Origin of the sequence: Nocardioides sp. NPDC127514, assembly GCF_040302125.1 — a bacterium.
Classification (GTDB): domain Bacteria; phylum Actinomycetota; class Actinomycetes; order Propionibacteriales; family Nocardioidaceae; genus Nocardioides.
This window is the reverse complement of record NZ_JBEORF010000020.1, coordinates 1-57,223: the sequence shown is the minus strand read 5'-3', so window position 1 is coordinate 57,223 and position 57,223 is coordinate 1. Positions and strand designations below refer to the sequence as shown.

General features: G+C 69.8%; 49 protein-coding genes (1 of these 49 cut by a window edge). 26 read left to right on the top strand and 23 right to left on the bottom strand.

What is annotated here, in order from left to right; genetic code table 11:
- The 6 genes from ABTX24_RS16990 to ABTX24_RS16965 all read left to right on the top strand — a co-directional run.
- Nucleotides 1–157: the final stretch of a SigE family RNA polymerase sigma factor gene (locus ABTX24_RS16990; RefSeq protein WP_350841150.1), read on the top strand. The gene continues 1,676 nt to the left of window position 1, outside the view; the window shows 157 of its 1,833 coding nt (coding positions 1,677–1,833); the start codon falls outside the window, past its left edge; it ends in the stop codon at nt 155–157.
- A 119-nt stretch (nt 158–276) separates the two neighbouring features.
- Nucleotides 277–780 carry a SigE family RNA polymerase sigma factor gene (locus ABTX24_RS16985; RefSeq protein WP_350841148.1) on the top strand — a complete coding sequence of 168 codons (504 nt, stop codon included), beginning with the start codon at nt 277–279 and terminating at the stop codon, nt 778–780.
- A 1-nt stretch (nt 781) separates the two neighbouring features.
- On the top strand, nt 782–2,320 hold the full coding sequence (locus ABTX24_RS16980; RefSeq protein WP_350841146.1) for a hypothetical protein: 1,539 nt from the start codon (nt 782–784) through the stop codon (nt 2,318–2,320).
- A gap of 97 nt (nt 2,321–2,417) precedes the next feature.
- Nucleotides 2,418–2,921, top strand: coding sequence for a SigE family RNA polymerase sigma factor (locus ABTX24_RS16975; protein ID WP_350719689.1), 504 nt, complete (start codon nt 2,418–2,420; stop codon nt 2,919–2,921).
- A 1-nt stretch (nt 2,922) separates the two neighbouring features.
- The gene (locus tag ABTX24_RS16970) at nt 2,923–4,425 is read left to right on the top strand and encodes a hypothetical protein (RefSeq protein WP_350841144.1); all 1,503 of its coding nucleotides are present in this window, start codon (nt 2,923–2,925) and stop codon (nt 4,423–4,425) included.
- 156 nt (nt 4,426–4,581) lie between these two features.
- Nucleotides 4,582–5,964, top strand: coding sequence for a dicarboxylate/amino acid:cation symporter (locus ABTX24_RS16965; protein ID WP_350841142.1), 1,383 nt, complete (start codon nt 4,582–4,584; stop codon nt 5,962–5,964).
- Between the two features lie 63 nt (nt 5,965–6,027).
- On the opposite strand, the gene ABTX24_RS16960 is transcribed toward ABTX24_RS16965, so the two are convergent.
- Entirely contained in the window at nt 6,028–6,624 is a 597-nt protein-coding gene (locus ABTX24_RS16960; RefSeq protein WP_350841140.1) for an NADPH-dependent FMN reductase, read from the bottom strand.
- Between the two features lie 102 nt (nt 6,625–6,726).
- Between ABTX24_RS16960 and ABTX24_RS16955 the strand changes: the two genes are divergently transcribed.
- Entirely contained in the window at nt 6,727–7,563 is an 837-nt protein-coding gene (locus ABTX24_RS16955; RefSeq protein WP_350841138.1) for a helix-turn-helix domain-containing protein, read from the top strand.
- Here ABTX24_RS16955 and ABTX24_RS16950 read toward each other — a convergent pair.
- The 3 genes from ABTX24_RS16950 to sucC form a co-directional block, all read right to left on the bottom strand.
- Complete coding sequence (locus tag ABTX24_RS16950; protein WP_350841136.1) at nt 7,560–8,321, bottom strand: lytic transglycosylase; 762 nt, start codon at nt 8,319–8,321, stop codon at nt 7,560–7,562. The two genes, ABTX24_RS16955 and ABTX24_RS16950, sit on opposite strands and share 4 nt — an antisense overlap.
- A 155-nt stretch (nt 8,322–8,476) precedes the next feature.
- Nucleotides 8,477–9,373, bottom strand: a complete 897-nt coding sequence (sucD, locus tag ABTX24_RS16945; protein WP_008364062.1) for a succinate--CoA ligase subunit alpha — start codon at nt 9,371–9,373, stop codon at nt 8,477–8,479.
- Between the two features lie 17 nt (nt 9,374–9,390).
- Nucleotides 9,391–10,554, bottom strand: a complete 1,164-nt coding sequence (gene sucC, locus ABTX24_RS16940) for an ADP-forming succinate--CoA ligase subunit beta (RefSeq protein WP_091052902.1) — start codon at nt 10,552–10,554, stop codon at nt 9,391–9,393.
- Between the two features lie 511 nt (nt 10,555–11,065).
- Here sucC and ABTX24_RS16935 point away from each other — a divergent pair.
- Nucleotides 11,066–13,099, top strand: a complete 2,034-nt coding sequence (locus ABTX24_RS16935; protein WP_350841134.1) for a M23 family metallopeptidase — start codon at nt 11,066–11,068, stop codon at nt 13,097–13,099.
- Between the two features lie 155 nt (nt 13,100–13,254).
- Here ABTX24_RS16935 and pcrA read toward each other — a convergent pair whose 3' ends face one another.
- Both pcrA and ABTX24_RS16925 read right to left on the bottom strand, forming a co-directional pair.
- Entirely contained in the window at nt 13,255–15,714 is a 2,460-nt protein-coding gene (gene pcrA, locus ABTX24_RS16930; RefSeq protein ID WP_350841132.1) for a DNA helicase PcrA, read from the bottom strand.
- Nucleotides 15,715–15,776: 62 nt separating this feature from the next.
- Nucleotides 15,777–16,139 (bottom strand): hypothetical protein, encoded by a 363-nt coding sequence (locus ABTX24_RS16925; RefSeq protein WP_160025265.1) that lies wholly within the window; start codon nt 16,137–16,139, stop codon nt 15,777–15,779.
- A gap of 170 nt (nt 16,140–16,309) precedes the next feature.
- Between ABTX24_RS16925 and ABTX24_RS16920 the strand changes: the two genes are divergently transcribed.
- Complete coding sequence (locus ABTX24_RS16920) at nt 16,310–18,580, top strand: SulP family inorganic anion transporter (protein WP_350841130.1); 2,271 nt, start codon at nt 16,310–16,312, stop codon at nt 18,578–18,580.
- Nucleotides 18,581–18,582: 2 nt separating this feature from the next.
- Here ABTX24_RS16920 and ABTX24_RS16915 read toward each other — a convergent pair whose 3' ends face one another.
- Both ABTX24_RS16915 and ABTX24_RS16910 read right to left on the bottom strand, forming a co-directional pair.
- Nucleotides 18,583–19,230 (bottom strand): LuxR C-terminal-related transcriptional regulator, encoded by a 648-nt coding sequence (locus tag ABTX24_RS16915; protein ID WP_350719667.1) that lies wholly within the window; start codon nt 19,228–19,230, stop codon nt 18,583–18,585.
- Entirely contained in the window at nt 19,223–20,548 is a 1,326-nt protein-coding gene (locus ABTX24_RS16910; RefSeq protein WP_350841128.1) for a PspC domain-containing protein, read from the bottom strand. Before ABTX24_RS16910 ends, ABTX24_RS16915 begins: the two co-directional genes overlap by 8 nt.
- A 124-nt stretch (nt 20,549–20,672) precedes the next feature.
- On the opposite strand from ABTX24_RS16910, the gene ABTX24_RS16905 reads away from it, so the two are divergent.
- From ABTX24_RS16905 to ABTX24_RS16895, 3 genes are all read left to right on the top strand, one after another.
- Nucleotides 20,673–21,971 carry a PspC domain-containing protein gene (locus ABTX24_RS16905; RefSeq protein ID WP_350841126.1) on the top strand — a complete coding sequence of 433 codons (1,299 nt, stop codon included), beginning with the start codon at nt 20,673–20,675 and terminating at the stop codon, nt 21,969–21,971.
- Nucleotides 21,968–22,222, top strand: a complete 255-nt coding sequence (locus ABTX24_RS16900; protein WP_350841124.1) for a hypothetical protein — start codon at nt 21,968–21,970, stop codon at nt 22,220–22,222. Before ABTX24_RS16905 ends, ABTX24_RS16900 begins: the two co-directional genes overlap by 4 nt.
- A gap of 409 nt (nt 22,223–22,631) precedes the next feature.
- Nucleotides 22,632–23,906 (top strand): HNH endonuclease signature motif containing protein, encoded by a 1,275-nt coding sequence (locus ABTX24_RS16895; protein WP_350841122.1) that lies wholly within the window; start codon nt 22,632–22,634, stop codon nt 23,904–23,906.
- A gap of 657 nt (nt 23,907–24,563) precedes the next feature.
- Here ABTX24_RS16895 and ABTX24_RS16890 read toward each other — a convergent pair.
- Both ABTX24_RS16890 and ABTX24_RS16885 read right to left on the bottom strand, forming a co-directional pair.
- Complete coding sequence (locus ABTX24_RS16890) at nt 24,564–25,184, bottom strand: TetR/AcrR family transcriptional regulator (protein ID WP_350841120.1); 621 nt, start codon at nt 25,182–25,184, stop codon at nt 24,564–24,566.
- Nucleotides 25,185–25,213: 29 nt separating this feature from the next.
- The gene (locus ABTX24_RS16885; RefSeq protein WP_350716798.1) at nt 25,214–26,092 is read right to left on the bottom strand and encodes a glycerophosphodiester phosphodiesterase family protein; all 879 of its coding nucleotides are present in this window, start codon (nt 26,090–26,092) and stop codon (nt 25,214–25,216) included.
- A 160-nt stretch (nt 26,093–26,252) separates the two neighbouring features.
- Here ABTX24_RS16885 and ABTX24_RS16880 point away from each other — a divergent pair, with 160 nt between their 5' ends.
- A complete protein-coding gene (locus tag ABTX24_RS16880) occupies nt 26,253–27,431 on the top strand; it encodes an alpha/beta fold hydrolase (RefSeq protein WP_350841118.1) in 1,179 nt (392 codons plus the stop codon).
- 16 nt (nt 27,432–27,447) lie between these two features.
- Here ABTX24_RS16880 and ABTX24_RS16875 read toward each other — a convergent pair whose 3' ends face one another.
- The 4 genes from ABTX24_RS16875 to fgd form a co-directional block, all read right to left on the bottom strand.
- Nucleotides 27,448–28,173 (bottom strand): acyltransferase, encoded by a 726-nt coding sequence (locus ABTX24_RS16875; protein WP_350841116.1) that lies wholly within the window; start codon nt 28,171–28,173, stop codon nt 27,448–27,450.
- A 20-nt stretch (nt 28,174–28,193) separates the two neighbouring features.
- Nucleotides 28,194–28,976 carry an SDR family NAD(P)-dependent oxidoreductase gene (locus tag ABTX24_RS16870; protein WP_350841114.1) on the bottom strand — a complete coding sequence of 261 codons (783 nt, stop codon included), beginning with the start codon at nt 28,974–28,976 and terminating at the stop codon, nt 28,194–28,196.
- Between the two features lie 97 nt (nt 28,977–29,073).
- A complete protein-coding gene (locus tag ABTX24_RS16865) occupies nt 29,074–30,048 on the bottom strand; it encodes an RNA polymerase subunit sigma-70 (protein WP_350841112.1) in 975 nt (324 codons plus the stop codon).
- Between the two features lie 168 nt (nt 30,049–30,216).
- Entirely contained in the window at nt 30,217–31,221 is a 1,005-nt protein-coding gene (gene fgd, locus ABTX24_RS16860; protein ID WP_160025275.1) for a glucose-6-phosphate dehydrogenase (coenzyme-F420), read from the bottom strand.
- Nucleotides 31,222–31,244: 23 nt separating this feature from the next.
- On the opposite strand from fgd, the gene ABTX24_RS16855 reads away from it, so the two are divergent.
- From ABTX24_RS16855 to ABTX24_RS16830, 6 genes are all read left to right on the top strand, one after another.
- Complete coding sequence (locus ABTX24_RS16855; RefSeq protein WP_350841110.1) at nt 31,245–32,300, top strand: LLM class F420-dependent oxidoreductase; 1,056 nt, start codon at nt 31,245–31,247, stop codon at nt 32,298–32,300.
- A gap of 93 nt (nt 32,301–32,393) precedes the next feature.
- A complete protein-coding gene (locus ABTX24_RS16850) occupies nt 32,394–34,703 on the top strand; it encodes an MMPL family transporter (RefSeq protein WP_350841108.1) in 2,310 nt (769 codons plus the stop codon).
- A 338-nt stretch (nt 34,704–35,041) separates the two neighbouring features.
- Nucleotides 35,042–36,220: a hypothetical protein gene (locus ABTX24_RS16845; protein ID WP_350841106.1), complete on the top strand. Its 1,179-nt coding sequence runs from the start codon at nt 35,042–35,044 to the stop codon at nt 36,218–36,220.
- Between the two features lie 128 nt (nt 36,221–36,348).
- Nucleotides 36,349–38,616, top strand: coding sequence for a serine/threonine protein kinase (locus tag ABTX24_RS16840; protein WP_350841105.1), 2,268 nt, complete (start codon nt 36,349–36,351; stop codon nt 38,614–38,616).
- A 37-nt stretch (nt 38,617–38,653) separates the two neighbouring features.
- Nucleotides 38,654–41,179 carry a bifunctional FO biosynthesis protein CofGH gene (locus tag ABTX24_RS16835; protein WP_350841103.1) on the top strand — a complete coding sequence of 842 codons (2,526 nt, stop codon included), beginning with the start codon at nt 38,654–38,656 and terminating at the stop codon, nt 41,177–41,179.
- Nucleotides 41,180–41,190: 11 nt separating this feature from the next.
- Nucleotides 41,191–41,772, top strand: coding sequence for a hypothetical protein (locus ABTX24_RS16830; protein ID WP_350841101.1), 582 nt, complete (start codon nt 41,191–41,193; stop codon nt 41,770–41,772).
- Between the two features lie 6 nt (nt 41,773–41,778).
- Here the strand turns inward: ABTX24_RS16830 and ABTX24_RS16825 are convergent, their stop codons facing one another.
- A complete protein-coding gene (locus ABTX24_RS16825; protein ID WP_350841099.1) occupies nt 41,779–42,180 on the bottom strand; it encodes a HEPN domain-containing protein in 402 nt (133 codons plus the stop codon).
- Nucleotides 42,180–42,767 carry a nucleotidyltransferase family protein gene (locus ABTX24_RS16820; protein ID WP_350841097.1) on the bottom strand — a complete coding sequence of 196 codons (588 nt, stop codon included), beginning with the start codon at nt 42,765–42,767 and terminating at the stop codon, nt 42,180–42,182. The genes ABTX24_RS16825 and ABTX24_RS16820 overlap by 1 nt, the downstream gene beginning before the upstream one ends.
- 132 nt (nt 42,768–42,899) lie before the next feature.
- Between ABTX24_RS16820 and ABTX24_RS16815 the strand changes: the two genes are divergently transcribed.
- On the top strand, nt 42,900–44,117 hold the full coding sequence (locus tag ABTX24_RS16815) for a hypothetical protein (RefSeq protein ID WP_350841095.1): 1,218 nt from the start codon (nt 42,900–42,902) through the stop codon (nt 44,115–44,117).
- Nucleotides 44,118–44,127: 10 nt separating this feature from the next.
- On the top strand, nt 44,128–45,105 hold the full coding sequence (locus ABTX24_RS16810) for a formylglycine-generating enzyme family protein (RefSeq protein WP_350841093.1): 978 nt from the start codon (nt 44,128–44,130) through the stop codon (nt 45,103–45,105).
- Here ABTX24_RS16810 and ABTX24_RS16805 read toward each other — a convergent pair.
- Entirely contained in the window at nt 45,090–46,631 is a 1,542-nt protein-coding gene (locus ABTX24_RS16805; protein ID WP_350841091.1) for a sulfatase-like hydrolase/transferase, read from the bottom strand. The genes ABTX24_RS16810 and ABTX24_RS16805 overlap by 16 nt on opposite strands.
- A gap of 127 nt (nt 46,632–46,758) precedes the next feature.
- On the opposite strand from ABTX24_RS16805, the gene ABTX24_RS16800 reads away from it, so the two are divergent.
- Nucleotides 46,759–47,217, top strand: a complete 459-nt coding sequence (locus ABTX24_RS16800) for a DUF5709 domain-containing protein (RefSeq protein WP_350716767.1) — start codon at nt 46,759–46,761, stop codon at nt 47,215–47,217.
- Here ABTX24_RS16800 and ABTX24_RS16795 read toward each other — a convergent pair.
- The gene (locus ABTX24_RS16795; protein WP_350841089.1) at nt 47,214–47,609 is read right to left on the bottom strand and encodes a VOC family protein; all 396 of its coding nucleotides are present in this window, start codon (nt 47,607–47,609) and stop codon (nt 47,214–47,216) included. The genes ABTX24_RS16800 and ABTX24_RS16795 overlap by 4 nt on opposite strands.
- 68 nt (nt 47,610–47,677) lie before the next feature.
- Here ABTX24_RS16795 and ABTX24_RS16790 point away from each other — a divergent pair, with 68 nt between their 5' ends.
- The 3 genes from ABTX24_RS16790 (at nt 47,678) to ABTX24_RS16780 (ending at nt 50,102) form a co-directional block, all read left to right on the top strand.
- A complete protein-coding gene (locus tag ABTX24_RS16790) occupies nt 47,678–47,911 on the top strand; it encodes a hypothetical protein (protein ID WP_350841087.1) in 234 nt (77 codons plus the stop codon).
- A 249-nt stretch (nt 47,912–48,160) separates the two neighbouring features.
- The gene (locus tag ABTX24_RS16785) at nt 48,161–49,210 is read left to right on the top strand and encodes an adenosine deaminase (protein ID WP_350841085.1); all 1,050 of its coding nucleotides are present in this window, start codon (nt 48,161–48,163) and stop codon (nt 49,208–49,210) included.
- Between the two features lie 40 nt (nt 49,211–49,250).
- The gene (locus ABTX24_RS16780) at nt 49,251–50,102 is read left to right on the top strand and encodes an alpha/beta fold hydrolase (RefSeq protein WP_160025286.1); all 852 of its coding nucleotides are present in this window, start codon (nt 49,251–49,253) and stop codon (nt 50,100–50,102) included.
- Nucleotides 50,103–50,143: 41 nt separating this feature from the next.
- Here the strand turns inward: ABTX24_RS16780 and ABTX24_RS16775 are convergent, their stop codons facing one another.
- From ABTX24_RS16775 to ABTX24_RS16755, 5 genes are read right to left on the bottom strand one after another with little or no spacing between them, the layout of a single operon-like run.
- Complete coding sequence (locus tag ABTX24_RS16775; protein WP_350841083.1) at nt 50,144–51,874, bottom strand: acetyl/propionyl/methylcrotonyl-CoA carboxylase subunit alpha; 1,731 nt, start codon at nt 51,872–51,874, stop codon at nt 50,144–50,146.
- A gap of 1 nt (nt 51,875) precedes the next feature.
- Complete coding sequence (locus tag ABTX24_RS16770) at nt 51,876–53,489, bottom strand: 5-oxoprolinase subunit B/C family protein (RefSeq protein ID WP_350841081.1); 1,614 nt, start codon at nt 53,487–53,489, stop codon at nt 51,876–51,878.
- Nucleotides 53,486–54,280 (bottom strand): putative hydro-lyase, encoded by a 795-nt coding sequence (locus ABTX24_RS16765; protein ID WP_350841079.1) that lies wholly within the window; start codon nt 54,278–54,280, stop codon nt 53,486–53,488. The genes ABTX24_RS16770 and ABTX24_RS16765 overlap by 4 nt, the downstream gene beginning before the upstream one ends.
- Complete coding sequence (locus ABTX24_RS16760; protein WP_350841077.1) at nt 54,277–55,050, bottom strand: LamB/YcsF family protein; 774 nt, start codon at nt 55,048–55,050, stop codon at nt 54,277–54,279. Before ABTX24_RS16760 ends, ABTX24_RS16765 begins: the two co-directional genes overlap by 4 nt.
- A gap of 14 nt (nt 55,051–55,064) precedes the next feature.
- Nucleotides 55,065–56,321, bottom strand: coding sequence for an NRAMP family divalent metal transporter (locus tag ABTX24_RS16755; protein WP_350841075.1), 1,257 nt, complete (start codon nt 56,319–56,321; stop codon nt 55,065–55,067).
- A gap of 150 nt (nt 56,322–56,471) precedes the next feature.
- Here ABTX24_RS16755 and ABTX24_RS16750 point away from each other — a divergent pair, with 150 nt between their 5' ends.
- Nucleotides 56,472–57,113 (top strand): GntR family transcriptional regulator, encoded by a 642-nt coding sequence (locus ABTX24_RS16750; RefSeq protein ID WP_160025291.1) that lies wholly within the window; start codon nt 56,472–56,474, stop codon nt 57,111–57,113.
- Nucleotides 57,114–57,223 lie beyond the last annotated feature (110 nt).

Sequence of the window (57,223 nt, the reverse complement as noted above, 5' to 3'; positions counted from 1 at the left end):
GCTCGAGAACACCTCGATCTACTACCGGATGGCCGCGATCCGACGCGGCGCCAACGTCGCCCAGATGAGCTTCAACCCCGACGGCGACGCCGACATCAGCAACTCCGAGTTCGTCAGCCTCGCCAAGCGCGCCGCCTACCGGCTCGACTATCTCTGAGCCCAGAAATCTGAGCCCAGTTCGCTCCGGATGCAACCGGACCCGCCTCCCAGGCATCTGACCCAATGAGACTGGCGTCGTAGCGCCAGATCGGGGACGGCCAGTCTGGGAGGCGAGCGATGGACGAGGACGAGTTCGACGCGTTCTACAACGTGTCCTACCGCCGCGTGTGCGCTCAGGTGTACGCCATGATCGGCGACTCCGACGAGGCCGCCGAATGCGTCCAGGAGGCCTTCGCCCGCGCCTGGGCCCACCGACGGAAGCTGTCCTCGGTCGACTACCCCGAAGCCTGGGTCCGCACCACCGCCTACCGCCTCGCGGTGGGCCGCTGGCGCCGGAAGAAGTACGCCGGCCGCGTCACCGACCGAGCCGTCGGGGTCCGCACGGAGATGCCGGCGGTCGACGAGACCCATGTCGCCCTCGTCGCCGCGCTCAAGAAGCTCCCCGAGGCACAGCGCCAGGCCATCGTCCTGCACCACATCGCCGATCTGCCGGTCCATCAGGTGGCCGCAGAGGTCGGCGCCCCCACCGGCACCATCAAAGCCCGCCTGGCCCGAGGACGAGCCACCCTGGCCGAGCTGCTCGCCGACGAACAACCCGGCGCCGTCTGGAAGGAGGCCTGAGATGAGTGACCCGATCTCGCGTCTGGACCAGTTCCGCGCCGACACCCCTGGAGCACCGATGAAGTCCGCAGCCGAGGTACGCCAACGGGGTGACCAGATCCGCCGCCGCCGGCGCACCCTCGTCGCCGCCGGCGCGGTCGCCGTGGCCGCGGTCGTCGCCGGACCGATCATCTTCCTCTCCGCCGGGTTCGGCGAACGCGCCATCGAACCGCAGCCCGCACCGGCGCCGACGCCGAGTCAGACCCCGAGCACGGTGGCGCCGAGCCCGTCAGGCTCGGCCGCCGCGTCGGACCTCACCCGCGCCAACCTGCCGACGGAGGACGACCTCGTCGCCGAAGATCCCTATCCGCAGTGGGTCCTGGAGCAGACCTTCGACGGCGAGGGCCGGGGCGACCACAACGAGTGCCTGCCGGCATTGGCCGACGCTGGCGCGTTGGCGACCTTCCGCCGCGACTTCATCCCCGAGGCCGGACAGGAGTACGCAGACTCGGCCGGGACGCTGAAGGCGGTCGTCGCCGAGTTCGGCTCGGCCGACGAGGCCGAGAAGGCGCGCGCGGAGCTCTCCGACGCCGCGAGCTCCTGCACTGCCGTCGACGGCGCGGAGGTGGCCGGCTCGCTCCCGGTCGAGGGCGGCGTCGTCACCCGTGGTGACATCGTCGTGGTGACGTACCTGCCCGAGGGGACCGACACGAACGCCCGCCGGGAGGTCGCGACCGCTGTCGTCACCGTCAAGGACCGGCTGGTGGTGATCACGCGGCGGCGCGGCGTACAGGACTACGTCTCGCCGACCGCCCTGCAGACCTCCGCGGTCAACGCCGCCTACCGACTGGTCGGTTCGTCGCCGCCACCCGCGTCGACGTCGAGCTCAGCGACCTCGAGCTCGTCCTCATCCTCATCCGCGTCCGCACCGGCGGCGGTCCTCAGCGACGCGCATCTCGTCGTGGCCGGGTCACTGCCCGGGCTGCCGATGGAGGGTGAGTCGTCTGCGGTCTGGCAGCAGGTCGCGCCGCAGCCGACCCCGACGCTGTACTGCCAGGGCGCCTGGCTCTCGTCGCTGAAGGCCGCCGAGTCGGTCAGCCGGGAGTTCCGCCTCGAGAACGGCGGCAGCCAGATCGGCAAGGTCAACGTGACGGTGCTGGAGTTCGCCGAGAAGGAGGGCGCCGACGCCGCCTTCGAGACGGTCCACGGCTGGCTCGACGCCTGTCCGGCGTCGATGTCCGACGCGAAGCTCTTCACCGCCAGGCCGGTCGAGGCCATCGAGATCGGCACCACCCCCGAGATCGACCGAGCCGCGCAGACGCTCGCCGAGTACGCCGCCGACTGCGGTGGCGAGGGCTGCGATTCGACCTGGTACGACCACCAGACCGTCGCCCAGCTCGGGACCCGGCTGGTGCTGGTCACCCACGCCGAGGCCGGTGGCCCCTGCCCGCCGACCCGAGCCTGCCCGCCGGAGGAGGCCTCCGACTACACCGAATGGGACAACCGGGTCGCCCAGACGGTCGAGGCCACGGTGGCCCGCGCCTTCCAGGACCTGCCCTGATGAGGACGCAGTGCAATTGACCTTTACGCTCGCACAGGCCACCGCAGACACTGGCGCACGGGCAACAGTCAGGGAAAGCCAGCCGGGGAGGCGAACGATGGACGAGGACGAGTTCGACGCGCTGTACAACGCGTCGTACCGCCGCTTGTGTGCTCAGCTGTATGCCATGATCGGCGACTTCGACGAGGCTGCGGAGTGCGTCCAGGAGGCGTTCGCCCGTGCCTGGGCGCATCGTCGGAAGATGTCCTCGGTCGACTACCCCGAAGCCTGGGTCCGCACCACCGCCTACCGTCTCGCGGTCGGCCGCTGGCGCCGGAAGAAGTACGCCGGGAGGGCCGCCGACAGGGCCGTCGGAGCCCGCACGGAGATGCCGGCGGTCGACGAGTCCCACGTGGCTCTCGTCGCGGCCCTCAAGAAGCTCCCCGAGGCGCAGCGCCAGGCCATCGTCCTGCACCACATCGCCGATCTGCCGGTCCATCAGGTGGCCGCCGAGGTCGGTGCGCCCACCGGGACCATCAAAGCCCGCCTGGCTCGAGGACGAGCCGCGCTCGCGGAGCTGCTCGCCGAGGACAATCCCGGCGCCGTCTGGAAGGAGGCCTGAGATGAGTGATCCGATCTCGCGTCTGGATCAGTTCCGCGCCGATGCCCCCGGGGCCCCGATGAGCTCGGCAGCCGAGGCACGGAGGCGGGGCGATCAGATCCGGCGCCGCCGTCGTGCCGTCGTGACCGCGAGCGCGGCAGCCGTGGCCGCCGTCGTCGCCGGGCCGATCATCTTCCTCTCCACCGGACTCGGCGACAAGGGCATCGACCCCGCCCCGGCACCGAGCGACAGCGCGGCCGCACCCAGCGCGTCCGCCTCTGCGTCGGCGTCCGATCTCAGCCGAGCCAACCTGCCGATCGCGGACGACCTCGTCGCCGACGACCCCTATCCGGCCTGGGTCCAGGAGCAGACCTACGACGGCGAGGGCACCGACGCCTACAACGACTGCCTGACCGAGTCGCTGGGCGACGCGGGTGCCCAGGCGACGTTCCGCCGCGACTTCGTCGCGAAGCCCGGGGAGGAGATGGCTGACGCCGCCGGCACGCTGAAGGCCGTCGTCGCCGAGTTCGACTCGGCCGCCGAGGCCGACAAGGTGAGCGTCGACCTCTCCGACGCCGCGATCTCCTGCTCCGGTGTGGACGGGGCGGAGCTGGCCGGCACGCTGCCGGTCGAGGGCGGCGTCGTCTCGAGCGGCAGCATCGACGTGGTGACGTACCAGCCCGACGACCCCGAGATGAACGCGGTCTGGGAGACCGCGACGGCCGTCGTCTCCGCCGAGGACCGGGTGCTGGTGATGACCCGGAAGCGGGGCGTGCAGGATTACGTCTCACCGACCACCCTGCAGACCTCCGCCGTCAACGCCGCCTACCGGATGGTCGGCGCCACGCCCCCGAGCGGGCCGTCCGAGAAGCCGACGGAGACCGAATCGCCGGCTGCGGACGGCCTCAGCGCCGCCAACCTGGTCGACGGCAGCACCCTCCCCGCTCTCGACCGCTTCGAGAGCCCGCTCGGCTGGAACCAGTACACGCCCACCCCCGACGTACCGACCCTCGCCTGCCAGAAGGAGTGGCTCTCCTCGCTCGGCGCCTCGGCGAAGGTTGCCTCCGACTACCGCTGGGACACCGACAGCGCCATGGTCGGGCAGGTGCACGTCGCGGTGCTGGAGTTCGCCGACGCGAACGCCGCCGGCGCTGCGTACAACGAGGTCATGGAGTGGATGGAGGTCTGCCCGGCCAACAAGCTCGGGGTCGACCCGGACGTCACCGCGCTGCCCATGGACGTCAGCGCCGACCTCGATGCCGGGCCGAAGCGCGCGGCACGCTCACAGGCGACCTACCCGGGTCTGGACGGCGGCGACAGCATCTGGTTCGAGACCGAGCTGGTCGCGGAGTACGAGACCCGGCTCGTCCTGGTCGGCTACGCCGAGCTCGCCGGCCCCTGCCCGCCGAGCACCGGCGACGAGGACGACCCGTGCTACCAGCCCGACCAGCCCGACTCGTGGCCCGGCCGGATCCTCGCGATCGAGAAGGCGGCGGTCACGGCCGGGATCAGCGACCTCCGCTGACGGACACCACTCAAACACGATATGGTTGATTGTCTTTCATGACTTAGCGCGTGGAGACTCCTGTCACAACGCGCTCACCCGAGGAAGACACGTACCGGTCATGGCGTTTGGGCCCATCAGAGCCCCGACCCGCATCAACCTTGGAGTAGCCCTCTCGTGTCCACCGCCCCCACTGCACCCGCCAGGCGGCGGTTGCGCCTCCCGTCCTTCTCGGTCCAGATCATCCTGGGCCTCGTCCTCGGCGTCGCCCTCGGCGCGGTCGCGCGAGCGATCGGCCCCGGGGCGGGCGACGAGGCCAACTGGCTGACGACGACGCTGGCCACGATCGGCGACTCGTTCGTCTCACTGCTCAAGGCCGTCGTCGTACCGCTGATCTTCACCGCCATCATCGCCTCGATCGCCAACCTGCGTACGGTCAGCAACGCGGCTCGGCTCGCGGGCCAGACGCTGCTGTGGTTCGCCATCACCGCGGCGATCTCGGTCGCCATCGGCATCGGTCTGGGGCTGCTCTTCCGGCCCGGCAGCAACACCGCGGTCAGCACCTCCGACGCGGCCGAGGCCGGCGCATCCGCCTCGTGGCTCGACTTCCTCCAGGGCCTGATTCCCGGCAACTTCCTCGGCCTCCAGGCATCGACCAGCGTCGAGCAGGTCGGCGGGAGCCCGCTCGCGGAGACCGCGCTGAGCTTCAACGTCCTCCAGGTCCTGGTGGTCGCCCTCGCGATCGGCATCGCGGCACTCAAGACCGGCGAGAAGGCCGAGCCGTTCCTCGCCCTCAACCGCTCCTTCCTCGCCATCGTGCAGAAGGTGCTGTGGTGGATCATCCGGCTGGCACCGATCGGCACCCTCGGCCTGATCGGCAACGCGGTCGCGTCCTACGGCTGGGACTCGCTGAGCTCCCTGGCCTGGTTCGCGGTGGCCGTCTACGTCGGCCTGGCACTGGTCCTGTTCGTCGTCTACCCGGTGCTGCTGCGGGTCAACGGCCTCAACCCGCTGGCGTACTTCCGCGGTGCCTGGCCGGCGATCCAGCTCGCCTTCGTCTCGCGCTCCTCGGTGGGCACCATGCCCGTGACCGAGCAGGTGACGGTCAAGAACCTCGGCGTCCCGCAGGAGTACGCCTCGTTCGCCGTCCCGCTGGGCTCGACCACCAAGATGGACGGCTGCGCGTCGATCTACCCGGCCATCTCGGCGATCTTCGTCGCCCAGATCTTCGGGATCGACCTGGGCATCACCGACTACCTGCTGATCGCCTTCGTCTCGGTCGTCGGCTCGGCCGCCACCGCGGGCCTCACCGGCGCCGTCGTGATGCTGACGCTCACGCTCTCGACCCTCGGCCTGCCGCTGGCCGGCGTCGGCCTGCTGCTCGCGATCGACCCGATCCTCGACATGGGACGTACCGCCGTCAACGTCGCCGGGCAGGCGCTCGTGCCGACCATCGTGGCCAAGCGCGAGGGCATCCTCGACGTCGACCGCTACCGCTCCGCCTCCGCGGCCGGGCTCCTGGCCGACGACGAGCCCGTCAAGGAGACGGTCGCCGCCTGACGTCTCCCGGACGTACGCGATCGAGCGCCCCGGCAGCCGGCTGGCTGCCGGGGCGCCTCTGTCTCACCCGGGATAGGGCGCGTCGCCACGCGCGGCCCGCAGGGCCTCGGCCCACCAGGTGAGCTGGGCGAGCATGCCCTTGGCGTAGACGGCCGAGTCCGGGTCGTTGGGGCGACCGTTCTCGTCGAGGCGCTCCCAGTAGCGCGGGAAGGCGAGGCGCGCCTGGAGCGGGTGGGCGTGCAGCTCGGTGAGCACGTTCTCCAGGTGGAGGGCGGCGTGGCGACCGCCGCTGTCGCCACCGTAGGAGACCAGCGCGACCGGCTTGGCCTGCCACTGGGTGAAGTGCCAGTCCAGGGCCGACTTCAGCGAGGCCGGATAGCTGTGGTTGTACTCCGGAGTGACGATGACGAAGCCCTCGGCCGCGGCGAGTGCGTCGGTCAGGTCCGCCTGGCCCTCCGGTCGCGGGTAGTCGTCGCCGGCCGCCTTCGGCGACTCGGCGGGCAGGGACAACGGGATCTCATGGTCGGCCAGGTCGATCAGCTCGACGTCGAGACCGCCGTACGCCTCGGCCTGCTCGGCCATCCAGGAGCCGAAGATCGGGCCGCCGCGGCCTTCCCGGACGCTGGCGGTGATGACTGCGATACGTAGTGGTTGGGTCATGCCGTCCAGGCTCACGCGGATCGGCGAGCGGCGGGAGACCGAGCCAAGGCTGGCCCCAGCAGGGCCACCATGACCGCCCGTCCGGCCCGTAGGCTTGACGGCATGCCAGCCAACGCGGGAGCCCTCGGCTCGTTCATCCGGGACCGCCGCGACCAGACCACCCCGGAGAGCGTCGGCCTCCCGGAAGGCGTACGTCGCCGGGCCCCCGGTCTGCGGCGCTCCGAGCTGGCCACGCTGGCCGGGATCAGCGTCGAGTACCTGGTCCGGATCGAGCAGGGCCGCGACCGTCACCCCTCACCGCAGGTCCTGCGGGCGATCGGTGACGCGCTCCGCTTCGACGCCGCCGCCCACGAGCACCTGCGCACCCTCGCGATGGCCTCCAGCGGCCAGTGCCTCGGACCGTTCTCCTCCGGTCGTGACGTACGCCCCGGCGCACGCGCCCTGGTGGAGCAGTTCGAGCCGGGTGTCGCCGTGCTCACCAACCGGCTCGGCGACCTGCTCGCCCACACCTCCACGTTCGACCTGCTCGCCCGGCCCCTCGGGATGCTCGACCACGCGGAGCCCAATCTGACCGCGTACGCCTTCCTCCACCCGCGCGCCCGCGAGGCCTTCCCCGACTGGGCTCGGGTGGCCGACGACCTGGTCGCCAACCTCTACCGCGGCCCCAATCCGGTCGCCGCGCGGATGATGATCGAGGCGATGTCGGAGCAGGCGGGGCCGGAGTTCACCGACCGGCTGACCCGCCACGACCCGCCCCACGGCGGCGTCTGGCGCTGGCTGCATCCCGACGCCGGCGAGCTGCGGTTCGACGTCGAGGAGCTCGAGCTCCCGGCCGCCGACAACCAGCAGATCCAGGTGCTGATGCCGGCCGACGACGCCACCGCCGAGGCCCTCGACGCGATGCGGCGCCGCCGCTCGGGCGCCCTGCGCGCGGTCTAGCTCGGCGGGATGTAGAGCTTGTAGCCGGCAGGAAGCTTGTCGGGAGACCTGCTGCCGTTGTAGATCCGCAGCTCTTCCTCCGTGATGCCGAACCGCTTGGCGACGCTCGCGTAGGTGTCCCCGGCGACGGTCGTGTAGACCGTCTCCCCGGTGCCGGGCTGGGGTTTCGGCTCGGGCTTGGGCTTGTCGGCCTTGACCGGGATCTCGATCGTCGTGCCGGCGAGCAGCTTGGTGGCGTCCTGGTAGCCGTTGTGCGCCATCAGCTCGTCCGCGGTGACGCCGAACTTCTTGCCGATGCTGAAGAACGTGTCACCTGCGACGACCTTGTACTTCTTCGGCTTCGGCTTCGCCGTCGGGATCTTGATCTCGCTCCCCGCCAGCAGCTTGGTGGGATCTTCGTAGCCGTTGTAGGCCATCAGCTCGCCGACATCGACGCCGAACTTCGCGGCGATGCCGGAGAAGGTGTCACCGGGCGCCACGGTGTAGGTCTTCCCGGCCGGCTTCGCGGGCGGGCTCACCACGAGCTTGGCCCCCGCTCGGATCTTGGCGGGGTCGGCGATCTGGTTCCAGGTCACGAGGTCGCTGACCTTGACGCCGTACTTCCCGGCGATGCCGGAGAGGGTCTCCCCCAGCTGGACGGTGTGGGTCTTCCGCTCCGTCTTTGCCTGATCCACGCTCTGGTGCGCGCTCCGGGTCGATGCCGCCACGGCCGGGGCCAACCCGGCGATCGACGACCCGACCGAGGCCGAAACAGCCATGACAACCGCACCCGAGATCAAACGCCTCATTCTCTTGGCCATAGCCGTCACAGTAATCCGCTCGCACGCTCAACAGCGCCCATTCGAACCAATCCCCGAAAACACAACCGCCCCGCGACCATGACGGTCGCGGGGCGGTCAGGAACTGACGTACGTCAGAGGGACTGCAGGATCTCGCGAGCGAGAGCAGCGGTCTCCGACGGGGTCTTGCCGACCTTGACGCCGGCGGCCTCGAGGGCCTCCTTCTTCGCCTGCGCGGTGCCGGCGGAGCCGGACACGATCGCACCGGCGTGACCCATGGTCTTACCCTCCGGCGCGGTGAAGCCGGCGACGTAGCCGACGACAGGCTTGGAGATGTTCTCCTTGATGTAGGCCGCGGCCCGCTCCTCGGCGTCGCCACCGATCTCACCGATCATGACGATGAGCTTGGTCTCGTCGTCCTTCTCGAACGCCTCGAGGGCGTCGATGTGGGTGGTGCCGATGATCGGGTCACCGCCGATGCCGATGGCGGTGGAGAAGCCGAAGTCCTTCAGCTCGTACATCATCTGGTAGGTCAGCGTGCCCGACTTGGAGACGAGACCGACCGGGCCCTTGCCGGTGATGGTGTGCGGGGTGATGCCGGCCAGCGACTCGCCCGGCGTGATGATGCCGGGGCAGTTCGGGCCGATCATCCGGGTGGCCTTGCCCTGCAGGTAGGACCACACCTCGGCGGTGTCCTGAACCGGGACGCCCTCGGTGATGACCACGATCAGCGGCATCTCGGCGTCGATGGCCTCGATCGCGGCGTCCTTGGTGAAGGCCGGCGGCACGAAGAGCACCGACACGTTGGCGCCGGTCTCCTTCATCGCCTCCGCGACCGTGCCGAACACCGGGAGCTCCACGTCGGCGCCCTGGGCGTCCTTGTGGGTGACCGTGGTGCCGGCCTTGCGGGCGTTGACGCCACCGACGATCTGGGCGCCCGAGTCGAGCATCAGGGCGGTGTGCTTCGCACCCATGCCGCCGGTGATGCCCTGGACGATGACCTTGCTGTCCTTGTTGAGGTAGATGCTCATGTTTCTCTCTCCTGACCTCAGGCGTTGGCCAGCTCGGCGGCCTTGTCGGCGCCGCCGTCCATGGTGTCGACGATGGTGACCAGCGGGTGGTTGGCCTCACTGAGGATCTGGCGACCCAGGTCCACGTTGTTGCCGTCCAGACGCACGACGAGCGGCTTGGTGGCCTCGTTGCCGAGGATGTCCAGCGCGCCGACGATGCCCTTGGCGACCTCGTCACACGCGGTGATGCCACCGAAGACGTTCACGAACACGGACTTGACCTGCTCGTCGTTCAGGATGACGTCGAGACCGTCGGCCATGACCTGCGCGTTGGCGCCGCCACCGATGTCGAGGAAGTTGGCGGGCTTGACGCCACCGTGCGCCTCACCGGCGTACGCGACGACGTCGAGGGTCGACATGACCAGACCCGCGCCGTTGCCGATGATGCCGACCTGGCCGTCGAGCTTGACGTAGTTGAGGCCCTTGTCCTTGGCCTTCGCCTCGAGCGGGTCCTCCTCGTCACGGATGACGAACTGCTCGTGGTCCTCGTGGCGGATCTCGGAGGCGTTGTCGTCCAGCGACACCTTGCCGTCGAGAGCCTCCAGCTTGTCGCCCTCCAGGCGAGCCAGCGGGTTGACCTCGACGAGCGTCGCGTCCTCCTCGGTGAACACCGTGTAGAGGCTCTGGATCATCGCGACGGCCTGCTCGAAGACGGGCTCCGGGAAGCCGCACTCGGTCGCAATCTCGCGCGCCTTGGCCTCGTCGACACCCTTGCCGGGGTCGATGCCGATCTGCTTCACGGCGTCGGGGTTGGTCTTGGCGACCTCCTCGATCTCCACACCACCCTCGACGGACGCGATGCAGAGGTACTGCCGGTTCGACCGGTCCAGCAGGAAGGAGAAGTAGTACTCCTCCACCGGCGGGGTCGCCGGCGTGATCAGCACCCGGTTGACCCTCAGGCCCTTGATCTCCATGCCGAGGATGTTCGAGGCGTGCTCGAACGCCTCGTCCGCGGTCTTGGCCAGCTTCACGCCGCCGGCCTTGCCTCGGCCACCGGCCTTGACCTGCGCCTTGACGACGCAGAAGCCGATCTCCTCGGCGGCCTTCCTGGCTTCCTCAGCCGTCTCGACGACGACACCTTCGGTCACGGCGACGCCGTGCTTGGCGAAGAGCTTCTTCGCCTGGTACTCCATGAGATCCACTGATCCACCTGGTCTGTGTGTTGCGGTACGGGGCGGCGTACCGCATGGATCAGCGGTCGACGCCCTCGTCTTCAGATGTGTCCGTCCAGCACCATAGACCCCGCCGAGCCGGTCTTACGAGCCCAGGGCACACGACGTGACGTATGCCACTAGCGAGGCGTGGGACCGGACACACCGGACATATACCAACAAATCGGCAACCTTGGGTAACAGACCGTAGCCGCACGTAGTGACCGCCGTTTGACCCCGTACGACGCGGCTCGAGGTCCGGGGACCGGACGGTTTTGACACCGTATCGAGGCTCAAATGGACCGAAGACACGCGTTTCGGGTGACATGAATATGCCGCAATCGAGTTCCGAATCTGGCGGAAATACGCAGATCAGCGACTGATTCGGCCGTCGCCGAAGGTGAAATCAGCGAAACGGGCGTGCCACATTTCTTGACCGCGCCCTCCGGTCCGTTACAGTCATGGCTCGCCGTCTGACCCCGAACAGCGGAGATATGAACTGATGGGCAACCACCGAGCCGACGTCACAAGTGACAGTCCGCGTTCGGTCACCCCTTCCCCCGGAGCAACCACGAGCAGCAGCAGCTACGTCGGGAAGCGGCGCGCAGCGCCGGCGACCGACAGCCCTGCCTCCAGGCCTGCCCCGCGAGCGACCGGATCGACCTCCTACGTCGGGAAGCGGCGCGCCGCGCCGTCCCCCGCCGTTGGGACCGCGAAGCCATCCCCCGCCCCTGAGATTCCTGAAGAGCCGGTTGCCAAGGCCCGGCCCAACCGCGTGGTCCTCGACCAGACCGGCAAGCTGCCGGTCGTCGGATCCCCGCGCGCTGACGAGACCCGCGACGGCCGCATCTCGACGGGTGAGCTGCGTGCTCTCGTCGAGGGCGACGGCCCTTCCTTCCCGGCCTCGTTCCCGACGCCGCCGCCTCCTGCGGCGACCCCGATCGTGCCCGTGCAGCGCCGGGCGGCCCAGATCGACCCGGTCCTGGCCGACCTGCTCTCCTCGATGGGCATCGACCCGGACAAGGTGACCCCCGAGGTGCTCGAAGACCTCGGCGTCGGAGGCATGACGACCTCCGAGCTCACCATGTTCCTCACCCAGCCGACCAAGCCCGCGCCGACCAAGGCGACGTCGAGCAGATCGGTCTCGACCAAGACGCCGCCGCGCGGCGTTCCGGCGGTTCCCGCAGCTCCGGTTGTTCCCGCGCCGGTGCTTCCCGAGCCGGTGGCGCCCGTCGCCCCGGTCGCTCCCGTCGCTCCTGAGCCGACCTTCCAGGCGCCCGAGCCGACGCACACCCCGAAGCCGCTGCGGATGGCCAACACGTTCGCGCCGCTGACCGGCAAGATCCGCGCCGTGCGCGAGGCCCGCCAGATCCCGGCTCCGCCGGTGGCCCCGGCTGCTCCGGCCTACGAGCCGGAGATCCAGGAGCCCCGCGGGTTCCAGTTCCAGGAGGCGTTCGACGCGCCGCCGACGTCGTTCAAGATCGACACGACCTCGTTCCCGGCCCCGCCGGTGTCGCTGCCGCAGCAGATCGACTTCGATTCGATGGCGATCGACCTGCCGGCCGAGACCTACACCGTCGACGCGCCCTACTACGAGGCGCCGCAGCCGCACGAGGCGTACTACCAGGACGACTACGCCGACGGCTACCACAGCGACCCGCAGCAGGCCGAGACCTACTTCCGCGCCGACACGGGCAGCGTCGACCTGCCGAGCATCAGCGAGATCGCGACCTACCGGCCCGAGCTGCACGACCTCCCGGCGGTCGAGACCACCGGCACGATGGTCGGCATCGGCGGCCCCACCCGTCCCCGCACCCGGCGCGCCGCCGCTGCTGCGGCCGGTGGCCGTCCGACGGTCCCGCTGACCGCCGGCGCCGCGGCTCTCGCCGCCGCCATCGGTGGCATCGCGCTGACCGGTGGTCCGACGATGGTCGCCGCCGATGACGTACGCCTCGTCGGCGCCACCGCGCTCGGTGGCGACAGCGACATGGTCGTCGTCGGTGACCGCTCCGCGACCGTCACCCGCAACGACGAGCGCTCCGAGGCCGACACCGCGGCGAGCGACCGCGAGAAGGCGCTCCAGGGCGTCGACGTCCAGGCCGACAAGCAGGACAAGTTCCTCAAGTCCAACATGTGGGAGCTGCCGATCCCGGCGGGCGTCTACCGCATCACCGGCACCTTCGGCTCCTCGGGCTCCAACTGGTCCAGCACCCACACGGGTCTCGACTTCGCAGCCCCCTACGGCACGCCGATCCGCGCGATCGCCCGCGGCACGGTCACCGAGACCGCCTGGGGCGGGGCGTACGGAAACCGGACGATCATCACCCTCGAGGACGGCACCGAGATCTGGTACTGCCACCAGAGCGACTACGGCGTCTCCGTCGGCCAGACGGTCTCCCCCGGCGAGGTCATCGGCTACGTCGGCTCGACCGGTAACTCCACCGGCAACCACCTCCACGTGGAGGTCCGCCCCGGTGGTGGTGACGCCGTCGACCCCGACGCCGCCCTCAACGAGCACGGCGTAGACCCGAGCTGACGCGCGCAGCGCGTCCCAGTGTGTAGCCGAGTCGGCGCAACTGCACGCCTTGGAGCGAAGCGAAGCGAGCGAGGCGTGCGGTTGCGCCGACTCGGCGCGTAATCATCTACAGTCAGCCCCGAGTCGGCCCGTTCTAACGAGCCGACTCGGCGTGACTAGAGCTTCTCGACCGGCGCGTAGCGCAGCAGCAGCCGCTTGACCCCGGTGTCGCCGAAGTCGATGCTCGCGACCTGCTTGTCGCCCGAGCCCTCGATGGTGACGACGGTGCCGAGGCCGAAGGAGTCGTGGGTGACCCGGTCACCCGGGTCGAGCGAAGGCACCTCACGGGCCGGCTTCGACTTGGCCGCGACATCGGCACGCAGCGCGGCCGAGGAGAAGTTGCGGCGGCCGGCGGCCGTGGGCTGGCCGAGACGCTGGCCACCGCCCCAGCTGTCGTTGGCGAAGTTCGGCCGGCCCCACGAGGACATCTCCTTCTCCGTACGCCGCCAGTCGACCAGGTCGACCGGGAGCTCGTCGAGGAAGCGGCTGCCGGGGTTGTGCGAGGGCGCGCCCCAGGCGGACCGGACGACGGCACGCGAGATGAAGAGCCGCTTCTCGGCGCGGGTGATGCCGACGTAGGCCAGGCGGCGCTCCTCCTCGAGCTCGGTGCCGTCACCGAGGGCCCGGGAGTGCGGGAAGACGCCGTCCTCCATGCCGGTGAGGAAGACCGCGGGGAACTCCAGGCCCTTGGCGGTGTGGAGCGTCATCAGGGTGACCAGGCCGTCCTCGTCGTCGGGGATCTGGTCCGTGTCGGCGACCAGGGCGACCCGCTCCAGGAAGTCGCGGAGCCCGGGCTCGACGGTTCCGGCATCGACGTCGGCCGGATCGGCACTGGGAGCCGCGACCGGGTCGTCGGAGAACTCACGGGCCACGGCGACGAGCTCGGCGAGGTTCTCCACGCGGGTCTCGTCCTGCGGGTCGTCGGACTCCTCGAGCGAGGCGAGGTAGCCCGATCGGTCGAGCACCGTCTCCAGGATGACGTCGGCACGCTCGCCGGCGGCGACCATCTGCAGCAGCTCTTCGACCATCGCGACGAAGGCCTTGATGTTGGTCAGGCTGCGGGTGGCCAGACCGGGGGCGTCCTCGGCCTTCTGCAGCGCGTCCCAGAAGGTCAGGCCGTCGCGCTCGGCGAGCGCGTTGACGCAGGCCACGGCACGGTCGCCGATGCCCCGCTTGGGGGTGTTGAGGATCCTTCGGAGCGAGACCTGGTCGTCGGGGTTGGCCAGGGTGCGCAGGTAGGCGAGGGCGTCGCGTACTTCCTTGCGCTCGTAGAAGCGCACACCGCCGACGACCTTGTAGGGCTGGCCGGTGCGGATGAACACCTCCTCGAAGACACGCGACTGGGCGTTGGTGCGGTAGAAGACGGCGACGTCGGCGGCCTTGAGCCCACCGTCGACCAGCTTGTCGATCTCGTCGGAGACGAACCGGGCCTCGTCGCGCTCGTCGTCGGCGACGTAACCGACGATGCGATCACCGTTGCCGGCGTCGCTCCACAGCGCCTTCTCCTTGCGCCCCTTGTTGTGCTTGATGACCGCGTTGGCTGCGGTGAGGATCGTCTGCGTGGAGCGGTAGTTCTGCTCCAGCAGGATGGTGGTCGCGTTGGGGAAGTCCTGCTCGAAGTCGAGGATGTTGCGGATGTTGGCGCCGCGGAAGGCGTAGATCGACTGGTCGGCGTCGCCGACCACCATCAGCTCCGCCGGCTCGGCACGCGGAGTCTCTTCGGCGTAGGTGTCGGTCAGCGCGGTGTCGTCCATCCGGTCGGCGCAGAGCTCGTGGACCAAGGCGTACTGAGCGTGGTTGGTGTCCTGGTACTCGTCGACCAGCACATGCCGGAAGCGGCGCCGGTAGACCTCGCGCACCTCCGGGTATGTCCGGAAGAGCTCGACCGTCGACATGATCAGGTCGTCGAAGTCGAGCGCGTTCGCCTGCCGCAGACGCTTCTGATACTCCTTGTAGGCCGCCACATAGGTCTGCTCGAGGTGGTTGCGCGCGTCCTTCTCGGCCGCCTCGACGTCGCGCAGCTCGTTCTTCTGGTCGCTGACCCAGTTGAGCACCTGGCCGGGCTGGTAGTGACGCGGGTCGAGGTCGAGGTCGCTGAGCACCAGCTGCATCAGCCGCTTCTGGTCCTGGGCGTCGTAGATGGAGAAGTTGGACTTCAGTCCGACCTTGTCGATCTCCTTGCGGAGGATCCGTACGCAGGCGCTGTGGAACGTGGAGACCCACATGATCCGGGCGCGCTTGCCGACCAGGGCCTCGACGCGTTCCTTCATCTCGGCCGCGGCCTTGTTGGTGAAGGTGATCGCCAGGATGCTGCCGGGATGTGCGCCGCGCTGCGAGATCAGCCACGCGATCCGCCGGGTCAGCACCCGGGTCTTGCCCGACCCCGCTCCCGCCACGACCAGGAGGGGCGCTCCCTCGTGCTGCACGGCGGCCTTCTGGGGCTCGTTGAGCCCGTCGAGGAGCTCTTCCGTGCTCGGGCCACGCCGTTTCGTACGCGGCTCGTCGGCCGGCTGCGCCGAGGCGAAGGCCTCGAGGCCCGGAATGGTGGCAACGGGGGTCTGATCAGGCGTACTCATGCTGACTCCAGCCTAGGGGCTGGCACCGACAAGTCGCGGGTCGGCGGGCCCGGTGAGAATCGTCAGGCAGCGACGTGCGCGGAGGACCAGAAGACCGCGACGCAGACGTTGATGATCGTCAGCCCGAAGATCGTCCAGTAGAGCCCGTCGGAGATCTTGGGCTTGCGCAGCTGCGACATCACCAGGCCGAGGATGACCAGGCCGATCACGAGCTTCACGCCGACCTTGGCGTGGTCGACCGGACCGTCGCCCATCTCGAGGACGCCGACGAGCAGCAGCCCGGCGAGGAACGCGGTGCCGGAGCCGTCGCGCATGAGGCCGTTGGCGACCTTGTCAGGGGCCTTGATCTGCACCAGCAGGCCGCCGAAGAGCGCTGCGAAGCCGAGCAGGTGAATGACGAGCAGGATGTGCCGCACGATCTCCATGGGCAAAGACTAGAGCCACCGCTTCGGAGCCCACCACGCGGTACCGCTTCGGCGCGTTTTCGAACGATCACACGATTTTGGTCACATTCGCCTTGGGGAATTCGGCGGCGTCTGCCTACTCTCACCGTGACCGCCACCATCGCTCTCGGCTCCGCAAGGAGGATTCTGACGTGTCATCACCTCGCCCGACCCTGCCCACCGGCGGGTCCAGACCGCTCGACCAGCTCCGCCAGTCCATCCGCTTCGACGTACCGGCCTCGCTGGTCGTCTTCCTCGTCGCCGTGCCGCTCTCGCTCGGCATCGCCGTCGCCTCCGGTGCTCCTGTCGCCGCGGGCCTGATCGCCGCCGCGGCGGGCGGCATCGTCGCCGGCCTCTTCGGCGGCTCCCCGCTGCAGGTCAGCGGCCCTGCTGCCGGCATGACCGTCGTCGTGGCCGAGACGGTCGCCGAGTTCGGCTGGGAGGCGACCTGCGCCATCACCGTGATGGCCGGGGTGCTCCAAGTCGTGCTCGGTGCCACCCGGCTCGGGCGCTACGCGCTGGCGATCTCGCCCACCGTCGTCAGCGCGATGCTCGCTGCGATCGGAATCTCGATCGTGCTCGGCCAGCTCAACGTCGCCCTCGGCGGCCGGTCGCAGTCCAGCGCGTTCGAGAACGTCAAGCACATCATCGGCAACGCTCAGGAACCCAACATCCACGCCGTCCTGGCCGGGCTCGGGGTGATCGCCATCCTGCTCGCCTGGCCACGGCTCCCGCAGCGGATCCGCGCGGTGCCCGGCCAACTGGTGGCCGTCGTCGCGCTCACCCTCCTCGCGGCTGCGTGGCTGCCGGGCGCCGAGCGGGTCGAGCTCGGCGGTGACCTGCTCGACGAGATCGGCTCGGTCGCGCTGCCGGAAGGCACCCCGCTCGCCGTGGCCGGCGCGGTGCTCACCGTCGCGCTGGTCGCGAGCGTCGAGAGCCTGCTCTCGGCGGTCGCCGTCGACAAGCTGCACGGCGGCCCGCGCAGCAACCTCAACCGCGAGCTCGTCGGTCAGGGTCTGGCCAACTCCGCATCCGGCGCACTGGGCGGCCTCCCGGTCACCGGCGTCATCGTGCGCAGCTCGACCAACGTCGCCGCCGGAGCCCGCACCCGTGTGTCCGCGATCCTGCACGGCGTCTGGGTGCTCCTCTTCGCCCTCGTCCTGGTCGGACTCGTGGAGCAGATCCCGCTCGCCGCTCTGGCCGGGCTGCTGATCATGATGGGCACCGGCCTGGTCCGGCCTGCCGACATCTCCCAGGCGCACGCCCGTGGCGAGCTGTGGATCTACGGCCTCACCATCGCCGGAGTGCTGGCGCTCAACCTCATCGAAGGTGTCATGATCGGCCTCGTGGCCGCGCTGGTCCTGGTGCTGTGGCGCCTGGTCCACGTGCGGATCGACGTACGGATGGCCGGCCAGGCCGCCGACGGCCGCGAGAAGTGGCTGGTCGAGGTGCACGGCAGCCTCTCGTTCCTGGCGACGCCGACACTGGTGAGCAGGCTCGACGAGATCCCGGAGGGCCAGGTCGTCGAGCTCGACCTCCTGGTGGACTACCTCGACCCGGCCGGACGTGACCAGCTCGACCACTGGCGCGCCCGCTACGAGGAAGCCGGTGGCACCGTGCTCGTGGAGCACTCCGGACCGCACGGCGACGAGGCGCCCCGTCAGGAGCGCGCGCTGAAGGCGCCGCCGATCAGCCCCCGCGGCCTGCTGCCGTGGAGCGCCTGGCAGGACGTACGCGCCGACCGGACCGATCGTCACCACCCGCTCGCCCTCGGCGTGCGGGAGTACCACCGCCGCCACGCGGCACCGCTGCGCCCGGTATACGAGGGGCTGGCCGACGGCCAGGAGCCGCACGCGGTCTTCCTGACCTGCGTCGACTCCCGGGTGGTACCGAACCTGATCACGTCGAGCGGACCGGGCGACCTGCTGACCGTGCGCACCATGGGCAACCTGGTGCCCGAGCCCGGTAGCCCGGACAGCTCGGTCGCGGCGCCGATGCTCTTCGGCGTGGACGACCTCGGCATCAACACCGTCGTCGTCTGCGGCCACTCCCGCTGCGGGGCGATCACCTCCGCGCTGGAGAGCACCCGTGCCGGGGACGTGCCGGCCGGGCCGGTCGGCGACTGGCTGCGCCATGCCGCTCCGGCCATCCACGAGTGGCAGGCCGGGCATCCGGTCGGCGCCGCAGCCGCCGCGGCCGGCCGGAGCGAGGTCGACCAGGTCTCCCAGGTCAACGTCGCGGTGATGATCGACCGCCTCGGGGAGCTCCTGGCAGGCCGGGACGTACGTCTCGTGGGGCTGTTCCTGGACATCTCCGACGGGACGCTGCAGATCCTGCGCGGCGACGGGTTCACGACGCTCACCGACGCGGAGACCGATGAGCTCGCCCACCTGATGGAGGCTCGCCCACCGGAGCCGGCCTAGGACTAGAGCAGGCGGCGGTCGTTGGCCCAGCGAGTGAGCTCGTGACGGCTCGACAGCTGCAGCTTGCGCAGCACGTTCGACATGTGGGTCTCGACCGTCTTGATCGAGATGAACAGCTCGCCGGCGACCTCCTTGTAGGAGTAGCCACGGGCGATGAGGCGCATCACCTCGCGCTCTCGTTCGGTCAGACGGTCGAGGTCCTCGTCGATGTCGGCGATGGCGATGGTGCCGGCGAAGGCGTCGAGCACGAAGCCGGCCAGACGCGGTGAGAAGACCGCGTCTCCGCCGGAGACCCGCTGGATCGCGGCGACCAGCTCGGCACCGGTGATGGTCTTGGTGACGTAGCCCCTGGCGCCGCCGCGGATGGTGCCGATGACGTCCTCGGCCGCGTCGGAGACGGACAGCGCGAGGTAGCGCGGCGAGCCGTCGACGGCGGGCGCCTTGCGCATCACCTCGACACCGCCACCGCCGGGAAGATGTACGTCGAGCAGCACCACGTCGGGCTTGCCCTCGGCGATCGCCTTGACCGCGGAGTCGACATCCTCGGCCTCCCCGACGATCCGGATCACCGGCGAACGGCTCAGCTCGGCGCGTACGCCGGTGCGGAACATCGCATGGTCGTCGACGATGACGACCTTGACCTCACTCATGGTTGCTCTCCATCCGCGGCTGCTTCAGCCGCACCTCGGTGCCCTCTCCCGGAGACGATCTCACCACAGCGCTGCCGCCGTGGCGCGACATCCGGTCGATGATGCTGTCGCGTACGCCGTGCCGGTCGGCGGAGACCTCGTCGACGACGAAGCCCGCTCCCCGGTCCCGGACGAAGACCTCGAAGGCCTCCTCGGTCGCCTCAGCGTAGACGTCGACCCGTCCGGTGCCGGCGTGCTTGGCGGCGTTGGTGACCGCCTCGCGAGTGGCGGCGACGATCGGGCGCACCGTCTCGTCGAAGGGGCCGTCGCCGACGACCACCACGTCGACGGTCACGCCGTGGGTGTCCTCGACCTCTGCTGCGGCCGCCTTCAGCGCGGCCGCGAACGTCTCGTCGGCCTCGGCCGGGGTCGAGAAGAGCCACTCCCGCAGGTCGCGCTCCTGGGCGCGGGCCAGCTTCTGCACCATCGCGGGATCGCCGGAGTTGCGCTGGATCAGCGCGAGGGTCTGAAGGACGGAGTCGTGCAGGTGGGCGGCCATGTCGGCACGCTCCTGGCTCCGGATCCGCTCCTCACGCTCGCTGCCCAGGTCGCTGGCGAGCTGGTGCATCCACGGCCCGACGACGAGGAAGCCCGCGCCGAGAACGATCAGCCCGGCGATGATCAGCGCGGTGGCGTTGCCGAAGTCGAGCTGGCCGCCGGCGAGGATCACCGCGAAGAGCATCAGGCCGACACCGACGCCGACCCGGACGTACGCCCGCCAGCCGCCCTTCCCGAACACCATCCGCACCAGGTCGAGGCGTCCGGTGCCGTCGATCCAGCGCTCTCGCTGGGCGGCATCGGCCTGGCGCCACAGCAGCGCGACACCGGCGACGCCGAGCATCGCCGGCCAGATCAGTGCACCGGCACCGAGCACGGTGTCGAAGAGCACCACGGCACCGAACCCGAGGGCGAGCAGCGCGATCGCCGGGCCCTTGTCGACACCGCCCGAACGCGCGGCGGGGCGGCGGCCACCGCGCGTCGCGCTCTCACCGCCTGGTGTGGACTGCTCCAGGAGAGGCGCGGCCGGGATGAAGATCCACAGGGCGGCGTAGAGCAGCACGCCGAAGCCGCTGAACACGGCGGTCACCACGAAGAACGCGCGCACGGCGAGCACCGGGAGGCCGAGGTGTTCGGCCAGGCCCGCGGCCACGCCACCGATCACCGACGCGTCGGTGTCGCGGTAGGCGCGGCGTACCGCTGGAGCGGAGCCCGGAGCCGTGGGGCCTGTGCGCTCCGGGGGCGGTTCCGGTAGCTCCGCGGTGGCGTGGGTTGTCGTCATGATGACATCCATCGTCACACCAACCACGGGTGTGTGCCATGAGGATTCACCCTGATCCTTGCTCGTCGAGAACTCAGGGCCGTCCCTGATGGTCTGCGGGGCGTGGAGGAGTCAGAGTAGGGGTGTGACGATCCCGCCCGAGGCGCCGCCGCCTCCCAACCCGGAGCCGCCACCGCCTGTCTCCGAGGCGCGCGCCCGGCCCAGTGTCGAGCAGCTGCGCAACCTCAGTGGCCTGCGGCGTACGACCCATGCCTCCCCGGAGGGACGGCACATCGCCGGCGTCGCGGGTGGGATCGCACGCCACTTCGACGTCGACCCGCTGCTGGTGCGCGTGCTGCTGGTCGTGGCGGTGTTCTTCGGGGGCGCCGGCGGGATCGTGTACGTCGCGGCCTGGGTGCTGGTGCCCGAGGAGGGTGCCGAGGACGGGATGATCCCCGTCGGACCACCTGCCCGCAACCTCCTGCTCTGGATCGCCGGCGGGATCGCGGCGATCTCGCTGCTCGGCGACGCGTTCGGCGACACCAGCGTCCCGTGGTTCTGGCTCGCGGTGCTCGGGGTGGTCGCGCTCTGGTACGCCAACCGCGGCAAGTGGGGCCGCAAGCGCAGCGGACCTCCTCCGTCCCCTGCCTCGTCCCCTGCCACCACGAGCATGCACGTTCCCGCGGCCCCGACGCGTACTCTTCCGGCGCCGTGGCCGCCCGGATCGTACGATCCCAGCGCGCCTGTCACCGTGGCCGGTAGGCGGCGCCCGCCGTTGCTGTTCGGCCGCGCCATCGCGGTCGCCGCACTGGTGGTCGGTGTCCTCGGGCTCGTCGACGTCGCCGACTGGGCGCCGGTTCCGACCAGCGCCTACCCGGCCGCGCTCCTGGCCGTCTTCGGTGGCTTCCTCGTGCTCGGCGCCTTCTGGGGCCGGGCCGGTGGGCTGATCTTCCTCGGGCTGCTGGCGCTCGCCGCACTGCCGCTCACCATGATCGACCCCTCGAACATCGACACCGGCAGCAGCATCGAGTCCCACCCGCGGAGCGTCGCGATGCTGGAGTCGTCGTACCAGGTCGACGCCGGGGAGATCACGCTGGACCTGAGCGCCATCGATGCGAAGACGCTCGACGGCCGAGAGCTCGACATCGACAGCTCTTTCGGTGAGATCACCGTGATCGTCCCCGACGACGCCACCGTCGCCGTCGACGCCTCCGTCGGCGCCGTCGGTGAGGCGCAGATCTTCGACGAGACCCGCAGCGACGTCGGCGGGTTCAACCTGGCCCGCACCCATGTCGCCGGGAAGGAAGGCAGCGAACCCGGTCTCGCCGACGACGCCGACCTCCATCTGACCACCACAGCTGACGTCGGCGAGATCAAGGTCTTCGAGGAGAGCGACCCCCGAGCCGCCGCCTTCGTCGGAACGGCCGAGAGGAGCAACCCGTGAGCTACGACTACGCCCCGCCGCCGCGTTTCGAGGACCAGGCGCAACCGCCGGAGCCCACCGGCCGGCACCCGGTCAACATCGGCCATCTGGTCATGGGTCTCGCTTTTCTGGTCTTCGTCGTCGTCTGGGCCCTGATCGTCAGCGGGACCGTCGTCATCCACAGCGTCGAGGACCTTCGCTGGCTTCTCCCGCTTCCCTGGATTGTCGGCGGCTCTATCGGGCTTCTTGCTGCGCTTCTTCGGAAGAACTGACTTCTTTTCGCGGGGGCGCGTTTGTCTTCTCTGCGGGATCGTTCTTCTTGGTTGGGGTGGGCCGCCGACCCGTTCTTTGAGGGTCTTCTCGACGAACCCCGGAGTCAAGGACGGCCTTCGGCCGCCGGCTTCGCCGGCCGCTTCGCGGTCCTTGACACCGGCGCCCGTCGAGAAAGATTTGGCTGGCTATCGGGGCGGCGGCCCGGGTGTGGCGCAGCGGAATCTTCCTTGGGACGGGTGAGGTTGATGGGACGCAAGGGTGGCCCTTCGGGCCACTTACCATCCACAGATACGAGGCCGTTCGCTCACCGCGAAAACAGCGGTTGACCTGGTCAAATAGGTGGCCAGACAGAGGCGGTGAGCGTAGAATCAGACCTATCACAGCACACCTCCGAGGAGAGGGACGGCGATGAGTCTCGGGCGTCCGATCGACCACTGGGGCACCAACCCCGGCGACGCGATCGACGCTGCCCTGGCCGCCATCGAGACCGCCCTCCAAGACCTGCTGACCACCGACCCGGCCTACTGGCGCACCGGCCAGAAGAAAGACCTGCTGGAACGGTTGGAGAAAATCCAAGCCCAACAAGCCGCCCTCAAACTCCGAGTGCTCGCCACGGCCGGCGACATCGCCGAGGAGACCGGCGCCAAAGACGCCTCCGCCTGGATGCGGACCGACCTCCTCGTCGACAAGGCCGTGGCTCGCTCCCAGATCAAACTCGCGACCAGTGTCGCGAAGTACGACCTCGTCGCCACCGGCCTCGCCGAAGGCGTCGTGTCCCAGGACAAAGCAAGGGTGATCACCCAAGCCCTCGACAAGATCGAGACCAACCCCCTCGCCAGCAGCGAAGACCTGATCCTCGCCGAAAAGCTCCTCGTTGACTACGCCACCCGGTTGACCGCCAACGAGCTCCGGATCGTCGGGAGACGGATCCTGGCCGAGATCGACCCGGCCCGGTTCGAGGACGCCGAAGCCAAAGCACTCCTCGCTGAGGAGGAACGGGCTCACCAAAAGACCGCGCTACGGGTCTGGGACAACCACGACGGCACCATCGGGTTCGACGGCGTCCTGCCGACCTCGATGGGGATGAGGTTCAAGCGGCTGGTGGAGGCCTGGGCCCAGCCCCGCAAACAACAACTCGTCGCCAAGGGCGCCCCGCTGCCGCGATGGGAACGACTCATGGGACAAGGCTTCTCGCGGCTGCTCGAGACCGTCGACCCCGCCGGGCTGCCCCGCCACGGTGGCGACGCCACCGTGGTCAACGTGGTGATCAGCCTGGAGGAGCTCCGCAAGGACCTCGGCATCGCGACCCTGGGTTACGACGAGACCAACGGCACCACCATCACCGCGGCCGAGGCGAGGCGGATGGCGTGCAACGCCACCATCATCCCCTGGGTCCTCGGTGGCGACAGCGAGGTCCTCGACGCCGGCCGGGGCAGCAGGTTCTTCCAGCCCATCCAACGCAAGGCGATGCGGCTCCAGCACAAGTGCTGCCAAGCCGAAGGCTGCGACATGCCACCGGAATGGTGCGATGCCCACCATCTAGAACCCTGGGCCGCCGGCGGCAAGACAGATCTCAAGGACGGGGCGCTGCTCTGTCCCCACCATCACCGCCTGGCCCACAACGCGGCGTACGTCCATGAGCGACTACCCGACGGGACCATCAGGTTCACCCGTCGCCCGTGACCGGCTGGGCGAGGAATCACACCATCGGGTCCTGCTCCTTCGGGCCTGACGACTCCAACCATCAACCGGTTTCAGCTCTTGCCGAAGCCGGTCGTTCTGGTGCCCGGCGAGCGTTCCAGTCGGCTTTTCTGGACTCCACGCTCGCGTTTCCCCACTCGCCGGGACGCTTCCCCACCGCAGCGACGGTTCCCCACGCTCCGGTGCATGGGGAGCCTCCACGCCCGTGGGGAACTCTCCCGATCAGTGGGAAACGCGCGACCCTGCCGCCACCGAACCCGACCCGGCCAGACCGACGCAACCTTGTGCACGATTCACAAGGTCACGCCCACTGCCGTAGGCACCCACGAGGCACGACCCGCCAGCGCGCACGACCAGCCCACGGCCCCCAAGCCCGCACCCAACTGAATCCGCTGCGCCAAACCCTCGCCGCCGACCCGATACAGGCCAAATCTTTCTCGATCGCGCACCGGGTCAAGGATCGCCGCAGGCGACCGGCGAAGCCGGCGGGCGAAGCCCGTCCTTGACGCGGTGCGCGATCGAGAAACAATCGAACCAAGGGTCGGCGGCGAACCCCGAAACGAAACCACGGCCACCTCCGCAGCGGCGAACCGAGACCAAAACCAAGACCGACGAAGCCCGACAACGAAGCCGGCCAGCCTAGGAGACGCTCGAGATCTCCCCCGCCCACCGCCCGATCAGCTCAGCCTCATGCGGAGGCGGCCCCGGGAGGCGGCGGCTGGCTGCCTCGGCGCGCAGGCCGTCGCAGACGAGGGCGAGGTAGCGGCGACGCAGGGCGGCGCTGCGTACGTCGTCTCCTACGTCGATGCGACTGATCTGCTCGAGGAGCACGGTGATGTCGGCGCGGGTGACGTCGGGGCGGAGGATGCCGCTGCCGCGGGCGCCACGCAGGAGGCGGTTGGTGGTGTGTACGGCGAGCTTGTCCAGGTCACGCAGGACCTCGTCGAAGCTGACCTCGTCGCGCAGGGCGAGGGTGAGCCGCGGGAGTCCGTCGTCGAGCACCTGGCGCAGGAAGCCCGTGAACGCGTGCCACGGGTCGTCGGTGTCGCTCAACGCCGCCTCCGCGAAGGCGATGTAGCGGCGATAGCTGTCGGCGGCGACGGCCCGCAGCAGTGTCTGCTTGTTGGCGTAGCGCCGATAGAGCCCGGCCACTCCCATCCCGGCCTCCTCTGCGACCGCGGCCATGGTCGCGCGGGGGTCCCTGAGCAGGACCTCCCGAGCGGCGATCAGGACCGCGCGGTCCGCGTTGAGGGGCGGCATGCCCCACACCCTACGTGCGGGCGCCAGCCTCAGGCGGTCTGAACCTGTGTGATGTCGGCCAAGGCCGCGATCGGACGGTTCGGGTAGTCGGCGAACACGCCGTCCACACCGGCCTCGAAGAGGCGATTCGCCTGGTCGCGGCCTGCTTTCAGGGTCCAGACGAAGACCAGCAGACCGTGCTCGTGGGCCTCGTCGGCCAAGCCGGTGGGTGGCTGCCCCTTCTTGCGGACCATCGACTTCTTGGGGCCGATGGCCTGGGCGTACGTCGCGATCTCCGCGCAGTCGACCGCGCCCCACTTCTTGTCGACCAGCTGCACCAGCGGAAGGTCGGTGCGGGTGCTCATCTCCCGCACCCACGCCTCGTCGAAGCTCTGCAGCCACAGCCGCTGGGTGGGCAGGCCCGGGAGACTGTTCCAGGCGTCGACGCCGTGGTCGGCGAGGGTCTGCAGCAGGGTCTCGGTGACGGGCAGGCCGATGGAGGCGAAGTACGTCGGGTGCTTGACCTCCACGTGCAGCCCGACCCGCCGCCCGCGGCGCTGCGACTCGTCGGCGACGAGCAGCAGGAGCGTGTCGAGGGTGATGATCGGCTGGCTCGACGTCGGCGCTCCGAGGCTGAGCAGCTCGGAGAAGGTGAAGTCCTCGGTGAACCAGCCGGTCCACTTCTTGCCGCTGATGACCTTGGTCGTACGCCGCTCCGCGAACTCCAGTCGGGAGGCCACGTCCGTCGTGCGGGAGAGCTCGTTCTCGTGGCGGAGCACCATCACCCCGTCGCTCGTCATCACCACATCCGTCTCGAGGGCGTCCACGCCCTGGCGAAGCGCCAGGCGGTAGGACTCCAAGGAGTGCTCCGGCAGATAGCCGGGCGCTCCGCGATGGCCGATCACAAGGGGGCGGTGGGCCGATGCCATGGCGTCAAGCGTGCGTGCCGGCAGCGACGCTGCGGCGGGCGCAATGTGAATGGGACGTTACGAGCGGCGGGCCGTTCGGAGGTTCGATGGACCTCGACCGCGGGTCGCGGGTCGGATAGCCATTTGACCTGAACCGAGGTCCAGGTCGGAGGCTTGCCCCATGAGTGAGCAAGAAGTGCGGTTCGGCATCGGAGAGGTCGCCGCGCGTACCGGCCTCGAACCCGACACACTGCGGTACTTCGAGAGGGAGGGGATCGTGCCTGCCCCTCGGCGTGACGCTGCTGGGCGCCGTCAGTACGTTGCGGCCGATGTCGACGTGATCCGCATGCTGGTCCACCTACGCGAAACCGGGATGCCCCTGGCCGACATCGCACAGTTCACCGGAGCCGACGCCGAGGTCACCGACCCGTCGCAGTTGCGGCTGGAGCTGCTCACCGCACATCGCCGTCGTGTCGAAGAACGCCGTGAGGCGTTGGACCGGGCCCTCGAGGTGATCAGCCGCAAGATCGCGGACTACACCGATCAAGCAACCGGCTCGTTGAACGTCCTCGAGCGGCCTGACACGGAGATCACGTACAGCGTCCAGGGGAAGGGGCCGCTGCTCTTCCTCGTCGGAGCGCCGGCAGGGCGAGCCGGGTTTGCAGCTCTCGCGGCGGACCTGGCAGGGCAGTTCACCGTCGTCACCCATGATCCTCGCGGCATCGGGGCCAGTCGCGTGAGACCTGGAATGGCTGCGCCGACGCCCGAGGTCCTCGCTGGAGACCTTGCTGCGCTGGTCGACGCATTCACCGGCGCACCGGCGTTCTTCGTCGGTACGAGCGGCGGAGCCGTGACCCTTCTCGAGCTGGCCAAGCAGCATCCCGAGATCATCGGATCGGCCGTGCTGCACGAGCCGCCCCTGATCACTCTCCTCGACGATTCCACCCTCGCCGACCGCGCTGCAGCGGCCTTCGCCGTCGCGACGACCGATCCTCAGCAAGCCGTGCAGCAGTTCTTCGACCTCAGCGGCGCCGCCCACCACACGGCGCAGGATCAGGTGCCTCCCGCGCACATCGCGCTGCCGGAGCTACCGCCCGAGGAGCTCGACAAGAACCGCTACTTCCTTGGCCAGATGGCCGGCCCCAGCGTCTTCTACGAGCCCGATATCGAGGTCATCCGTCGAGTCCGGCTGACCGTGTGCGCCGGCGCGCTGAGCCATCACCAGATGGCACGTCGGGCGGCCCAGGCCCTGGCCGATCTGCTGCGTCAACCGTTGATCGACATGCCCGGAAACCACGTGGGCGCCAGTGCGGTTCCCGCCGAGTTCGCTCGCGCTCTCGTGCCGTTGCTCGAGCTCTGAGCACACGGCGCAGGGATCAGGGGGTGTCCTCGCCGGACCAGACCACGTTCTCGCGGATCAGTCGGGCGGGGACGCCGGCCACGGCCGTACGCGGTTCGACCTTCTGGTTGCGGACCATGGCGCGCATGCCGACGACGGCACCGTCACCGATCTCAGCGTGGCCGGTGACGATCACGTCACGGCCGAGCCAGACGTGCTCGCCGAAGCGGATGTTGGCACCGTACGGATTGATCCGCTGCCCCGTCTCACCGTCCTCGAGCCGGTGCATGTCGTCGGTGGCGACGTAGACGTTTGCCGCCCAGAGCTGGTCGCGGGCAGCCACGATCGAGCCGCCGTTGCGGGCGTCGATCTGCGCGCGCGAGGTCGCCACGAGACCACCGGAGAGGATCACCGCGGAGCCGCCGCCGCAGTAGATCTCGCCCCAGACCATGCTCGTGTCCGGGCCGATGAAGATGGTCGGCGAGTCGCCGCCGACCAGCAGCGCCTGCATCGAGGTGATGTCGGTCGCGATCACGATCAGCGCGTCGGAGAACGGGTAGAACCCGAGCAGCTCGATCAGCCGCTTGTCGAGGGGGAACCCGTCGCGCAGGTAGAGCGCGTTGCCGCCCTCGTGCCACCACTCCGGCAACGGCCCGGTGATCTCGCTGAGCTGGAGCCCGGCGAGCACCTCCGGCTCGAGCCCCGCGGCGATGAGCCGCTCCCGATGTACGTCGGTGAGCGGCTCACCCCTGGTCCAGGACATGCCGGGAACCTTAACCCGGTTCAGCTCGGGTACATCCCACTGGTCACGTTGAGCCAGGTGCCGGTGATCGCGCCGGCGCCGTCGGAGGCGAGGAAGGTCGCGGTGTCGGCAACCTCCTTCAGCCGCGGCGACCGCTTGGTCATCCGCATGCCGTCGAGGTTCGCCCGGATCCCGTCGAGTGCCTCCTCCGGCAGCCGCGTCCCGAGGACCCGCTCGAACTTCTCCGCGGTGAACGTCTCGGTGATCCCGGCGGTCCAGATCCCCACGACGCGTACGCCGGAGGGACCGACCTCCGCGGCGAGATCACGGACGAGCGCGTCGAGGGCACCGTCGGCCGCGCTGGTCCCGCCCATGCCGGGCGCCGAGCCACGTGCGGAGCCGGAGTCGAGCGCGAGCACGACCCCGCGGCCCTGCGCAACCATCTGCCGCGCGGCCGCGCGGGCGGTGTGGAAGGAGCCGGCGATGCCGCGTACGACCGGCTGGGTGAAGTCGGCGGCCGAGATCTCCAGCAGCGTCTGCCCCTGGATGTCGCCGCGGTCGGCGACGTTGAACGAGATGTCGAGCGAGCCGGTCTCGGCGACGACCCGCTCCACGAAGGCGACCACGGCGTCCTCGTCGAGGATGTCGACCACCCCATAGCCGGCTGCGCCGACCTCCTCGGCTCTGGCCGCCAGGCTGGCCTCGGTCCGGCCGGCGAGGTAGACCGTGGCACCCGCCTCGGCGAAGGCCTTCGCGGTCGTCGAGCCGATGTCGCCCGCGCCGCCCCAGACGATGGCGGTGCGGTCCTGAAGCTGTGCGTTCATGATGTCTCCTGAGCTGTCCTCACACACCTGGTGTGCGTGATCCGACCGTTAGGACGTACGCGACACCACCCACTCATCGGGTCGGCCAGAACTTTTTTCAGGTCAGCGCCTGCGGGAGCCCGAAGGCGGGGAAGAGATGCGGCTCGAAGGTGGTGATCTGGGCGAGCCGCCCGTCGACGATCCGGAGCACGTCGAGCGTCTGCGGGCGGTAGATCGTGGTGCCGGGGCGGCGTACGTAGCCCGCGACCGCTGGCATCCGGTTGGCCTGCGCCGGGATGAACTTCCATTCGCCCAGGTAGGTCGGCGAGGCCGGGTCGAGGTTGGGCAGCACGAACGACAGCAGCGCGTCGCGGGTGGTGAACCAGAACGGGTTCGGCGGCATGGTCAGCACGGCGTCGCTGGTCAGCAGGTCGGCGATGCCCTCACGCCAGTTGCTCGCCCCGGCGGCGATGTAGGCGTCGATGACCTTCCGCTCCTCCTCGGTCGGCCCCTCGGTGCGCCACGTCGACCGGTCCTCGGGCAGATGGCGGCGCAGCGCGGGCTTGGCCCGCTGGAGCAGCGAGTTCACGGTGGCGACGGTGACGTCGAGCGCGGCCGCGGTGTCGGCGGCCGACCAGCCGAGCACCTCACGGAAGACGAAGACCGCCCGCTGCTGCGGGGTCAGGTGCTGGATCGCGGTCAGGAAGACCAGCTCGATCGTCTCTCGCGCGACCGCCTCGTCCTCCGGGCGCTCCGGCTCGAGCAGGGAGTCGGGGAACGGCTGGAGCCACTCCAGCAGCTCCGGGGGCTCACCGGTGCCGTGGTCGAACCCCGGCAGCGGGGCGTACGTCCTCGGCCGCCGTTCGTTGCGGCGCAGGAAGTCGAGGCAGGTGTTGGTGGCGATCCGGTAGAGCCACGCCCGCATCGCCTCGGGGTCGGTCAGCTGGTCGCGCCGCTCCCAGGCCTTGACCAGGGTCTCCTGCACCAGGTCCTCGGCCTCGTCGAAGCTCGCCACCATCCGGTAGCAGTGCACACGCAGCTCGCGCCGGTGCTTCTCGGCGGCGTCCACGAACGGGTCGACCATCAGGCTCATGCCTGGTGAGCGTAGGTGCCTGCCGACCACACCGGAAATGGAATTCGCAACCGATCCCAAACGAGTGCAACACAACACATCCGGACGGCGTACCACGTATGTGGGGCGGTCCTCCCAGGGCCCCGGTTCTGATTCCCGGCCGGGGCCCTGGCCATGCTCCGGCCCAGCTCAGGCGAGAGCGCGGAGCTTGGGGAGGATCTCCTCACCGTAGAGCTTGAGGAACTTCGCCTGGTCCGGACCCGGGGCGTGGAAGACCAGGTGGGTGAAGCCCATGTCGAGGTATTCCTTGATCCGCGCGACGTGCTCGTCGGGGTCGGTCGACACGATGAACCGCTTGGCGGTCGCCTCGGTCGGGAGCGCGTCGGCGAGACGCTGCATCTCGACCGGGTCCTCGACGGAGTGCTTCTGCTCGGCGCTGAGACCGAGAGCGCCCCAGAAGCGGGTCGCCTCCATCGCCTGCTCCAGGTCGTGGTCGAAGGAGACCTTGACCTCGATCATCATGTCCACGTCCTCCGGCTTGCGCTCGGAGAGCTCGATACCGGTCCGTACGGCCGGGAGCAGCGTGTCGGTGTAGAGCTCGGCGCCCTTGCCCGACGTGGTGATGTAGCCGTCACCGGCTCGGCCCGCGTACTTGGTCGCGGCCGGACCGCTGCCGGCCAGGTAGATCGGGACCGGCGTCGACGGCTTGTCGTAGATGGTCGCTCGGTCGAGCTGGTAGTAGTCGCCCTCGAAGGTGACCCGGTCCTCGGACCAGAGCTTCTTGATCACGCGCACCGCCTCGCGGAACCGTGCGAACCGCACCTTGCCCTCGGGCCACTCGATGCCCAGCGGGGCCTCGTTCATCGCCTCACCGGTGCCCATCCCGAGCACGACGCGGTCGGGGAAGAGCGAGCCGAGGGTCGCGAAGGACTGCGCCACGATCGCCGGGTGGTAGCGGAACGTCGGGGTGAGCACCGAGGTGCCCATCACGATCCGCTCCGTGCGCGCACCGAGCGCGCCCAGCCAGGTCATCGCGAACGGCGCGTGACCGCCGTCGTGTCTCCAGGGCTGGAGATGGTCGGAGATGAAGACCGAGTCGAAACCCTGCTCCTCCGCCATCACGCCGTAGTTCAGCAGCTCCGTGGGTGCGAACTGCTCGTTGGACGCCTTGTATCCGAACCTGATCTCCGTCACACGGTCACGGTAGCCTCCCCAACATGAAGCAGCCCAGTATGAAGCTTGCGATGCCCTTGACCTACTTCGGCAACCCGCGCGAGACCGCGGACCAGGTCGTCGGCCTGGAGAAGGCGGGGCTCGACCAGCTCTGGGTCGCCGAGCCGTACGGCTTCGACGCGGTCTCGCTGCTCGGCTACCTGGCCGCGAAGACCGAGACCGTCGAGCTCGGCGCGGGCATCCTCAACATCTACAGCCGTACGCCGGGAGCGCTGCTCCAGACCGCGGCCGGTCTCGACAACGTCTCCGGCGGCCGCGCGATCCTGGGCCTCGGCGCGAGCGGGCCCCAGGTCATCGAGGGCTTCCACGGGGTCGCGTACGACAAGCCGTTGGCCCGCACCCGCGAGATCATCGGGCTGCTGCGCGCCGGCCTGCGGGGCGAGCGGCTGAAGAGCGACGGGCTCTACAAGATCCCGCTGCCGGCCGACCAGGGCACCGGCCTCGGCAAGCCGCTCAAGCTGCTCAACAGGCCCGAGCGTGCCGACACCCCGATCTGGGTGGCCGCGCTCGGTGACAACAACGTCGCCATGACCGCCGAGATCGCCGACGGCTGGCTGCCGTTCCAGTTCCTGCCCGACAAGGCCCGCGACGTCTGGGGCGAGGCCATCGACAAGGGTTTGGCCAAGCGCTCGCCCGACCTGAAGCCACTGGAGATCTCCGCCGGCGGCCTGCTCGCGATCACGGACGACCCCGACGAGGCCAAGCGCCACCGCGACACGATGCGCGGGCTGCTGGCCCTGTACGTCGGCGGCATGGGCGCCCGCGGCAAGAACTTCTACAACGACATGGCCGTGAAGTACGGCTTCGGGGACGCGGCCAAGAAGATCCAGGACCTCTACCTCGACGGCCACAAGCGCGACGCCGAGGCCGAGGTCCCCGACGCCTGGCTCGAGGCCGGCAACCTGGTCGGACCGGAGTCGTTCGTGAAGGAGCGGATCGCGGCGTTCCAGGAGGCCGGAGTGACCAGCCTCCAGGTGACCCCCGCCTTCGGCACCGACGGTCTCGCGTCCATCGCCCAGGTCAAGGAGTGGCTGGCCTAGTCGGCTCGGCCGGCTGTGAACTCGCTTACACCCACGGCCGGCCCGGACGTCCCGCTGTGACGCTGCCCCCACGGGCATTGGTTGCATGGACGTATGTCTGAGCGGATCGTCAGCGCCATCACCGGGCCCGTCACCAAGTGGGTCGTGCTCGGCTTCTGGCTGGTGATGCTGGTCCTGATGGGTCCGCTGACCGGCAAGCTCGGCGATGTCGAGTCCCACGACAACTCCGACTGGCTCCCGGCCAACGCGGAGTCGACCCAGGCGATCGACGAGCTCGCCAAGGTGCAGGACCCCGACGACCTGACCACCACGATCGTCTACCACCGCGAGGGCGGCCTGACGAAGTCCGACTACACCGCGATCGTGCTGCAGATCCCGGAGATCGCGTCGCTCGATGGCGTGGTGACCCAGGAGAGCAAGCCTGATCAGCCGGTCATGCCGGCGATCGCCTATCCGACCGGCGAGAAGAAGGGCCAGAAGCACGGACTGGTCTCCGCCGACGGCGAGGTCGCCACCGTCTCGCTCGTGGTCAACTATGCCGACGAGGACCCGACCGCCCTGCTCGAGCTGCGCGACGACCTGGTCGAGATGACGAAGATCGACGGCGTCGACGTCTACATCGGCGGCGCGGGCGGTTCCACGGCCGACCAGATGGAGGCCGGCGCCGGCATCGGCGGCGCGCTGCTCTACGCCGCCGCGGGCGTGGTCATCGTGATCCTGCTGATCACCTACCGCAGCCCGGTGCTGTGGTTCCTCCCGCTCGTCTCGGTGCTGGTCGCACTGGTCGTGTCGATGGGGGTCGTCTATCTCTGCGCGATGTACGCCGGGCTGACCCTCAACCAGATGAACCGGGCGATCCTCGACGTGCTCGTCTTCGGCGCGGGCACCGACTATGCGCTGCTGCTCATCGCCCGCTATCGCGAGGAGCTGGGCCGCCACGAGGACCGGCACAAGGCGATGGCGGCCGCGCTGCGCGGGTCGGCCCCCGCGATCATCGCCTCGGCCGGCACGGTCACCGTCGGCATGCTCGGCCTGATGGTCGCCACCATGGGGTCGACCGCCAGCCTCGGCCCGGTCTGCGCGATCGGCATCGTCGCCGGCCTGGTCGTGATGCTGACCCTGCTCCCGGCCCTGCTGGTGATCACGGGTCGCTGGGTGTTCTGGCCGGTCAAGCCGGCGTACGGCACTTCCGGCGAGAAGTCCAGCGGCATCTGGGCGCGGCTCGGCGACTGGATCCGGAAGCGGCCTCGGGCGGTCTGGATCGGCACCGCCGCGGTGCTGCTGGCCTGCTGCGGCGGGCTCTCGATGCTCAACATCACCACGCTGGACAGCTCGGAGACCTACACCAAGGACTTCCCGTCGCTGATCGGCGACCGGGTACTCGAGGAGCACGACCTCGGTGACCCCTCCAACCCGATCCAGGTCGTCTCGGCCCCGGGCACCGAGAAGGACGTCGTCGAGGCGCTCACGAAGGCCGGCTACGAGGGCGTCACCCCGGTCACCGACGGCACCCACGAGGTCGCGCTGACCGCGGTCCCGCTGGCCACCGACCCGATGTCGAAGGCGTCGTTCGACACCGTCGAGGACGTACGCGGCGTCGTCCACGCCGTCGACGGCGCCGACGCGCTCGCCACCGGCACCGCAGCGATCCAGCTCGACATGGCCTCGGCGACCGACCGGGACACCAAGGTCGTGATGCCGCTGGTGCTCGGGCTGGTGCTGATCATCTTGATGATCCTGCTCCGCTCGGTCCTCTCCCCGCTGCTGCTGATGGCCACGGTCGTGCTCAGCTTCGGCGCCGCGCTCGGCCTCTCGGCGATCATCTTCGACGCGATGGGATTCGCCGGACAGGGGCGCGAGTTCCCGCTGTTCGTCTTCGTGTTCCTGGTCGCGCTGGGCATCGACTACAACATCTTCCTGATGCACCGGGTCCGCGAGGAGGCCGTCGAGCACGGCGACACCCGGCGCGCCTCGCTCGTCGCGCTCTCGGCCACCGGCGGCGTCATCACCAGCGCCGGCGTCGTCCTGGCCGCCACCTTCGCCGTGCTCACCACGCTGCCGCACGTGAGCTTCATCGAGATCGGCCTGGCGATCGCCCTCGGCGTACTCCTCGACACCCTCGTGGTCCGCTCCATCCTGGTGACCGCCATCAACCTCGATCTGGGCGACATCATCTGGTGGCCGAGCCGACTCGCGCGCGGGCGAACGAAAATTCGTTCGCCGCATCCGGCGGCCGTCGGGCGGCCGATGGCCCCTGCCTATCACCACCCCCGCCAGCAGATCGATCACCAGCTCCGCCAACCCCCGCCCATGCGCGGCCCGCGGCCCCCTCGGGACCTCCGGGGCCAGCCACCGCAGCAGCGCCGGCCGCGCGACCCCGGCCGGTATCCAGGCCAGTACTGAGGCCCCGGCTGCGAATTCGGCGAAGTGTCTTTACGATGTGCCCTACGACTCGGGTCGCTCGGCCCAGTCGCTCCACTTCACTGACATGCGGGGCGTGCGACATGGGGCCAGACGACCAGGACAAGACGAGACCGGGTACGCCGCGGCCCACGCCGCCTCCGGCGCCTGAGCCGGCGAACCCCATCGACCCGGACGCGACCCGGATCCCCAGCGCGCGCCCCACCCCGCCGCCTCCTCCGCCTCCCCCGTCGTCGCCTCCCCCGTCGTCGCCCCCTCCCTCCTCGCCCCCGCCTGCTCAGCCGCCGACGGCACCGCCCCCGCCGCCACCCACGACGGCGATGCCGGCGGCACCGCCCAGCGGCTACGGGCCGCCTCCGGGGCAGCCGCCGGTTGCGTACGCCTCGGCCTACGGGCTGCCGCCGCACCACCAACAGCAGAAGAAGAGCAACAAGGGACTGTTGATCGGGCTCGGTGCCGCGGGCGCGGTGGTGCTCGTCGCGCTGCTCGGCACCGGGGCTTGGGCGTTCTTCACCGGGCGTCTCGGGTTCGGCCCGCTGAGCGCGGAGGACAAGAAGGCGGTGGCGGCGATCGCCGCGGACGCGCCGAAGCCGGCCTGGGCCTCGGCCGGGGACGCCACGTGTGCCGCCGAGCAGCTGGTCAAGGACGAGCGCAGCGACGCCCTGCGCAAGGCCGGGCTGATCCAGATCTCTGGCGAGTCGGTGAGCTACACCGGCGCGTGGCGGGGACAGCAGGCGACGACGTACGCCGAGGGTCTGCTCTCCTGCGCGGGTGACTGGAGCAAGGCGATCGGCAAGGAGTGGGCACTGACCGACACCGACTGCCTCGGCGACGTCGACGAGACTGCGATGGCCGGCCTGATCACCACCCAGGTCATGGAGGTCGAGGACGCCGGCGTCACGAAGCAGGCCGACAAGGCCGTCGCCGCGCTCGACGAGTGCTACGTCAGCGACGAGCTCACTGCACCGGCCGCGACGGCCACCCCGGCCGTGCTCGGCGTCGACTTCGCGGTCACCTCGCCGACCGTCGAGGGCAGCGAGGTGGTCGTGCAGGCGAAGTCCGCCGACTCCTCGGAGTGGGCCCCGGTGACCGACGGGAAGATCAACATCCCCGTACGCGAAGGCGGCCAGGAGGGCTGCGCGACTTTCCAGGCCTCGATCAACTATCCCTGGGGCACCACCAAGACCAGCGAGAGCGAGGCCTGCGGGAAGGCGAAGGACCGCCGGCTGTGGTGGACGAAGGACAAGTCGTGCGCTCAGCCGAAGTACGCCCCGTGCAGCTCCTGGACGCTCCACTACGAGGGCTACGAGCTCCTCTCCAGCGTCACCATCAAGCTGAAGCTCAACGGCGGGGACTGCCGGTCGGCCTCTGGGTCGTGCTCGGACACGGCCTTCGTCACCAAGCCGAGTGGCACCTGGACCAACTGGACCGCTCCGAAGGGCTGGAAGGACCGGTTCACCGCCGAGGTCGACGGGCTCAAGGCCGTCCTCCCGAACTAGTCCAACCGAACGAGCGTCTTAACAATTGGTCTCGCCCGTGGCGTTGCCGCACGACGATCGTTAAGGGGACGCTAGGGTTTCGGCAGAGGTCTGGAATCGGGTAAAAAAATCAGGGCGAGGTTCTAAAGATGGTTGCGTTCCCCCAGGAAGGCGAGCAGTTCGGTCGCTACGTGATCGAGCGGGTCCTGGGTCAAGGTGGCATGGGTGTCGTCTACCAGGCGAAGGACCCGGCACTGCGACGCAAGGTGGCGCTGAAGCTGGTGCTGCCCTCGCTCACGGTCGACAAGGACTTCATCACCCGCTTCGAGCGGGAAGCCAACATCCTGGCCAAGCTGCGCTCGCGCAACATCGTTCAGATCATCGAATACGGCGAGGTCGAGGGCACCGTCTACCTCGTCACCGAGTACGTCCCCGATGGCGACCTGCACGGCTGGCTGAAGACCAAGGGGGCGCTGGAGACCGTCCAGGCGCTGCGCCTGGTCGGCGACGTCAGCGACGCCCTCTTCGACGCTCACCGCGCCGGCGTGGTCCACCGCGACGTGAAGCCGTCCAACGTGCTCCTGTGGGAGCGCCAGGAGGGCGAGCTCGTCCCCTACCTCACCGACTTCGGCATCGCGACCGAGGGCGACTCCAACGTGACCCGGGCCGGCTCGGTGGTGGGCTCGCTGCCCTACATGTCGCCCGAGCGTCACATGGGTGAGCAGGCGACCGCGGCGGGCGACATCTACGCCGCTGGCTGTCTGCTGTGGGCCTGCCTGACCGGCAAGGCGCCCTACACCGGCACCGACTTCGAGCTGATGAGCGCCCACATCAACAGCCCGGTGCCGCGGCTGCCCGCCTCGACGCCCGGCGCCGACCTGATCAACCCGATCATCCAGCGGGCGCTGGCGAAGAAGCCCGAGAACCGCTTCCGGACCGCGGCCGAGCTCTCCAAGGCGCTCGACAAGGCCGCCGACCGGCTCGAGGAGTCCGGTCTCGGTGGTGGTGTCATCGGCGGTGTCGCCGGAGCGGCCGCTGCCGATCTCGGCTCCCGCCCCGGGGTCACCTGGGACACCACCGCGGACGGCACTTCCGGGGCCGGCGCCGACGCCCCCGAGGCCGAGGCTCAGCCGACGATCGTCAAGCGCCCGGGCGAAGGCACCCCGATTCCCGCCCCGCTCGCCAACGAGACCGACTCCACGGTCGTGCACAGCGGCAAGGGCCTGCCCCAGGCCGCTGCCGCCGCGGCGGCCGCGTCCTCGACCGGAAACACCGGCGCCGGCGGCGGCCAGCCCGAGTGGCTGCCCTCGCACCACTCCAACGCCGGCCAGGGCAACTCCGGCGACAAGAAGAAGCTCTACACCATCGTCGGTGGCGGGGTCGCCGCGGTTCTGCTGCTCGGCGTCGGCATCTTCACCCAGGGCTTCGGCATCTTCGGTCTCCACGGCGACGACGCCAAGGCGGCCGAGGCGATCGCCAGTGGCGTACCGAAGCCGGGCTGGGCCACCGAGGACCAGATGACCTGCGCGGCCGAGACCCTGGTCGGGAAGGTCCCCGCGGCCGAGCTGCGCTCCCACGGCGTCGTGGACGCCGGCGACGACTGGACCTACACCGGCGAATGGCCCGCGGACGACGCGATGAACTTCAGCCGGGGCCTGCTCGACTGCACCGAGTCCTGGGCGACCGAGATCGGCGACAACTGGAAGGTCGGCGACACCCGCTGCATGGAGAAGGAGGTCGACAAGACCTCCATGGCCGGCCTCCTCGCGGTCGGCGACCTCCTCAAGGACGGCGACCCCGGCGCTGCCGGCCCGGCCAAGGAGAAGGCCGTCGAGGCCCTCGACGCGTGCTACGTCAAGGCCGACGCGCTCGGCGCCAAGGTGACTCCCAAGGCCGCCTACATGCAGGTCGACTTCGACGTCCAGGAGCCCACCGCTCCCGGCGGCCAGTCGGTGATCGGGATCGCCAAGAAGGGCAGCAGCAGCTACGAGGAGCTCAAGGGCTCCACCTACGAGTTGCCCGTCACCGAGGGTGGCGTCGAGGGCTGCATCGCGGTCAAGACCACCGTCACCTTCGCCTGGGGCACCGAGAAGGCGACCGACGCCGAGTCCTGCGGCCGGGCTGCGGCGAAGAAGCTCGAGTGGACCAAGCAGGACAAGTGCACCGACCCCGTCTACACGAAGCAGAAGATCGCCTGTAACACCTGGCGGCTCAGCTTCGAAGGCTTCCAGCCGGGCAAGAAGTTCAACGTGAAGCTCACCCTCAACGGGGGCAAGTGCGGCGCCAAGAAGTGTGACTGGCCGGGCACCCCCGGCGGTGACGGCAAGGGTGTCATCGTCGACTGGTCGGGCCCCCAGGACTGGAACGCCAAGTTCGTCGCCACCGCCCCCGGAGCGAGCGCCCAGATCGACAACTAGTTCGACAACTGGGCGGTGCCTACTAGGCTGCTTGATGATGAGCGAGCAGCCGACACCTCAGCAGATCCGCCGGGCGCTGGCCCGGGCCGAACGCGGCGCAGCCCTGGACGTGGCGGAGGCTTCGGCACTCCTCGCGGCCCGGGGCGATGACCTCGAACGGCTGACCGCCGCCGCGGCGAAGGTACGCGACGCCGGGCTGGTCGCGGCCGGGCGACCCGAGACGGTGACGTACTCTCCCAAGGTCTTCATCCCGGTCACCAAGCTGTGCCGGGACCGATGTCACTACTGCACGTTCGTGGAGACGCCGGGGCAGGCCGAGCGTGAGGGCCGCGAGCCCTACCTGAGCCCTGACGAGATCCTGGAGATCGCCGCCGAGGGCGCGAAGCTCGGTTGCCTGGAGGCGCTGTTCACCCTCGGGGACCGGCCCGAGGACCGGTGGCCCGAGGCCCGCGAGTGGCTCGAGTCCCGCGGCTACGAGTCGACCCTCGACTACGTGCGCGCGATGGCGATCCGGGTGCTCGAGGAGACCGGGCTGCTCCCCCACCTCAACCCCGGGGTGATGTCATGGGAGGAGATGAACCGGCTCAAGCCCGTCTCCCCCTCGATGGGGATGATGCTCGAGACCACGTCGCGGAGGCTGTTCGAGACCAAGGGCGAGGCCCACTTCGGCTCGCCCGACAAGGACCCCGCGGTGCGTCTGCGGGTGCTCGAGGACGCGGGTCGGCTCTCGATCCCGTTCACCTCGGGGCTGCTGGTCGGCATCGGCGAGAACCTCACCGAGCGCGCGGAGACGATCTTCGCGCTGCGGAAGGTGCACAAGGCGTACGCCGGGCTGCAGGAGATCATCGTGCAGAACTTCCGGGCCAAGCCGTCGACCGCGATGCGCCACGTCGACGACTTGGGGCTGGACGAGTATCTGGCCGCGATCGCGGTCACTCGGATCGTCCTCGGACCGAAGGCCCGGATCCAGGCGCCACCCAACCTGGTCGACCTCGACGAGTGCCGGGCGCTCCTCGGCGCCGGGATCGACGACTGGGGCGGCGTCTCGCCGCTGACGCCCGACCACGTCAACCCCGAGCGCCCCTGGCCCTCGCTGGACGCGCTGCGCCAGGTCAGCGCCGAGGCCGGATTCCAGCTGCGGCCGCGGCTGACCGTCCACCCGGAGTACGTCAACGGCACCCTGCGCGACGGGCAGGCCTGGATCGACCCGCGCGTCCTCTCCCACGTCGAGGCACTCGCCGACGAGGACGGGCTGGCCCGTGACGGTATTCGGCCCGAGGGTCGTCCGTGGCAGGAGCCCGACGGTGGCTTCACCGCAGCCGGCCGGGTCGACCTGCACGCCTCGGTCGACACCACCGGCCGCACCAACGACCGCAGGGACGACTTCGAGACGGTCTACGGCGACTGGGACGCCGTCCGAGAGGCGGCCACCGCGACCGGTGCTCCGGCCGTACTCCACGCCGAGGGACACGAGGCTCTCGCCGCCGCCGAGAAGGACCCCGGCAACCTCTCCGACGAGCACGCACTGACCCTCATGACCGCCGAGGGTGACCTGCTGCGCCAGGTCACCAAGCTCGCCGACGACCTGCGCCGGCAGGTCAACGGCGACACCGTGACGTACGTCGTCAACCGCAACATCAACTTCACCAACGTCTGCTACGTCGGCTGCCGGTTCTGTGCCTTCGCCCAGCGCAAGACCGACGCGGATGCGTACTCCCTGGATCTGGACCAGGTCGCCGACCGCGCCGAGGAGGCCTGGAACCTCGGCGCCACCGAGGTGTGCATGCAGGGCGGGATCGACCCCGAGCTCCCCTCGACGGCGTACTTCGACCTCGTCCAGGCCGTCAAGCAGCGGGTGCCCGAGATGCACGTGCACGCCTTCTCCCCCATGGAGATCGTCAACGGCACCTCCCGCACCGGCCTCTCCATCGAGGACTTCCTGATCAAGGTCCGCGAGGCCGGGCTGGGCTCGCTCCCCGGCACCGCCGCGGAGATCCTCGACGACGAGGTCCGCTGGGTGCTGACCAAGGGCAAGCTGCCCGCAAAGACCTGGATCGAGATCGTCTCCACCGCTCACCGCGTCGGCATCCCGACGACCTCGACGATGATGTACGGCCACGTCGACAACCCGCGCCACTGGGTCGGTCACCTCCGCGTCCTCGCCGGCATCCAGGACAAGGCCCGCGAGCACGGAAACGCCGGATTCACCGAGTTCGTACCCCTCCCCTTCGTCCACACCAGCGCCCCGATCTACCTCGCCGGCGCAGCCCGCCCGGGCCCGACCATGCGCGACAACCTCGCCGTCCACGCGCTCGCGCGGATCATGCTCCACGGCCGCATCGACAACATCCAGACGAGCTGGGTCAAGCTCGGCATCGACGGCACCAGGGCGATGCTCCAGGCCGGCGCCAACGACCTCGGCGGCACGCTGATGGAGGAGACCATCTCCCGGATGGCGGGCTCGGAGCACGGCTCGGCCAAGACCGTGGCCGAGCTCCAAGAGATCGGCCACGGTATCGGCCGGGACGTACGCGAACGGACGACGCTGTACGGGACGCGATGAACCTACGGCGAGTGGAGCGACGACTCGTCGCGCCGTTCTACCTGAAGATGATGGGTTCGAATGCGACCTGGCTGGACAAGAGGACGTACCGAAAGCTGATCCGTGCCGGACGGAAGGCGACGCCCACGCAAGTGAGGGCGCTTCTGCGGGGCGGCTCGCTGACGGTCGATGCGTGGTACGAGGCTGCAGCTGAGTCGCCAGATCGCGCCGCCCTGCTGACCCATGTCACCGGCGTTGCTCCAGGTCATCTCCCCTGGCGGCCAGTCGTGATGGGCGCCTGGCTCAGCCTCGCATGCGACCCCGACGAGATCACCGACGACGTCCTCTTCTCGCTTGCTCGTTGCGACGGTGACCTGACAGCCGCTCCCCTGTGCACGGCAGCTGTCCTGATCGCAGGCGACGCGGCAGTCGAGACTCTCAGATCGAACCGCCTTCGAGCGGACGAGTACGAGGAAAACGCGACGATGTTCCTCGACGCTGCGCTGGAACACCTCGGAGAGGTTCCGGTGAACCCGCCCGTCGAGGGGATGAGGGAGCACTTCCAACAGCTCGTCGAGTTCGGCGTACGCCTACGACACGACCTCGTGCGATAGACGCGGTCAGCGACCGAGGCGAACGATCGAGGTGGCGAGGTCGACGAGCATGCGCGCTCGACGCACCAGAGTCTCAGCTTTTGTCGCGGTGACGAGCTCGACTCCGTACTCGACGTCACCTTTCGTGGATATGAGCTCGCGCAGCGCTCGCTCGGCAGGCTTTCCTTCGGCGCGGGTTCCGAGCGCCTCGGAGAGCTCTTTGGCCGCTCGCGCGTGATCCTTGGCTTTGCCGGTCGCGCCGGTCAGCGACGTGACAATCGCATCCTTGGCACTGATGCCGGCGTGGATGGCGTCACCGGCGGCGGGCGTGTAGCGCTCCAGGTCAAGGTTGTCCTCGGCCGACTCGACGTACTCCTCTGCCTTCTGCAGGAACGCCTTGGCGTAGTTCCTCTGCTCGGCGGTGACCATCAGGCAGACCTCTTGCGACGGCGGGGCTTGCGACCAATGAGAGCGACCCCGTCCCTGACGATGTCGGAGACGACCGGTTCGCCTCTGTCGACAGCCTCCGAGAACGAGGCGGGTGTAAACAGCAGGATGTCGCTTTCGTTGCCTGTTCCGGCTCGGATCGCCTCGCGCAGGTCTGCGCGCCGGTCCCAGGGCTCGGTCGCGATCACCGCGAGGTCGATGTCGCTGTCATCGTTCGCCTCGCCTCGAGCGACTGATCCGAAGAGGATCACAGACTCGACGCTGTCGCCGACGATCTGGCTGACGATCGCCGTCAATGCCGAGAGCGGGTCGAGCAGCGCACGAAGCGGGCCGACCGCGACGTGGGCCTCCTCGACCCGATAGACGTACGCTCGGCCAACGGGGCGCGACTCGATGACTCCAAGCCGTTCCCAAGCCTTGAGGGCATCCTGAACCGACCCGAGGCTGTAGCGGCCGACCAGGCCGTGCACCTGCCGGCCTGTCAGCTCTTGCCCTGTGCGAAGGAGGGCGGCCAGCACTGCACCCCTGGCACCGGGGATGACACCCCCAAAGGGGTCACTGAGGTTCATATGATCAAAATATCGGTCACATGAACATATTTCCAGTCATTGCTCGCCCCTCAGGTCTCGATCGGGAGTGGCAGGGGGTATCTGAAGGGACTACCCTCTACGATCCTCGCTGAACCGTCTCGAGGGAGTGAGATGTCCGACCCCACCGGCAGCACCGCTCAACAACAACCGAAACCCACCGAGCTCGCCAACGCGGCGGCCGAGGAGGCCCGTCGGCGTCGGCTCGGGCTGCCCCCGCTGCCACGGCGGCGGCGTGACCGGAGCCGCCCCGTACGCCTGGCGCTGCGCTGGCTCGTGAGCGTCGGCGTACTCGTCGCGGTGGCTTTCCTCGGCACCTCGGCGTGGGCCTACTTCACCGGTGAGATCGGTCCGCTGCGCGGCAACGAGAAGGATGTCGCGCGCACGCTCGCCCTGGCCGGCGACACCCCGGCCTGGGCCGACCCCGAGCAGATCCGCTGCGCAGCGGAGGCCGTGGTCAAAGACAAGGGCAGCGCGGGGCTCACCCGCGCCGGAGTCGTGGCCAAGGCCGGCAGCGGGTTCAGCTACGCCGGCGAGTGGCCATCGGCGCTGGGCTCGCAGTGGTACACGGAACTGCTCGACTGCGCCGACGGTGGCGCCAACAGCTGGAGCAGGCAGGTCGCGGAGGCCTGGACGCTGGATGACCCCCGATGCCTGCGGGAGGTCGGGCGACCGGCGATCGCCGGGGTCCTGGCCGTCACCAACCTGCGGCTCACCGACGAGGACCTCGCCGCCAAGAACGTCGACGCGATCACCCACCTCGACAGCTGCTACGCCCGCACACCCGAGGCGCCGACCGGCGCTGCCGCCGCGGGCTACCGCGAGGTCACGCTGAAGGTCACCGCCCCGGCGGTCACCTCCGGCATCGCCTCCATCGACGACGGCGCCACGCAGCCGACCGCCGGGGAGGACCCGGAGCTCACCTACACGCTGCCCGTCGCCAAGGGTGGCACCGAGGCGTGCGTGCAGGCGACCACCAAGGTGACGTACGCCTGGGGCACGGTCCGCGCCGGCGAGCCGGCCAAGCTCTGCGGCAAGGCGGCTGCGGCCCGGATGGAGTGGCACACGGTCGAGCGTTCCTGCCCGAAGGGAAAGCCGAAGTGCACCTACATGGCGGCCTACGTCGAGGGGCTGGCGGACAACCAGACGATGACGGTCACCTACCGGCCGACGGGTGACTTCAAGTGCGCCGGCAAGAAGCCGACCTGCACGGTCAAGATCAAGGCGGACGCCAACGGAAAGGCCCGTACGCCCGGCCTCATGGTCACCGGCAAGAAGGGGAAGGTCGTGGCGAGCGCAGGCAGTCTGAAGGCGACGTACGCCGGCTCGTAGGCTGGTGGGCGTGCCTTCCGACCTCACCTTCGGCGCGACCCGTGGACCCAGCCCCGACCCGGCCCAGCGCCCGCCGGCGCTGCCCCGCAAGCGCCGCCGGACCCTTGTCGACCTCCCCGGTGGGACGTACGCCGCCGGGGACTCGTTCGGCGAGGGCTACCAGGCCGACGGCGAAGGTCCGGTGCACCCGGTCGACCTGCCCGGCTTCCGGCTGGACGCGACCGCGGTCACCAACGAGGAGTTCGCCCGGTTCGTGAAGGCGACGGGCCACGTCACCACAGCCGAGCGAGAGGGCTTCTCTGCCGTCTTCCACCTGGCCTTCGACGGCTCGCCCCGCGACATCCTGGGCCGCTCGCCCGAGGCACCCTGGTGGCTCGGCGTACGCGCCGCGTCTTGGCGGGCCCCGGAGGGCCCAGGCTCGAACGTCGGCCGCCGCGGCAACCACCCGGTGGTGCACGTCTCCCACGACGACGCGCTGGCCTACTGCGACTGGGCCGGGACCAGGCTGCCGACCGAGGCCGAGTGGGAGTACGCCGCCCGCGGCGGTCTCGCCGGCTCCCGGTTCCCGTGGGGCGACGAGCTGGAGCAGGACGGCGCCCACCACGCCAACGTCTGGCAGGGAGTCTTCCCGGACACCAACACCGCCGACGACGGGTTCGTCACGACAGCGCCGGTGCGGACGTACGAACCCAACGGCTTCGGGCTGTTCCAGATGATCGGCAACGTCTGGGAGTGGTGCGCGGACTGGTTCTCGCCGACCTACTACGCCGACCTCGTCGGCTCTCCCGATTCCGGGGGCTCCTCATCCGACCCGCGGGGCCCGGCCGAGGGCCTGACCCGGGTCATGCGCGGCGGCTCCTACCTCTGCCACGACTCCTACTGCCACCGCTACCGGCTCTCGGCGCGCTCCAGCAGCCCGTCCGACTCGACCGCTGGCAACCTGGGGTTCCGCTGCGCGGCCGACCTGGACGATCAGTCGGCGGGGTAGAACTCCTTCGGGCAGGTGGCACCGGCACAGTCGGCGTACTTCTCGCTCAGCCCACGCAGCTCGGCCAGCTCGTCGGCGTACTCGGGGAGCAGCGCGAGCGAGCGGATCTGGTAGGGGTCGTCGGCCAGGTTGTAGAGCTCTTCGCTGCCGTCGGAGAAGCGGGCGTAGGTCCAGTCGCCGAAGCGGATCCCCGAGTAGATCTGCTTGTAGCCGTCGTTGACCCGCCAGGCGGAGAGCGGGATCACCCGGTTCTGCGCGGGTGCCTCGAGCCACGGCATGATGTTGACGCCGTCCTGGGTCCGCCCCGGCTCGGCGCCGGCGACCGCCATGATCGTGGTGGCGATGTCGGGGTTGCCGACGCCGGTGGCCAGGGTCCGGCCGGCCGGGATGCCCGGGCCGCGCAGGATCACCGGGATCCGCTGCGTCTCGCGGTAGTGCATCAGCTTGCCGTTGATGTTGTGGCCGCCGGTGGTGTAGCCGTTGTCCGAGGAGAAGATGATGATCGTGTTGTCGAGCTGGCCGGTCTCCTGCAGACGCAGTACGTGGCTGGCGACCGCGCGGTCGAGCGACTGGACGGCCTCCACCCGCTGCTCGTGCGCGATCCGCAGCTCGGCGCGGCCCTGCGCGTCGAAGTACTTGCGGGAGGCCGAGATCCGCGGCGCATCGGTCGGGGTGCGGAACATGTAGGGAGTGTCCGGCAGCTCGAGTCCGTCGAAGGAGTGCTTGTCCTCCTCCGCCGGCCGGGTCGTGCTGGTGCCCTCCGGGTCTTCCGGCTCGTCGGGCCCGCCGTGGTGCGGTGCCACGTAGTTGAGCCACATGTACCACGGCTTGTCGGCGCGCTCCGGCGCCGAGATCATCTCGTTGGCCTGGTCCCGCATGACGTACGTCGTGTAGCGGTTGTAGGTCGTGAGCTTGCCGTTGTGGTTGATCCGCGGCCGGATGAAGTTGTAGGTCGACATGTCGGTCGTCGCCCGCCAGTCGGTCCACCCGGGCGGCACGTCCTTCGCCGTTCCGTTGAGGCCGTAGCCGTTGAGGTACTTGCCGGCGAAGAGGGTGTCGTAGCCGGCGTCCTGCAGCGCCTCGGGCAGCGTGCCGGTGTGGTCCATCGACTCGTAGCCACCGCGTTCGCCGTTGATCGTGACGGTGTGGTGGTTCTGGCTGTACTGCCCGGTCAGCAGGGACGCACGGGCCGGCACGCAGATCGGCGTCGGCGCGATCGCCTCGGTCAGCGAGGTGCCCTGCGCGGCCAGGAGGCTGCGGGTGTGGGGCATGAACTCGAGATCCTCGTAGGCGAGGTCGTCCGCCGTGATCATGAGGATGTTGGGTGGGGTCGAGTAGGGCGCCCAGTCGGGCGTCGATGTCGGCGTCGAGGGCACCACACCCTCGTTGTCGCGCGCGAAGGCGTTCCCGGCCAGAGACCCCAACGACCCCAGCGGACCGGCCGACTCAGGCATCGCGCCGAGTGCGATCGAGGCGCCGGCGAGCACGGCAACGGCCGCCACCGCCAATCGGGCGCGAGGCGCCATCTGGTCTGCTCCCTTGGTCGATCCCCGCGTCGTATATTTCCGTCCGGTTCCACTCCATACCGGACCGGGTTAACGTTACCGAAGGGGGCCGTCATGACCCCAATGCCCGGCCGATCAGGAGACTCAAGTGAGCGAATCGCGCGAGAACTACGGCGACTACAGTGTCGACGACGAGGACCAGATCACCGGGGAGGACGCGCTCTCCGGGGAGGTTCTCGAAGGTGAGGTGCGCGACGAGCTCGACCACGGCATCGTCACCGCCGACCACTACTCCACCGACTACGGCAACACGCCCTGGGAGGAGGAGCACCGGGAGTGCATCGACCAGCGGGTCCACCAGGAGGTGCCGGAGCCGGATCCGTACGCGGTCGAGTACGACGATGCCGAGGAGAGCGACGACCCCGACGGCCGCGAGGTCGGCAACCAGCGAGCGGGACGGCTGGTCGACCCCGACCGTGGTGAGGGCGAGGACGCGGAGTCGGAGCTCTACGGGATCGATGCTGGCATCGACGGCGCAGGCGCCTCCGCGGAGGAGGCCGCCATCCACATCATCGACGACAGCGACGACGGGGACGACTACCGCTAGGCCGTGAGGTCCTCGATCTCCAGCACGATCTCGACCTCGAACCCCTCAGAGCTCTCCAGGTAGAGCGCCGTGTGCTCGTCGCCGCCTGCGTGCGGGTAGCGGTCGGCGTACATCTCGTGCCAGCCGTGCTCGGTCGACGCAGCCCGGATCCTGTCGAGCTGGTCTCGGTCGTCGATCATGAACGCGATGTGGTTGACGCCGGGGCGGAGTCGGTCCTGAGTGCCGTGCTGGTCCTTGGAGTGCTCCATGAAGACGTACGTCCCGTCCGGCGCCTCCCAGAAGTGGCCCTTCTCGCCGGCCTCCCAGCCGAGTTCGCCGAAGAGCCAGCCCCACTCCCCCGAAGCGGTCTCGAAGTCGTCGACCCAGAGGTCCCAGTGGTGGATCGCCCGCATGCCATCACCCTAGCCTCGATCTGGTCCGATCTAACTGAGAGCGAGAGGTAGGGCTGAAAATAATGGGCATGCTCGTTGAGGGGCAAAAGGTCTTCGAGGACGATCAGTCCATCAAGTACGCGTTCGAGTGGCCCGGAGCCGAACGTTCGGGCGAGGTGGAAATCGCCAAGTCAGAGGTACAGGCGCGCCTTTCTGCTGCTGACTCCGACCTCGACTCGGCTGCAGCGAAGATCCTGATGAAGGCGTACAAGGAGGCCAGAGCCACAGGGGTATGGCCAGACAAGGTCTTCTACGCTGTCTAGGTGCACCGACCTACTTCGGCTGTGGCATGAACCGCACTCGTTGACCGCGCCGGTCAAGGGGTGCGGCGCGTAGCCGACTTCGATCCACCGGGCGAACGAAAATTCGTTCGCGCGGCTCCGAACGCAACGCTGCCCGGCGAACGAATTTTCGTTCGCCCAGGCAACGTCCCTCCGATGCACTCTGAGTTCGGGCCATGCGAGCGGAAAGGGAGTCGCGGGAGGGCGAACCCGCGTGTGAGGATCGAGGGCGTGAGTGACCTGAAGACCTTCATCGCCGGGCTGCCCAAGGCTGAGCTGCATGTCCACCACGTCGGGTCGGCCTCGCCGCGGATCGTCGCGGAGCTGGCGGCGCGGCATCCCGGGACGGTGCCGGCGGACATCGAGCTGCTGCGGGAGTACTTCACGTTCAGCGACTTCGCGCACTTCATCGAGGTCTATCTGTCGGTCGTGGACCTGGTCAGGACCCCCGAGGACATCCGCTATCTGACCTACGAGATCGCGCGCGACCTCGCGCAGACCCAGCAGGTGCGCTACGCCGAGCTGACCTGCACTCCGTACACGTCCGTACGCCCGGATCTGGCCGAGCGTCCCGCCGGGACCGGGCACACCGGGATGGCGATCGAGGCCTACACCGAGGCGCTCGAGGACGCCCGGGTGGGCGCCGAGCGCGACTTCGGGATCACGCTGCGCTGGATCTACGACATCCCGGGTGAGTCGGGGATCCCGGCGGCCGATGCCACCCTGGCGTACGCCGCCGACCATGGCCCGGAGGCCCTCGTCGGATTCGGCCTCGGTGGGCCCGAGGTGGGGGTTCCCCGGCCGCAGTTCGAGAGGCACTTCGACGCAGCCCGCGCCGCGGGGCTCCGCTCGCTGCCGCACGCCGGCGAGACCACCGGCCCGCAGACGATCTGGGACGCCCTGACCGTGCTGAAGGCCGAGCGGATCGGCCACGGCACCTCGGCGGCCCAGGATCCCGCCCTGCTCGCCCACCTCGCCGAGCACCGGATCCCGCTCGAGGTCTGCCCGTCCTCCAACGTCGCCACCGGCGCCGTCGCGACGCTCGAGGAGCACCCGCTGAAGACGTTCGTCGACGCCGGTGTGCCGGTCACGATCAACTCGGACGACCCGCCGATGTTCGCGACCACGCTCAACCAGGAGTACGAGATCGCGACCGACCTCCTCGGGCTCGACACCGCCGGCATCGCCGACCTCGCCCGCGCCGCCGTCGACGTCTCCTACGCACCCGACGACCTCAAGGCCCGGCTGCGCGCCGAGATCGACACGTACGCCACGCCTTAAGCGCTTGACGCGGCTCGGACCCGCCCGTTTGCTGGTCGCCATGGGCGAACTGACACTGGCGGTCAACGGGATCGAGCTGTGCGTCGAGACGTTCGGGAGTCCTGCGGACCCGCCGATCCTGCTCGTCGGTGGGATGAGCGCCTCGATGGACTACTGGGAGGACGACTTCTGCCGGGCGCTGGCCGCGGGCCGGAGGTTCGTGATCCGCTACGACCACCGCGACACCGGCCGCTCGACCACCTGGCCGCCGGGAGAGCCGGGCTACACCGGGCGCGACATGATCGCGGACATCCCGGCGCTCCTCGACGCCTTCGGCCTCGACAAGGCCCACATCTTCGGCATCTCGATGGGCGGGGCGATGGCCCAGTGTGCGGCGGTGCTCTATCCGGATCGGGTCGAGACGCTGATCCTCGACGAGACCTCACCGGCCTTCGACGGCGTACCCGACCTGCCGCCCATCGGCGAGGAGCTGGCCGACTTCTTCGCGAAGGCAGCCACCACCACCGTCCCGGATCCCGATGACCACGAGGCTCTGGTGTCGATGCTCGTCGAGGACCAGCGAGCGTTCGTGCCGGAGGGCTTCGACGAGGCCAGGATGCGGGCGGTGATCGAGCGGGTCGTACGCCGCACGCCGGACATGCGGCCGAGCTTCGCCAACCACCAGGCGATGAGCGACGGCGAGCCGATCGAGGCGACGCTGGCCGACATCGCCGCCCCGACGCTGGTCATCCACGGCACCCGCGACCCGCTCTTCCCGATCGGGCATGCCGAGATCCTGGCCCGCGACATCCCCGACGCGACCCTCCTCGTCCTCGACGGCGTCGGTCACGAGCCGCCCCCGCCCTCGACCTGGGACCGGGTCGTCCCCGCGATCCTGGCTCACACAGGCTAGGCCTGCTCGATCTAGGCCTGCTCGATCTAGGCCTGGTCGATCTAGGCCTGGTCGATCTTCCCCAGCACGTCCCCGATCGCGACCGTGCCTCCCACGTCGGTGCCGCGGGAGAGCACGCCCGCACGATGTGCGGCGACCCGGGTCTCCATCTTCATGGCGTCGATGACCGCGACGTCCTGGCCCTCGGTGACCTGCTCGCCGTCGGGAACGAGCCAGTCGACGAGTACGCCCGGGACGGTGGCCTCGAGCACGGCCGGGTCCGCGACGGCAGCTGCCGGTCCGACCTCGGCCGCCGTCGTCCCGCCTGCCGCGATCCCCCGGAGCAGATCGTCGGGGAGGCCGAGCATCACCCGGCGTCCGTCGATCTCGATCGGCACCCGTCGCAGCGGCTGCACGGGCGCCGGCTCGGGTCGCCGCTGCGCCTCCAGGCGCGGCATCAGCGTGGTCTCGATCCACTGCGTGTGCACAGCGAACCCGGCGGTCGAGAACGCCGGGTCGTCTAGCAGGACGCGGGCGAAGGGTACGACGGTCGCGACCCCCTCGACCTCGAGCTCGCGGAGCGCGCGGCGGGCACGTACGACGGCGGTGTCCCGGTTCGGCGCATGCACGATCAGCTTGGCGATCAGCGAGTCGAAGGCGCTCTGCACCGTATCCCCCGCCTCGATCCCGGCGTCCCAGCGCACGCCGGGACCGGAGGGAGCCCGCAGGCCGGTCACGACGCCGGGGCTCGGCAGGAAGCCGCGGCCCGGGTCCTCGGCGTTGATCCGCAGCTCGATCGCGTGGCCCGAGGGCGCCGGGGTCTCCGCGAAGGAGATGCCCTCACCCGCGGCGATCCGCAGCTGCTCGGCGACGAGGTCGACGCCGGTGACGGCCTCGGTGATCGGGTGCTCGACCTGGAGTCGGGTGTTCACCTCGAGGAACGAGATCACTCCGTCCTCGCCCATCAGGAACTCGACGGTCCCGGCCCCGCGGTAGGAGACCGCCGCGCAGATGTCGCGGGCGGCGTCGTGGATGCGACGGCGCTGCTCGTCCGTGAGCCCCGGCGCGGGTGCTTCCTCGACGAGCTTCTGGTTGCGTCGCTGCAGCGAGCAGTCCCGGTCGCCGACGACCACGACGTGCCCGGTGCCGTCGCCGAGCACCTGCGCCTCGATGTGCCGCGGACGCTCCAGGAACCGCTCGACGAAGCACTCACCGCGACCGAAGGCGGCCAGCGCCTCGCGCGAGGCGGAGTCGAAGGCGTCGGCGACGTCGTCGAGCTCGCGGGCCACCTTCAGACCGCGGCCGCCACCACCGAAGGCGGCCTTGATCGCGATCGGGAGCCCGTGCTCACGGGCGAACGCGACCGCCTCGTCGGCCGACTCCAACGGCCGGTCGGTGCCCGCCACCAGCGGGGCGCCGACGCTCTGCGCGATCCGGCGGGCGGTGATCTTGTCGCCGAGGCTGTCGATGCTCTCGGGGCTGGGTCCGATCCAGATCAGGCCGGCGGCCTCGACGGCGCGCGCGAACTCGGCGCTCTCCGAGAGGAACCCGTAGCCCGGATGCACCGCGTCGGCGCCGGAGGCCTGCGCCGCCGCCATCAGCCACTCGATGCTGAGGTAGGACTCGGCGGCGGTGGCGCCGCCGAGCACGTACGCCTCGTCGGCAAGACGCACGTGCAGCGCGTCGGCGTCCTGGTCGGCGTAGACGGCGACCGACACGAGGCCGGCCTCGGCAACCGCCCGCACGACGCGGACGGCGATCTCTCCCCTGTTGGCGATGAGCACCCTGCGCATGTCAGTCTCCTCGGGTCTCGGTGGTCGACCCGACGGGCACGGTGGGCCCGATGGGTCGGAAGCGGATGCGGACGCCGGGCGGCAGCTGACCGGCCAGGTCCAGGTCGCGGGCGATGACCGCGCCGATGATCGGATAGCCGCCGGTGAGCGGGTGGTCCGGAAGGAACAGCACGGGCTGGCCGTCGGGCGGCACCTGGATCGCTCCGGTCACCGCCCCCTCGCTCGGCAGCTCGCCGGCGACGTCTCGCTCGAGCGGTACGGCGCCCTCGAGACGTACGCCGACGCGGTCGGAGCGGGGCGTGACGGTCCACTCCTGCTCGACGAGGGTGCGCAGGCCGGCCTCGGTGAACCAGTCCTCGCGCGGGCCGAGCACGACGCGCAGCTCGACGGTGTCACCGGGTGCGGGCAGTGGGACGACGGGAGCCGGGCACGGGTCGACCGCGTACGGCGCGGCCGCGGGCCCCAACAGCGGGACTACGTCGCCCGTGCGCAAGGGCCGTCCGCCGAGGTCGCCGGGGCCGAGGCCCGCGAGCGTGTCGCTGGAGAGGCTGCCGAGCGCCGGCGGAAGATCCAGGCCGCCACGCACCGCGATCACGGCGCGCAGGCCGGCGCTCACCGCGCCGAGACGCAGCTCCTCGCCGTCCTCGAGCGCGGTGGCGGCGCCGTGCTCGACGGGGAGCGGCGGGCCGTCGGTGCGTACGATCGTCGTCTCGGCGGGGGCGCCCGCGAGGGCCACCACCGCGGGACCGGTGAAGCGCAGGACCGCACCGCCACCGGCCAGCTCGAAACCTGCCGCTCCCGGAGCGTTCCCCACGGCGCGGTTCGCGGCCCGCAGGGCGCGGCGGTCGGCCGCTCCCGACGCGGAGACACCGAGCGCGGCATGGCCCGGGCGGCCGAGGTCCTCGAGCACCAGCTGCAGGCCGGGGCGCACGACCTCGACGGCGAAGGGGTGCTCCGCGGCGTCGGCCGAGGGAGCGGACGCCGTCACCGCGACCGACTCCCGCTCGAGCCGCTCGAACCGCACGGTCATCCCGGGCGCGAGCAGGGCGGGTGGATCCCGGTGCAGGTCCCACATCGGCGCGTCCGTACGCCCGATCAGCTGCCAGCCGCCGGGGCTCTCCCGCGGGTAGACGCCCGAGAACGTCCCGGCGAGCCCGACCGAGCCGGCCGGGATCCGGGTGCGTGGAGAGGACCGCCGCGGTACGTCGAAGAGCGGGTCGTCGCCGACGAGGTAGCCGAAGCCGGGCGCGTAGCCGGTGAACGCCACCCGCCAGGTCGCGGCCGCGTGGCGCGCGGCGACCTGCTCGGCGCTGACCCCGAGCAGGTCGGCGACCTCGTCGAGGTCCTGCCCGTCGTAGCGCACGCCGATCGTCACCGAACCAGCGGTCGGGAGGCCACCGTGGACGGCTTCGACCCCACCCAGCTCCTTCGCGAGGCTGACCTCGTCGACCAGCGTCGGATCGAACCGGACGAGCACCGTCCTGGCGGCAGGCACCAGCTCGACGACGCCGGTCGGCGGTGCGGCCACGAGCGCCGCGTGCAGCCGCATCGCGCCCTCGAGGTCCTCCTCCTCGACCAGCAGCGCCTGGTCCGATGCGATGAGAACGCGCCTCACGCCAGATACTCCGCATCCCGTACGTCGGTGATGAACATGTGACCGGGCGCGTGGGTGAGCGCGAACGGCGGGCGCGAGTCCATGATCGCGGCCTGCGGCGTGACCCCGCAGGCCCAGAACACCGGTACCTCACCGTCGCGCACCTCCGGCGGGTCCCCGAACTCGGGAGCGGCCAGGTCGGCGATCCCGAGCGACGCCGGATCACCGACATGCACCGGCGCACCGTGCACCGCCGGATACCGACCGGAGATGCGTACGGCATCGGCGACGCGGTCAGCGGGGATCGGGCGCATCGAGACCACCATGTCGCCGCGCAGGCGTCCGGCGGGGGCGCACGGGCGGGATGTCCGGTACATCGGCACGTTGCGGCCGAGCTCCTGGTGGCGGATCGGGATGTCGGCGTCGGCCAGGCCGGCCTCGAAGGTGAAGCTGCAGCCGATCAGGAACGAGACCAGATCGGGGTGCTCCTCCCACGCCACGCTCGCGTCCGTGACCTCCTCGGTGAGCACACCATCACGCCAGATCCGGTATGCAGGGATGTCGGTGCGCAGGTCGGATCCGGGCGCCAGGGTCGACTCGTAGGCGCCCGGGTCGAGCACCTCGAGCACCGGGCACGGCTTCGGGTTGCGCTGCGCGAAGAGCAGCACCTCGAAGGCCCAGTCGGCCGGCACGGAGATCAGGTTGGCCTGCACCAGGCCGTGGGCGACGCCGCTCGTCGGCGCGACCTCGCCCGCCCGGTAGGAGGTACGCGCGGCGCGAGCCGCGGCGAGCTGGGTGATGCTCGCGGTCATGCGGCGGCTCCGGCGAACGGAGCGATCACGATGCCCTCGGCCTCGAACAGGGCCCGGGTCGCGGCAGCCATCCGGATCGCCCCGTCGCTGTCGCCGTGCACACAGATCGAGTCGGCACGGATGGCGACGTCGGTGCCGTCGATCGCCTCGACCACACCCTCGCGCGCGAGTCGCAGCATGCGGGCTGCGACCGCGTCGGCGTCGTGCAGCACGGCACCCGGCTCGGCTCGCGAGACCAGCTCGCCGCCGGGCGTGTAAGCCCGGTCCGCGAAGGCCTCCGCGGCCGTCGCGAGCCCGGCGGCGTCGGCCACGTCGAGCACGACGCCGCCCGCGAGCCCGAGCAGCACGAGGGACGGGTCGACCGCCTTGACCGCGGCGACCACATCACGCGCCTGTCGCTCGTCGCGGGCGATCGTGTTGTAGAGCGCACCATGCGGCTTCACGTAGCGGACCGCGCCGCCGACCGACGAGGTCAGGCCGATCAGCGCGCCGAGCTGGTACTCGACGTGCGCCTGCAGCGTCGCGGAGTCGATGTCCATGGCGCGGCGTCCGAAACCTTCGTAGTCGCGGTAGCCGGGATGCGCGCCGATCGTGACGCCGTTGGCCACGGCGTCGGCGAGCGTCGTACGGATCCCCTCGGGGCTGCCGGCGTGGAACCCGCAGGCGACGTTGGCGCTCGAGACGATCGCGAGCATGGCCGCGTCGTCGGCGACCACCCGGTCGGGCGTGTTCTCGCCGAGGTCGGAGTTCAGGTCGATGGTTGCTGCCATGTCGTTCATGGTGCTCACGCTCCAATGCCGATGAAGGCGAAGATCGGGCGGATCGAGACGATGCCCATGTACCAGCTGAGCAGGGTCGCGAGTGTGCCCACGGTCAGCAGCCACACCGGGTAGCGGTAGCCGTGCAGGACGTCGCGCTGACGGAACCAGCCGATGTACATGAAGATCGTCATGCCGATCGGGAGGATCAGACCGTTGAAACCGCCGACGAAGACCAGGATAGCCGCGGGTGCGGCGCCGATCAGCAGGTAGAGGACGAGGGAGACCACGATGAAGGCGACCGTCGCGACCTGCAGCCGCCACCCCGCTCCGAGCTTCTTCGAGAAGGTCGAGATGAAGGTGGCCGAGGTGTACGCGGCGCCGATGACCGAGGTGATCGCCGCGGCCCAGAAGATCGCGCCGAAGATGCGGATGCCCGCGTCACCGAGCACGGCGCCGAAGGCCTGGCCGGCCGGGTTGGCCGCCTGGCTCGAGAAGTCGAGGGTGACGCCCGAGGCCACGACGCCGAGGATCGCGAGGAAGAGTACGTAGCGCATGATCCCGGTGACGAGGATGCCGCTCATCGAGGCACGGTGCACGGCCGGGACGTGCTCGGGGCCGGTCAGGCCGGAGTCGAGGTAGCGGTGGGCGCCGGCGTAGGTGATGTAACCGCCCACGGTGCCGCCCACGATCGTGGTGATGGTCGCGAAGTTGAGCGTGTCGGGCGCGAAGGTCTGGCGCAGCGCGTCACCGACCGGGGGCTGCGAGGCGATCGCGACGAAAAGCGTCAGCCCGATCATCAGCAGACCGAGCACGAGCACGACCATGTCGACGACACGACCGGCCCGCTTGTACACGAAGATGCCGATGGCGAGCAGCGCCGAGAGCAGGCCGCCGACCTTCGGGTCGATGCCCAGCAGGGCGTTCAGGCCGAGCCCGGCACCCGCGATGTTGCCGATGTTGAACGCGAGACCACCGATCACGATGAGCGTCGCCAGCAGGTGACCGGAGTACGGCACCGCCTCGTTCGCAAGGTCGCCGGCCCGTTTGCCGGCGACGGTGATCATGCGCCACACGTTCATCTGCAGCGCGAAGTCGATCAGGATCGAGGCCAGGATCGCGAAGGCGAACGCCGCGCCGAGCTGTGCGGTGAAGGTCGCGGTCTGGGTGATGAAGCCGGGGCCGATGGCCGAGGTGGCCATCAGGAAGATGGCGCCGAGGATGGGTCCTCGGCGGGAACGGGCGAAGCTCTTCGCGCGCTCGGCGCTGGTCGTCTCGGTCATGGGGGACTCCTGCCATCAACGGGCTGTGTGGCTCCCGCCACACTCTCTTTGGTGTAGTACAGGATGGCAGCAATTGTTCAACAATAATAGTCCCGACTGTTAAAATGACGTTTCGATTGTCCGCGGATGCGATTCCCCTAGGATGCGGTCATGCCCGACGTCGAGGACACCCTGACGAACGCCCTGCGCCGGCGGATCATCGACGGCGAGTTTGCGCCCGGCACCCGGCTGTCGGAGATCTCCCTCGCCGAGAAGCTCGGGGTCTCCCGCAACACGCTTCGAGAGGCGTTCCGCGTGCTGGCCGAGCAGGGCCTCATCGAGCACGTACCTCATCGCGGGGTCTCGGTCGCCTCCCCCACCGTGGCGGACGTCGTCGACATCTATCGGGCGCGGCGCTACGTCGAGCCGGCCGCGCTGGCCGCCGGCTCCCCGCTGCATCCCGCGGTCATGGCGATGCGCGAGGCGGTGGAACAGAGCGAGACCAGCCTCGAGGCGCGCGACTGGCGCACGGTGGGCACCGCTAACATGGCGTTCCACGACGCCATCGTCGCCCTCGCCGACAGCCCACGCCTGGAGCGCCTGTTCCGCGACATCGCCGCCGAGCTGCGGCTCGCGTTCCTCGAGATCGACAACCCCGAGGCGCTGCACGCTCCGTTCGTGACACGCAACCGCTCCCTGCTCGAGACTTTCCTCGAGCAGGGAGGACCTGCGGCCGCTGAGGAGCTGCGCGACTACCTCATCCTCTCTGAGCAGACCGTGCTCGGAGCGTTCACGCGACTGCGCCGCGGCTAGGCGAGCTCGTCGTTGAGGGGGTAGTCCGGGAGCGAACTGCCCATTTACTGGCGCCGGCCTGCGCGCAATGACCATGGCCGACGCCGAGGAGACCGCCACCGGCAAGGGAT

Excerpts from the sequence above, each read along its gene's own strand:
- ABTX24_RS16985 (WP_350841148.1), top strand. The coding sequence starts at position 277 with ATGGACGAGGACGAGTTCGACGCGTTCTACAACGTGTCCTACCGCCGC.
- ABTX24_RS16980 (WP_350841146.1), top strand. The coding sequence starts at position 782 with ATGAGTGACCCGATCTCGCGTCTGGACCAGTTCCGCGCCGACACCCCT.
- ABTX24_RS16975 (WP_350719689.1), top strand. The coding sequence starts at position 2,418 with ATGGACGAGGACGAGTTCGACGCGCTGTACAACGCGTCGTACCGCCGC.
- ABTX24_RS16970 (WP_350841144.1), top strand. The coding sequence starts at position 2,923 with ATGAGTGATCCGATCTCGCGTCTGGATCAGTTCCGCGCCGATGCCCCC.
- ABTX24_RS16960 (WP_350841140.1), bottom strand. The coding sequence starts at position 6,624 with ATGACCCAACCACTACGTATCGCAGTCATCACCGCCAGCGTCCGGGAA.
- ABTX24_RS16955 (WP_350841138.1), top strand. The coding sequence starts at position 6,727 with ATGCCAGCCAACGCGGGAGCCCTCGGCTCGTTCATCCGGGACCGCCGC.
- ABTX24_RS16950 (WP_350841136.1), bottom strand. The coding sequence starts at position 8,321 with ATGGCTGTTTCGGCCTCGGTCGGGTCGTCGATCGCCGGGTTGGCCCCG.
- sucD (WP_008364062.1), bottom strand. The coding sequence starts at position 9,373 with ATGAGCATCTACCTCAACAAGGACAGCAAGGTCATCGTCCAGGGCATC.
- ABTX24_RS16935 (WP_350841134.1), top strand. The coding sequence starts at position 11,066 with ATGGGCAACCACCGAGCCGACGTCACAAGTGACAGTCCGCGTTCGGTC.
- pcrA (WP_350841132.1), bottom strand. The coding sequence starts at position 15,714 with ATGAGTACGCCTGATCAGACCCCCGTTGCCACCATTCCGGGCCTCGAG.
- ABTX24_RS16925 (WP_160025265.1), bottom strand. The coding sequence starts at position 16,139 with ATGGAGATCGTGCGGCACATCCTGCTCGTCATTCACCTGCTCGGCTTC.
- ABTX24_RS16915 (WP_350719667.1), bottom strand. The coding sequence starts at position 19,230 with ATGAGTGAGGTCAAGGTCGTCATCGTCGACGACCATGCGATGTTCCGC.
- ABTX24_RS16910 (WP_350841128.1), bottom strand. The coding sequence starts at position 20,548 with ATGACGACAACCCACGCCACCGCGGAGCTACCGGAACCGCCCCCGGAG.
- ABTX24_RS16895 (WP_350841122.1), top strand. The coding sequence starts at position 22,632 with ATGAGTCTCGGGCGTCCGATCGACCACTGGGGCACCAACCCCGGCGAC.
- ABTX24_RS16890 (WP_350841120.1), bottom strand. The coding sequence starts at position 25,184 with ATGCCGCCCCTCAACGCGGACCGCGCGGTCCTGATCGCCGCTCGGGAG.
- ABTX24_RS16885 (WP_350716798.1), bottom strand. The coding sequence starts at position 26,092 with ATGGCATCGGCCCACCGCCCCCTTGTGATCGGCCATCGCGGAGCGCCC.
- ABTX24_RS16880 (WP_350841118.1), top strand. The coding sequence starts at position 26,253 with ATGAGTGAGCAAGAAGTGCGGTTCGGCATCGGAGAGGTCGCCGCGCGT.
- ABTX24_RS16875 (WP_350841116.1), bottom strand. The coding sequence starts at position 28,173 with ATGTCCTGGACCAGGGGTGAGCCGCTCACCGACGTACATCGGGAGCGG.
- ABTX24_RS16870 (WP_350841114.1), bottom strand. The coding sequence starts at position 28,976 with ATGAACGCACAGCTTCAGGACCGCACCGCCATCGTCTGGGGCGGCGCG.
- ABTX24_RS16865 (WP_350841112.1), bottom strand. The coding sequence starts at position 30,048 with ATGAGCCTGATGGTCGACCCGTTCGTGGACGCCGCCGAGAAGCACCGG.
- ABTX24_RS16855 (WP_350841110.1), top strand. The coding sequence starts at position 31,245 with ATGAAGCAGCCCAGTATGAAGCTTGCGATGCCCTTGACCTACTTCGGC.
- ABTX24_RS16850 (WP_350841108.1), top strand. The coding sequence starts at position 32,394 with ATGTCTGAGCGGATCGTCAGCGCCATCACCGGGCCCGTCACCAAGTGG.
- ABTX24_RS16845 (WP_350841106.1), top strand. The coding sequence starts at position 35,042 with ATGCCGGCGGCACCGCCCAGCGGCTACGGGCCGCCTCCGGGGCAGCCG.
- ABTX24_RS16840 (WP_350841105.1), top strand. The coding sequence starts at position 36,349 with ATGGTTGCGTTCCCCCAGGAAGGCGAGCAGTTCGGTCGCTACGTGATC.
- ABTX24_RS16835 (WP_350841103.1), top strand. The coding sequence starts at position 38,654 with ATGAGCGAGCAGCCGACACCTCAGCAGATCCGCCGGGCGCTGGCCCGG.
- ABTX24_RS16825 (WP_350841099.1), bottom strand. The coding sequence starts at position 42,180 with ATGGTCACCGCCGAGCAGAGGAACTACGCCAAGGCGTTCCTGCAGAAG.
- ABTX24_RS16820 (WP_350841097.1), bottom strand. The coding sequence starts at position 42,767 with ATGAACCTCAGTGACCCCTTTGGGGGTGTCATCCCCGGTGCCAGGGGT.
- ABTX24_RS16815 (WP_350841095.1), top strand. The coding sequence starts at position 42,900 with ATGTCCGACCCCACCGGCAGCACCGCTCAACAACAACCGAAACCCACC.
- ABTX24_RS16805 (WP_350841091.1), bottom strand. The coding sequence starts at position 46,631 with ATGGCGCCTCGCGCCCGATTGGCGGTGGCGGCCGTTGCCGTGCTCGCC.
- ABTX24_RS16795 (WP_350841089.1), bottom strand. The coding sequence starts at position 47,609 with ATGCGGGCGATCCACCACTGGGACCTCTGGGTCGACGACTTCGAGACC.
- ABTX24_RS16790 (WP_350841087.1), top strand. The coding sequence starts at position 47,678 with ATGCTCGTTGAGGGGCAAAAGGTCTTCGAGGACGATCAGTCCATCAAG.
- ABTX24_RS16780 (WP_160025286.1), top strand. The coding sequence starts at position 49,251 with ATGGGCGAACTGACACTGGCGGTCAACGGGATCGAGCTGTGCGTCGAG.
- ABTX24_RS16775 (WP_350841083.1), bottom strand. The coding sequence starts at position 51,874 with ATGCGCAGGGTGCTCATCGCCAACAGGGGAGAGATCGCCGTCCGCGTC.
- ABTX24_RS16765 (WP_350841079.1), bottom strand. The coding sequence starts at position 54,280 with ATGACCGCGAGCATCACCCAGCTCGCCGCGGCTCGCGCCGCGCGTACC.
- ABTX24_RS16760 (WP_350841077.1), bottom strand. The coding sequence starts at position 55,050 with ATGGCAGCAACCATCGACCTGAACTCCGACCTCGGCGAGAACACGCCC.
- ABTX24_RS16755 (WP_350841075.1), bottom strand. The coding sequence starts at position 56,321 with ATGACCGAGACGACCAGCGCCGAGCGCGCGAAGAGCTTCGCCCGTTCC.
- ABTX24_RS16750 (WP_160025291.1), top strand. The coding sequence starts at position 56,472 with ATGCCCGACGTCGAGGACACCCTGACGAACGCCCTGCGCCGGCGGATC.